Here is a 45330-nt window from a genome sequence, read left to right on the forward strand (position 1 = left end):
TCTATGAAAGCCACTCTGTTGAAGATATAACAAGACATGAAGCTGACAAAGTGACTACAGATCGCACTATTTCTTATATTTTGGATATTATAAAAAAGAGCAAAAGAGACGGCGAAAAGAGTATTTGCTTTGTGACAGGAGTACCTGGTGCGGGTAAGACTTTAGTTGGTCTTGATGTGGCTGTTAAGCAGACATATCAAGGAACTGATAAACCTATAGATGATGAAGGCGCCGTATATTTATCTGGAAATGGTCCATTAGTAGCGGTTTTAAACGAAGCTCTTGCCAAGGACAATTTTCAGAAGTGCAAAGATAGAGGAGAAGCGAAGAAGCTTTCTGATTCCAGACGTGAGGTGGGTAAATTCATTCAGATTATCCATCGTTATAGAGATAACATGTTAGCTAAGATCAAGAATCCGGTTGAAAATGGTATTCTTGAAATAGACCCAACTAAGGCTGTAAAGATGCAAGAGGCTGGATATGGTGAAGTTGAGCATGTTGCGATTTTTGATGAAGCTCAGCGCTCTTGGACACACAAAAGACTTGCAGATTATTTAAAACGTGGAGGAACTTATGGTAACAAGCTGAAAGTTCCTAATTTTCCTATGTCTGAAGCTTCTTTCCTGATATGGTCACTTGATCAGAGAGAAGATTGGGCTACCATAGTGTGCCTTGTTGGTGGTGGACAGGAAATAAACACTGGTGAAGCCGGTATTTCAGAATGGATCAAGTCTTTAAATGAAACCTTTACACATTGGAAGGTGTACATTTCTCCACAGCTTACTGAGCCAGAATATGCGGAGGGCAAGGTAAATGAATTATTGAAAGATAATAAAAATGTTACATATTCTGAGGATCTTCATTTAGGCGTATCACTTAGATCCTTTAGGGCTGAGAAACTTTCCGCCATGGTTCATGCGCTTCTTTCATTGGATTCTGATGCGGCGTCAATTTATTCTGAGATAAAAGAAAAGTATCCTATTCTATTAACCAGAGATATGGAAGTGGCAAAAAGATGGCTGCACGATAATGTGCGAGGAACTGAAAGAACAGGTGTCCTGATTACCAAAGAATCTGCCAGATTTAAACCACTAGGAATTCATGTTCTTCAATCTGATGTTGAGAATGCAGTACATTGGTTCCTTGAAGATAAAGCTGATACAAGGTCATCAAATTACCTGGAAGATGCTGCAACTGAGATACAAGTTCAAGGATTGGAACTTGATTATACCTGCCTGTTATGGGATGCAGATATGAGATATGAAGGCGGTAAATGGCATTATTACAAATTTAACGGAAGAGATAAGTGGAATGAACTTGTAGCCAACTCGGAGAGTCGGCAAGAGCAAATTAAGTATATGTTAAATGCTTACAGAGTCCTGCTCACCAGAGCTAGATCAGGAATGATCATTTGTGTTCCAGCAGGCAATTCACATAAGACAACTACAGGATTCTGGGAGGATGAAACACGTCTTCCAGAGTACTATGATGGAACCTATCAATATCTAAAGAGCATCGGGTTTGAAGAAATATAGGATTGGAATATTAAATGGCTGAATATAATCTCAACGGCAAAATTGAATACGGCCTAAAAATAGAGGGAGACTACTATAACCATTTGGACATAGAAGGCTTCTCTCTTATGATGAAGAATCCTTCTTTCTGTTACAAGTTTTATTGGCTGGAAGCAATTGTTGATCTAATCTCTGAAGGCATAACAGAAACAACTTTTAATGAAGTAATAAACGAGATGATTGCCAATGCCTGGTACTCAGTGTTGGAGTTCCATATCCATCTTAGTGGAATAGTATTAGGCGAAGTAAAGGACGGTCTTGAGAGAACAGTCCTAAAACTTAGTGATATCAGCGGACTTTCCGCCAATGCTTCAAAAGTTGAGATAAAGAATAAAATAAAGGAATTCGATAAAGAGCTAAAAGCTGAAAAAGAACAGCTTACCAATATGGTTCCATACAGGGCTCTGGCCGGATTCTTTAATAAGTTTGATGAAACGGCAGATTGGGAAAGCACTCGCAGAATGATTTCATATATTGAGCGTGTTAACAAGGTCAACATTCTGCCTTACACTCTTGGAAACAGTAGTAAGTTGAATAAAGAAATATATTTCAATCCGTCATGGATCAAGATGATACAGGATAATACGGTATCAATACTTGGGTGGATACAGTTTGAAAAAGTAAAATGGCTTCAGAATAATAATCCAGAAGTCCCGGGACTTGTGTACAAGCTAGCCCCAATGGATGAGAAAATGCGTAAGCTCAATGCAGTAAGAAAATTGTGGAATGCAGTTCTCAGCTTAGAACCAGTCGCAGATGTATTTACTGGAAAACAAATTGATATTAAGCAGTATGATGTAGATCACTTCATTCCATGGTCTTTTGTCATGAATGATGAGCTATGGAATCTGATGCCAATGGATTCATCGTTAAATTCGTCTAAGAGTAACAAGCTTCCTGAGTGGGATCCTTTTTTCATAAGGTTTGCCAACAACCAGTTTAAACTTTACAAAATGATAAATGATACAAATCGCCCAGCTGTACATAAACTGTTTGAAGCGTGCTACAAGGATAATATACATTCTATCTGGGCTAATCAGGAACTGTACAGACCAGGAAATACCAGTGAGGAGTTTGAGCATATTCTGGAAAAGAATATGAGACCAGTGTACGACTCTGCTCGTAGACAAGGATATGAGCTATGGAAGATTACATAAATAAAAACATAGAGTACTATAACAAGAATGCTGATTCCTTTTTTGAGGGAAGTGTTAATGCAGACATGTCATCTGAAAGGGACAGATTTATATCCTATCTCCCGGCTGGAGGAAAAATACTCGATGCAGGATGTGGAAGTGGAAGAGATAGCAAGGCATTCTTGGAAAAAGGATTTGATGTAATAGCATTTGACGCATCAGAAGAGATGTGCAAAAGAGCTTCTGAGTACATCGGTCAAGAAGTTATCAACATGCTGTTTCAAGATTTGACATATAAAGATGAGTTTGATGGAATCTGGGCAAGCGCATCGCTTCTGCATGTACCGATGGAGGAGTTACCGGGCATTTTAATGAAGATGAAGGAAGCGCTTAAAAGTGGTGGCGTTATGTATGCATCATTCAAGTATGGTGATGGAATAAAGATGCGTGGTGAGCGTAGATTCAGCGACTTCAACGAAAAAAGTATTATTCCACTTTTTGAGAACGCTGGATTTAGCATTATATATAATGAGGTCGGTAATGATAACAGACCCGGTAGAGAAAATGAGATGTGGGTTAATGTAATTGGAATTATTCATTGAGCATGTAGTAAGAGTGAGGATATATGATTACTATTAAAGAGTTTAACTATTCAAGTACTGAGATGAGAGTAATGAGCTATTGGCAATATGCCACCAACTGGCCAATAGTATATATTATGCACAATGACACAGATGCTTATGTTGGAGAGACTCTTGATGGAGTTCGCAGGACTAAGCAACATCTTGAAGAGGAATGTCCTCAATTTACTGAAAAAGGTGCAGTTGTTCTTGGAGTAAGCAAAGACACAGTGGCATCACACAAGAAGTTTGAAAAAAACTACGGACTTGCGTTCACCCTGCTTGCTGATCCTGAGCGCAAGGTGATAGAAGCCTACGATGTTTGGAAAGAGAAGAAAAACTATGGAAAAACATCCATGGGTGTAGTCAGAACGACATACTTGATTGATGAAGAGGGTATGATCATCAGAGCAAATGATAAGGTCAAAGCCGCAGATGATGCCGAGAAGATGCTGGGTGAATTGTCATGAGGATCATTTTATCTCCTGCAAAGAAAATGAACATCGATACTGATACTCTTGAGCACCAAGGATTGCCGGTCTTTTTGAATCAAACCAAAGAAATCCTTGATTGGCTTAGAATACAGTCGTATGCAGATTTGCAGAGGCTATGGAATTGTAATGACAAGATTGCGGAGCAGAATTTTAAGCGCGTTAAAGAAATGGACATTTATAAAAGGCTGACTCCGGCGATCATTTCTTACGAGGGAATTGCATTTCAATATATGGCTCCGTCTGTTTTTGAGAACAGTTCTTTTGACTATGTTCAGGAACATCTGAGAATTCTGTCGGGGTTTTACGGAGTATTAAAACCTATGGACGGGGTTACGCCATATAGGCTTGAAATGCAGGCAAAAGCAGTAATAAATGGGGCCAAGGACTTATATGAATTTTGGGGCTCTTCACTGTACAAAGAGGTAAGGGACGACTCTGGAGTAATAGTAAATCTTGCTTCCAAGGAATACTCTAAATGTATAGAGAAGTATCTAACACCCGAAGACCACTATGTAACAGTTGTTTTTGGTGAGATGGAAAAGGGTAAATTTGTTACCAAAGGAACGTATGCAAAAATGGCTAGAGGTGAAATGGTCAGGTATATGGCAGAGCATCAGATAGAGGACCCGGACGACATCAGATCTTTTGACAGGCTAGGCTATGTTTACAGAGAAAATCTTTCCAATGCCACACAGATAGTGTTTGAACATAGCTAGATTTCCTTTTGTTTAGACATGGATAGTTTATTAGATTTTGGGGAACCGATATTAAGAAACATGCTGAAGAATGCGTAAAAGTTGTTGAGGAAGCAATATTAGATGTGAAGGTGGATGAAACTGATGGTGGAGATTACTGATCTTAATAAGATTATCGCCATGAACATAGATAAAGATATTTTAAAGGAAATAGAACATAATCCCGAGAGATATTGTGAAATTGCTAGACATAGAGGGAAAATTGAGCAACCTGGGGTTCTAAAGATTATAGGTGATGTTAGAAGGCATTCTACATTCAAATATGAAAAAGAGCATAAGCAACTATGGAGCCTTTGGGGGAAGGTGGATAAGGAAAAATGGATATGTGTAGAGGTAGGGAGTAGCAACAATATCATAAATGAGATATGTGAAATAATAAGACTGATGGCTTCTGTTCCTTTTGAGGTTGGAAAAACAGGGGCGTTTCATAAAGGGGTTAATCTCTATAGTTTTTATACATATTCTGACAAAAACAGTTGCAAGTATCGGAAATGTAATGAACTTTTTCAAGAGTTCATTTGGGTCGAAATCCATGTTGAAAACTACGTTGAGGCATTGGATATAGGTGGCTATAATTGTGTTAATTACGCTGAGGTTAAGTATGCTTATGACAATAAGGCATTACTGTGGAATCCAGCACCAGCTATGTATGGAAACAAAGAGAAAGAAATATTAGGGAGATTTTTTGAATGGGAAAGACAGCAATAGCATATTACAGCAAGCCCCACGGCAACACCAAGAAAGTACTTGATTACATAAAGGAGTATGAACCATGGCATCTGCCGGAGTAGTAGGCAATACAAGGATTCTGAAAGCTATTTTGCATCCGTATAAGGATGATGAAGATGTTAAAAAAATGGAAAAGTCAATTGCAGATCAATTGGCGGTCAATGATATTTTCCAGTGAGGATATATAATGCTAAGCTTTGAAGAGTTCACAAGTATATATGATGCAGCGCAGGGGGAGCCTGAGTTTGAGATATACTTCATGAATCAAACGAAGACATACATGATTATAAAGTATGATGATCATGTATCTTTCCAAAGGAGTGGTGCAAATGATGGAAGTGGAGAATATGTTTATCCATCTTTGGAAGAGTTATATCAGACTGAATCCGTGGATGGTATCTGCCTCAGGGATAAATGGGGTAATATCGAAACGATAATAGGTGATGGTACATATGACTTATCCATACCAGAGGAACTGGAAAGTTTCATGGTATTCAGAAACATACATTTGTAGCAGAAAGAGAGACTAATGGAATATTTTGATATAACAGACGACAATGGAATACCTACAGGGGGAATTGTAAGTAGGAGCGAAGCCCATGAAAAGGGTATTCCTCACAGAACTGCACATATATGGATAGTAAGAAAAGATGAAGATGCCTATCAAGTGCTTCTTCAGAAGCGAAGTGCTGAAAAAGAGTCTTTTCCCGGGATGTTTGATACTTCTTCTGCGGGACATATTCAGGCAGGTGATGATCCGCTTGAATCAGCTCAGAGAGAGCTTCATGAGGAACTAGGGATAAGAGCAAATGAAGGAGATCTTTCTTTTGTTGGGAAGTTCCACATCAAATATGAGATGGAGTTCCACGGAAAACTCTTTAATGACAATGAAGTGGCTTTTGTTTATGTGTATGAAAAGCCGGTAGATATTGACAGCCTCGTTCTTCAAAAGGAAGAGGTTGATGAGGTCAGATGGTTTGACATAAACGCAGTTCATGAGGGATGCATTTACAGAGATGGAACATTCTGTGTTCCAATGGAGGGGTTTGAAACTCTTATGAAGTATCTTGGTGAAAAACAATGAATCAGTCACAACTTATTAGCAGAGTAAACAGCTCTATGTGTCAGCAGGTAAATAATACAGGCTACGCTACAGCAGTACAGACTCTTATGGATCTGGATATCCTGTCAAAAGAGAATTATGAGAGATGGCGTAATGGCCAGATTCCGTATCTTGAAAAAGTTTGTAAGATCAACCTAAAAAAGTTAGCAGGTGTTCTTGAAGAAATGAAGAGCTACGCTGGGAAGAACAATCTGAAACCAAGGTTTACTTTTTATAAGCAGTGGGGAAGGAAAAACAAATCCACAGTGCAGTTAAGATTCAGCAAAAACGGAAATGAATACATAGAGAAGCTGTATGCAACACATTATGTTAAGACGATAAATAAAACAAATTAAAAAGACAGCCGTTTGGCTCGGTTAGGGGATCACATCTAGAATAGATCCCAGGCTCTCGACTGTCTCTGATCACTATAACAGATGCTGACATGTTTGAACATATCATAAAAGATACTTTTAGCTGGCTTATTGGCCAGCTTTTTTTGTTATAGTTATGAACTTTGCTGCAGACTGGCCTCGCGGATAGAGGGAGTTTTATCACCCACCTTATCGTGTAGGATGTAAATGTAAGGTAAATGTGAGGACAGAAAGTTATTTCACGGAAATAGAAAAATAACTCATCTGAAATCACAAAAGTAATTATTTTTGAAAACGCGGTTGTGCTTTATGATTGATTTACAATAGCACAACCTCACAAAGAAGGAGAAATAACCATGAAAAAGGCAATATTTGGTTTACTGATGGCGATGGTAGTGATGTTGACGGCAGCAGGTGTATCACCTATAACTGTAGAGGCATCCAGTAAGACTAAAACTTCATATACAACAAAGAGCAGTTCAAGTAAATCTAAGAAAAAAACAAGTAGTTCTTCCAGTAAGAGCAAATCATCTAAGAGCACAAGTAAGAAGAGTAGCAGTTCTTCAAAGAGTACAACCAAGAAGAGTGGCAAGAAGAGCAGCAGCGATTACTACGGAGCTAAGAATTATAAATCAGCTCAGGACTTCGCAGATGATAAGTACGAAGAGTTCTACGATTACGAAGATGACTACGAGGATGAAGACGAGGCTTACGACGCTGCAGTAGATTACTGGAATGATTACGACGACTAAAACTAAGATAGATTAAGGCAACTGGGGAATGGCATAAAAAATAGCTATTCCTCTTTTTATTTGCGAGGGATTTATTATGTATGATGAGTTTAATAATAGTTCTTTTGACCTGGATCATGACGGGAAAATTGATAGTGCTGAAGCTTCGTTTATCGAAGATACATATTATGGGGATCATAACGGCATCTCAACTGGATTTGATGAGGACGATGATTATGGATTATCTTGTAGAAGAAGTGCTGGATATCGTTCTTCAAATGATACCTATCATGAAATTGATTTTGATAAGTTAAGAAAAGATGTTAAGCGCGATGAGGCTAGAAGAAATCTAATCGCTATAGGAATACTATTTGCTGTGGCACTTATTGCTCACGATTCTCCTGGAATCATCCTTTTTGTTGGAGCTATGCTACTATCTGCAAAGATTTCGAGAGTATTTTGACAAGGTTATTCAAGAACTTGCGGCCTCTCATTTTCTTTGATTTGCCGAAGATGGAAAAGAGTATTCAGCAGAAGGAAATAAGCCCTCTAAAAAGGCAGTTGAAGTTAAAGATATACATGGCAGGTACAATACCGATTATGATATTGAGTGGACTAGCGATAGCTCTTTTACCGTAGAATGGGAAGTATGGGACGCAACGCATTTTGCGGATGTTGAGATAGAGGGCAGGACTTATACAATCGTAGCTGAAGGCTAGGATAAAAGTGCCAGTCACATTAAAGGTAATGGGGTGAACAGATGGGATTGTTTTCTTTTGGAAAGAAAAAAAGTGATGGTTATATTATCAAGGAGATCAAAGAGTCTGGTTCAGGACTAATAACAGCTATTACCACATCAAAAAAATGGGGTGAAGACTTTAGGCTGGTGTGCAGATCAGAAGAGCAGATATCTTATGCGCTAGGATGTCTGGATTATCTTGATAGTATGCCTTTGGAAGTAGAGAAAAGACTCTGCAAATATCTTGTAAGGTATTATAAGGATTTTGAGCAGTTTTTAGATGATGAACAGAAGGCTGACATGGGAACAGTAAACGAAGGATCTGTCCTAAAATTTATCAGGATAAAGTCTGTGATAGTTGATGATCATTGCCGCCGGGATAGAGTTGAGTTCCATATAGAAGGTGGATGCAAATGGGAAGTTGAGCATGGCCTTGAGATCACCATATCTGATGGAAAGATACTGTATGTAGGTGCATTTGAAGACTATGGTCCTAACACAAGCAGATTGGCGTATATAATCGAAAAGTATGGATATTATGATCCAGACAAAGACATGAACACTAACTACGTGGATAAGGATGCTTGAAACTTTTAAATAAGCAGATAGCAGTGCCAGTCAGTGCGAACTTTTTCTTCATAGTGACTGGTATCACTACACAAACAGAGACGAACCTGGGGAGATCTTAATCCAGTAACAAGGAGCGTTCCGAACGCAAAGGCCTACAATCGCAAGAAAGAAAAAGAGAGAATCAGCAAAGAATTCAGAGATGGATTTGGAGCTGATTCTCTTTTTTTATTGGAAATTCATGGATAACACTTGATAAGAGCCTTTTAATAAAATGTGAGTGGATAAAATAAAGTGGCTCATAAAATGTGAGAGATAAATTGAAAGTGCCTCATATTTTGTGATAATATATGTTTGGAGGTAGATAAATGTATTACAGAAGAAAGATTGATGAGTATTTAAAAAATTGGAAAGCAGATACAGCACACAAGCCTCTTATAGTAAAAGGTGCGAGACAAATTGGTAAGACAGAATCTATCATGCATTTTGCTAAGGAGAACTACGAAAATGTTGTGTATATCAATTTCGCCCTAGAGAAAAAATTCATGCATATACTAGCTGATGGGTATGATGTAGAAAGTGTTATCAAGAATATTTCTTTGGCAGATCCATCTTTTAGATTCATTTCTGGCAAAACTATTATTCTTTTTGATGAAATACAAGAGAATCCGGATGTGGCTACAACCCTTAAGGCTTTTAAGATAGATGGAAAATATGATGTTATTTGTAGTGGTTCAATGCTTGGGATTAATTATAAAAAGATTCACAGTAATAGTGTTGGAGCAAAGACTGATTATGAAATGCATTCGATGGATTTCGAGGAGTTTCTTTGGGCAAAAGGGTATAGTCAGGAGCAGATTGATTCTATCTTAATGCATATGATAGAAAATATGCCTTTTAATGAAAATGAACTGGCGATTTTTAAGAGCCTATTCTTAGATTATTGTGTGTTGGGCGGAATGCCAGACGTAGTTAAACTTTATATTGAAACAGGTACTTTTTCTGGTACGTTGGATGTACAGGAGCAAATTAGGCTTGATTACGAAGAAGATGTGAGAAAATACGCAGAAAGTCTTGATCAGACAAAAATTATTAGTGTGTACAGAAGCATCCCTGCGCAGCTTGCCAAAGAGAATAAAAAGTTCCAGTTTAATAAAATTGAGAAGAATGCAAGGTCTAGGGAATATACCGGATGCATTGAATGGCTCATCGATGCAGGTGTTATTACAGAATGTAATTGCTTGCAGTTTCCTGAATTGCCACTCAAAGGAAATGTTGAGGAGAGTAAGTATAAACTGTATTATCCGGACACTGGATTATTGGTTTCTGCGCTAGATGAGGAGGCACAGGAGGATTTAAGAGTTAACAAGAATCTCGGAGTGTATAAAGGCGCGCTTTATGAGAACTTTGTTGCTGAGGCATTTGTGAAGCAGGGGCTTGGATTATTCTATTACAAGAAGGAAAATTCTACACTTGAGGAAGATTTCTTTGTAAGAACACAAAATGATTTGATACCTGTTGAGGTCAAGTCTAATAATGATCAGTCAAAATCATTGTCTACATTGATAAAAAATAAGAACTATGGCGATATCTCTTATGGAATAAAGCTTGGTGATTTCAATGTTGGTCATGCAAGCAATATTTATACATTTCCATATTTTTGCGCCTTTAAAATTAAAGAGTATTTGAAGAAAAAAGAAATATAGCAGAACGCTATTCTCGCTGTAGATATCTTTTTTGATACCTCTGAGCTAGGCAAAAGCAGCTCCCAGTATCTTTTTTTCTCATAAGAACTGCAGGTCCACCTCTATGCTACGGTAAAGCATCGCTACTTTCACTGAGATGATATCTGTCAAACACTGCTGGCCTTTTGTAAAGCGTAAGCTACTTGGACTGCGGTGTTTTTTATGTTCTGCTTATTTATACGAATGATGGAAATGGTGTGGCAAAAAAATTTAATTTTTGTGAATGTAATTGAAAAAGATGGTGATATGATTAACTAGGGGCGGTATTAAGGAGGCTACAAAATGTTTTTTATCATGGGAATTTCAGATGGCAGGAAAGACTTTTCTTTTAACCAGTTGATTACTTGCGCCATCTGCGGAAAATACGGACGTTTCAATGTGTTTATGACATATACGGTGTTATCTCTTTTCTTTATTCCAACCATCAAGTGGAACAAGCATTACTACGTGCAGACCAGCTGCTGTGGAACAGTGTATGAGCTTGATCCGGAGATAGGAAAGGCAATTGCCAGGGGTGAAGAGGTGGAGATTTTGCCAAGTCACTTGACGCAGGTGAGCAGTGGAAGAGGTTTTACCACAGGTTACAAGAGATGCAGACAGTGCGGGTACGAGACTACTGAGGACTTTGAATTTTGCCCTAAGTGCGGAGTGAGGTTTTAAATGTGGATAAAGCAGATTTTTGACGGAGATTATGGCTGTGAAGAACTGCAGCCAGGGGAGAAACCAAAGGTTTCAGTAATGCTTGTGGATGTTGCTGGTAATGAGAAGTTTGTGTCAGTGGAAGATGACTGGCTTACAGAGAATGGATTAAATGTTGGCTCTACGTGGCCATTAGAGGTGACAGCGACTGGTGCCACTACACATTTTCTTCAAAAAGTTTTAAGGGAGTTTTAAGGTTCGGATCATATCATGAATACATCAAGAAGAACAAAACTTCTTGATCCCCACACACTTTTTCATAACACATAAGGCTGTGCCAAATTGTTCACAGCCTTCCTCCCTTCAACAACCCGCTTATAAAAGGGGGTAAACATAGATGGACTTTGGTGACTCATATAGCGCCAGAGTTCTTTTTTTTATATAATTGGATGAGATGAAAAGATGAGTAGGACAGACAATGGGAAATGAAAACGGAACTTGGATAATGTACGGCGTGGAGTGGGATGACCCTGAATGCCTGCATACAGTCCAGGATGCAATTAACTATATAAATGAGGTGGGATTTCTTCCGCTTTTTAAGAATGATATCCCGGGATTTTCGCTGGAGGAGCGCACTGTTCCTGAGTACTGGTGGTGCGGTGATCCGGAGGTGGACCCATGGGAGTGGCGTGAGATTATCGCCAGGAGCGGAGAAGTGGCTTATGGCAAGTTCTTTGAGAAGAAGGCTGGGTTCATATCTAAAGAGTGGCTGCCATACTTTGTGAATTACCGAAGGGACGGGTATGACTTTGATGCGCTCTACGAAGATGGCAAGGCCTCTGCAAGACAGAAGAAGATAATGGATCTCTTTTTAGAGGATCTAATTGATGAGGAATACTATTCCAATGAGCTCAAGGAGAAAGCGGGATTTGGAAAAGATGGAGCCAAAGGCTTTGACGGAATTATGACAGGCTTACAGATGCAGATGTATCTGTGCGTGCGGGATTTCAGGCAGCGCAAGAACAAGAAAGGCGAAGCTTACGGCTGGCCTATTGCTATATACGCCACACCTGAGCATTTATGGGGCTTTGATTATGTGAGATCTGCTTATTCAGAGTCTCCGACTGAATCTGCCAAGAGGATAGCAAGGCATGTCATGGATGTTTACCCTGTTACCACACCTGAGCAGATGCGCCGTGTCATTGGAATTAAAATGTAATGGAGTATTAATTTGATGGAGACGAAATATATAAAATGGCTTAATCTGATACCGCTTATTATGTTCTTCATAGTTGATAAACTGAGAGGAACACTGATCAGCAGGTATTTACTGATAATTATTGTAGCCCTCGGATTTATGAATATGTTCCATGCTAAAGGCATGAAAGAGTATGTGATTTCATCGCTGATGCTTGTAGCATCTACCGTTGTGGGAATGATTCTTTACACATATTATGACTATTATTTTGTCAGTGCTGATCCTGAGACTCCGATTTTTGGTGCGGCGCTTATGATAGTTTATGGATTTATTTCATTTGCTGTCGCTGCAGTTGGAACTGTTGTAGTGGTGGTAAAGGATAGATGTTGTGGCAAAAATAATTTTCTTAAATGGTGAAATGAGAGAATCAGCATAGTTTTCAGAGATGGAATTTCTGGGTCCATTGTACGAAAGTGACCTAGAAGTAGAATTTCATGTAAGCCAAAAAATTAGGCGGCTTACACGAAAGCAACATGTAGGCATAAATTCATATAAGCAAGTATAAAAGAGAAGGAGTGGAAGCTTTACACGAAAGTAGCTGAAAGGCGTAGATTCATATAAGCAAGTTAAGTATCATAGAACTGGTGCTCTTACACGAAAATAGAAGACATATATAGTTGTGTGTAAGAGAGGACTGAAGTGGCTTTACATGAAAGTAATCAAGAGGCATGATTTCATGTAAGTCAAGAAAATAGGTGGCTTACACGAAAGTGGTAGTAAGACGTAGTTTCATATAAACAAGATTAAAGAATAAAAAATTGCTGATCTGATGAAATAAACAAATCCAGATTCGTACTGGTCTATTATTATGTCATTTATATTCGATTATTTAGAAAAAAGGGACTAGTACCAATTTTCTAAAATAGAGATTGCTTTAATAGTAGTGGCGATAAGTCAATTTCAATGCCAACAATATCCAATTTCTTCTTACGACGATGTTACATTATGGAATGAATGATAGTGATGATAACTGGAATTCTTTAAAAGATGTATCTGAATAAAAACTATTCCTGCCGCTCGTGAAGCATAAGCCACGTAAAGTGAAATTGTAGTTAGCAATGACTAACAAAAAGAGTTATAATGACTATGTACACTGATTTAATATGCTCTTAGGGAGGCAAGTTATGAAGTCAAAACAAAGAATATTATTTGGGTGTTATGCAATGGTACTTGCTATTATTGGGGACTATCTGCTTGGATACGGTACAATTGGCACAACATCAGATCCGGATGCCTATATGGGTATATCCTGGAATGTGGTTCCTGATTGGAGATATGCAGTATCATCAATCCTCGGGTTTTTGTGTGCAGCGATGTTTGCCTATGCTGCAACAGAACTAATGAGGGTTATGGAGAAAGAATATAATTTAAAGGATTCCAAACTATACAAGCTTTTCAAGGTTGCCAACTGGGGAGGAATTTTGTATTTTGCCTTCATTCATATAGGCATATGCATCTTGCCGGTTGTTTTTAATGCAGGAATGGAAGCAACGGGCGATATTGAAGCATCTGTCGGCATGGCGATCAGGGTTTTGAAAAGTGAGCTGATTCCATTGCTGGCCGGTTTTGTGGTCTGCGATCTGTTTGTGACTATAGGATGGATTGGAATGATTATTAAGGGTATGCTTCCTGTTAAAAAATGGATGATCATATGTTGCCCTGTTTTTGGAGTACTTTTCGGAAACTTACTTAATTTGATATCAGAAGGTCTGGACTCTGGGACAGAATCACTGGGTTGGCTCATGTTGTATTTGGTTTGTGCACTATCTCTTACAGATAAGAAAAGGTCAATTAAATGAAGCTGACAAAAAAACAATTGAATCTCATCTTGGGACTGCTTGGCTGCCTTTGCTTTGGCGGAGGGGATTGGCTAATGATGTATGCAGATCCGACATTTGAAGGAAATTTAGAATGGCTGACGATTGGAACGGTTGCAATACCTCAGTGGAGATACAAGCTGGCAATGCTGCTTGCCTTTCCGGGAGTCATTCTCTATGGTGCTGCTCTTTTTGCAGTACAAGAATACATAACAGATGAGAAGAAGAAAAAAGTGTATCATTATCTGAATGCTTTTGGACTTACACCATGGATTGCGCTTCATCTGATCTATGTGGTGATCTTAAGTCTGTTTGCATGGCTTAACAGTAACGGATTTTCAGATGATGCATTGCTGATTTGTGAGTCACTGTTTACCAACTTCGCTTGGCTGATTTCTGTAAGTGAAGGCATCATGCTACCGGTCTTTATTTACTGGTTTTATGTTCAGATTACCGGTAACACAGTGTTTAAAAAAGGAATGGCTTTTACCAACGTGCTTTTGATATTTGGGATTCTTAAGGTAATTTCTATGTTGATGCCACAAAGCGCTTTTCGTATAGCCTTTACGAATGGACTCATGAGTGAGAGCATGATTATCTGGTTTTTGTTTGTATATTTGGAAATCGGGAGAAAACATGGCAGTAAAGATGCAGATCATAAAAACAACCTTTAAAAGGCATAATGTGATAAGTCGTAAAAGCTGTAGAATAGCCTATAAAGCTGTGATATCATATGGCATATGCTTACTCTTTTAGTAAGTATGTGCCATTTATGCTTGGCATGAAATGATAATCAGTAGGAGGCTAGAATTTATGGATACTAATAAGATATGGCTGATTTTATCTGGAAGTGTAGAGCAGTCAAATAATAAGAATTACAAGGATAAGGTTGGGGTGGTTTCTGTGGTATATGCATCTGCTGATGAAACCAAAGTAAGACAGCACTTGGAAATTTTACAGAAAGAAAACCCTGAAGTTTTCTATATGCAATATGAAGTGCCTATGGATGTGAAACTTACAGAATTATCGCATTATCCTTCTATAGAAATAACTAAAGAAGATCTGGAGGGATGACTTGAATGAATATTTTGGAAGGAGAACACATAGTACTTCGTAAGGCAAAAGAAGATGCAATTGACAGATGCCACAGGAGTATGGAGCTTCAAAAAAGATCATTATGCTTATTTTGTTGCAGATAAAGAATCGGATGAGGCATTTGGTCTTTGCGCAATAAAAGAAACTGAGCCGGGACATCTAAGAAAGTTGCAGAGTATTTTGTCTTTGAGTATGACCATACTTAAGATAGTATGGGTGATTTTGCTGATTTTTCTAAGTATGCTATTGTAAAGTGTAAGACCTGTGGCAAAGTATACAGGGTTAATAAAAACTCAGGATATAGAACATCGTTCTTTAAGTGGACCGTAAGTCAGGATAATAACTGAAAAACATGCGCGAGTACTACAAATGAACATGGTAATTACCGATAAGTACTAATATAATAGAAGAGGGGGTCTGTCCCGCCTGACTGCCCATGATAATGGAAACGAGGTGATTAAATTTGAGAAAAAGAAGTATTACTCTGATGTTTGTAGTAATTGCAATGGTACTTGGTTGCATACTCATAGGATGCGGGGAAAAGGCTAAGTCATCGGTAAAAACCGGAATTATCGGAGCTATGGATGAGGAAGTGGATACCCTTAAGCAGGAACTGAAAAACGTAAAGGTAACAGATATTGGCCGGATGGAGTTCTATGAAGGAAATCTTGACGGAGAGGATGTAGTTATCGTTAAGTGCGGAATCGGTAAGGTTAATGCGGGGGCTTGCGCTCAGGTTCTTATTACGAGTTTTGGTGTGGACAGGATTATTAATACCGGTGTGGCAGGTTCACTGGACGCCTCGATAGACATTGGAGATTTTGTGGTATCAACTGATGCGGTGCAGCACGACTTTGACCTGACTGCCATAGGGAATCAAAAGGGAGAGCTTGATGGGATAGGCTCTGTTTCTTTGCCGGCAGATGAGACCATGATGGCAAATGCCGTCAGCGCTATTAGAGAATGTGCACCGGAAGTTAATGTTTTTGAGGGCAGAGTCTGCACGGGAGATCAGTTCATCTCATCAGATGAGCAAAAAAGGAATATAACATCTGAGTTTGGAGGACTGTGCTGTGAGATGGAAGGCGGAGCAATAGCTCAGATCTGCTACCAGAACAATGTACCATTTGTTATCATCAGAGCCATTTCAGATAAGGCGGACGGCTCTGCCACAGTGGATTATCCAACCTTTGAAAAAGAAGCAGCGGCAAGATGCGCATCCATCGTGCATTACATGGTTACAAACAAGTAACGCATAATCCTCAAAAAAATCTATTGAAAAAGAGCCCTATTTTGTTGTAATAAAGTCAACAGAAGCTCCCACACCTCTCACTGAAGTGTCCAATGGGAGCACATTTTTATTTTAGGTGTCGCTCAATTGAGCATACTTACAAAAATACAAGTGAGGATTAAAATAGTGAATACAAAGGATATCCAGAGCAGAATATATCAGAACAAGGTCAGCAAAGGCTTTAACACAACAAATATCGAAAAAGAGTTTTGCCTTATACATGGTGAATTGGCAGAACTGTATGATGCATATCGAAAGAAACTGCCTACTGTCGGCGAGGAAATGGCTGATGTTGCGATATATCTTTTAGGTATGGCTGAAATTCTCAACATCGATTTAGGTGCAGAGATCGTCAGAAAAATGGAGATCAACGAACACAGAAAGTATGAGAACTCTAACGGGGTCAACATCCGCATATCAGAATAAAAAAATAGCATCCCTGGGCTCTGGTGAAACGTCGTCACCTTTGCTGTGGATGCTATTTTTTTACCACTTAACAACTATTCCTGCCGCTCGTGAAGCGTAAGCCACGTAAAGTGAAATGGTTGTTTTTCTTATCTGCTTATATATACGAATGAAGGTGATGTTGTGGCAAAAAAATTCTCCTAAATGGTGAAATGAGAGAATCAGCATAGTTTTCAGAGATGGAATTTCTGGATCCATTGTACGAAAGTGACCTAGATGCAGAATTTCATGTAAGCCAAAAAATTAGGCGGCTTACACGAAAGTGGTAGTAAGGCGTAGTTTCATATAAGCAAGTTAAGTATCATAGAACTGGTGCTCTTACACGAAAATAGAAGATATATATAGTTGTGTGTAAGAGAGGACTGAAGTGGCCTTACATGAAAGTAATCAAGAGGCAGGATTTCATGTAAGTCAAGAAAAAAGGTGGCTTACACGAAAGTGGTAGTAAGACGTAGATTCATATAAACAAGATTAAAACACCAGAGCTTTGAGCTATATAATGGACCACAAACCCCGTCCCAATGTCATTTAGATAGTAAAAAACTTAAGAATAGTGTATCATTTAAGCCATGATAATTCCAAACACAATACAACCAGTTCTCGGGTTTACGGTCAAAAATTCTATTTTTGAAAAAGGCAAACAGACAGTCTGGGGAGACTGCCTACTGAAAGGTATTTAGTTGTTTTGGGTTATCGGTATGATAACGGTTTAGCTGATTGGCGGCGTATAATTCTTTTGAATTTACGCCCCGGTCGGACTGGCACCAAGAATCTATTAATCAATTTCTCAAGATCTTTGACTGCTCCTATAATGTAAAGCCTCACAAACTTCTGCATTTGAGTGTGGTTGAAGTTATATTTGTGGACGGTGTTCAAGTTGTCCCTTTTGGTTATGGCTTTTGTGATACATGAAGAAAAGTTATAAAGAGTTAGCTTTCCATAGATTTCCTGTATCAGGAAATCAGATTTTATCGAGTGGATATGAACCATATTTCCAGCATATTTAAGGTGACGGAAAGCAGTTTCTTTTCCCCATCTTAAGTTGTAAAGCTTTTTGATTGAATCTAGTGAAAACATATCATTAGGAAGATTGGTTACTATATATTCAAAAGTGCCGGTAGAGAGAGGAAACTTTAGTATACGGAGCTTAAAAGAATCCACTTTATTTGTCCTATATTCTGATAGTTTTCGTATTCGCAATTATTCTTCTTACGTCTACGTCCGATATGAATTGTTACATTCTCATCAACAAAGGAATTGTCCAGCAAATGCTTGTTGTCAAGGCAAAGAGACTGAGCATCGCTTTCCTTCATACGAATCAAGAAAAACTGATTATTATTGATTGCATGTGCATAAATGTTGAAAGAAGCATATCCACGATCAGCGATGAAGATTGTTTTTAGCATGTCATCTGAATGCTTATCGAGAAACTTGCAGAACGCATCTCTTTCATTCATTTCCTGCATTCCTTGGAGCTCAATATCAATAAATATGTCATTCATGACATCATAAAGTGCATTCATATGAATCTGATTGAATCCTTTTCGGCCCTCAATGTTATCAACGAGATTGCCTAAATCTGAAGGATTGTAAGGAAGATTGAGCCGAGTGCCATCGCAGGCAACAAGCTGATATCCATGAAAAGTTTTCTCTTTGGGAATGCGTTTGTTGAACAGATAGAACAGTTCCTGGAAAGCTTCTTTTTTGATCTGATTGCGACGTTGAATCATTGCTGAAGGCAGAGGGAGCTCTTCTTCACCGAACAGGTCGAGTAATTCTGTGGCAACGTTGTCTGCACCGGCAATCATAGGAAACAGCATGGTTTGCTCAAACGATATCTTCTTTTTTCGGGTAAAATCGGAAGATGGATTTTTTAAGAATTCATCCCTTCGTTCCAATATGGATGAAAACACCGAGAATAGATTTTGACGTATTTCAGTAACAGTAAATGACATGTCAGCACCTCCGTAAAAATGTCTTATAATCAAGGCGCGGCAACATTTTTTGGCTGACTTGTCAAGCAGTTTTCGCAGAAAACTGCAAAAAAATCAGAGGGTATTTCACCTCTGATTTCAGTAATATATTTAATTGTAACTATAGGATTGGGACGGGAAATCCTTATCTAAATGACATTGACCCCATCCCCTAGGTCCATTCCCTAGGTCCATTACTGCATGTTTTTACAAATCTGTCCTGACATGGTAATATATATTCGCTGTGTCAGGACTATTTTTATGTCACAATGTGTCATAACGCATAATTAATACAAAAATGGTGCCCGGCGTGGCACTCGGTCAAACAAGCTGAGATAACAAATGGCTTAAATAAAGCATTTTTAGAAGGAGATAAATAGAAAATGAAACTAGGAATCGTTATTTGAAGCCTTTTTTCATAAAACTTGATACTTCTCCATAAATCCTTCTAAAAGCCCATAGAATCTGAGCTTCAAGGGAATTTCTCTCACATAAAACTTCATGTAAATTCATGTATCTCATAATAAATTGGCACTCGCGTGGCACTCGATATGGCACTCGATTTTGAATCACATATCAGTGAGTACATGAATAAAAATGTACATTTTGCAGATGGTGAAAAAACGGAGAATTGATTTGCTGGTTGCTGAAATATAAGTGGCATAAAACTTAATGCCAGAAATGATTCGTGGCACTCAATGTGGCACTCGTTCATAAAGGCATATCGTAGAAACCCAGTAAAATCAAAGAAATTTGAAGGAGATATATTTATTATGAAATTAGGCATAATTACCACATGTCCATTATCATATAACTCAATGTATCTCATCAAATGTCTCTAAACTCCCATGGAATCAGGATTTGAGAGAAATTCATCTCACATAAAACTTCACATATTTCCATATACTTCATAATAAATTGGCACTCGTGTGGCACTCGGTATGGCACTCGTTTTTTGAGATTCATGATCGAGTGGAGCATAAATATTTGTATGTGAAACTCCCTGAGATGGAAAAATAAGAAAAATTGATTTGCAGGCTGGCAATATAAAAGTACATAAAACTTGATGCATTTTATCATTCGTGGCACTCGATGTGGCACTCGGTAAAAATGAGAGTTTCAGAAAGCCCGCAAAATCAAGGAAAATTGAAGGAGAAACAGAAATTATGAAACTAGGTATTTTTATTACCCTGGTTTTCATAAATCTTAATTCATCCTCATAAATCTCTCTAAAACCCTATAGCATCAATATTCCTTGGAAGTTCCCCTCACATAAAATCTCATATAGATTCATGAATTTTATAATTAAATGGCACTCGCGTGGCACTCGATATGGCACTCGTTTTTGGAATTGTTACAAGCTGCGCTGGTGATGTTACCTAATCAACCAAGCTCCAAATTAGCAAAGGATTTACTTGATGATAAATTTAATAACGCATATATAGCCGGTAAGAACGTGGTATTTACTATTGTTCTTGCCGGTTTATTTTTTATAGATTTTTATTGAGATATATGCGAGATTCGCATATAGGAGGCGTCATATGAGCGATTTTGAGATTATTGGTATTGATGGTATAGCTGACGGAATGCTTATTGAGAAGACTGATATGAAGAAGATGGATTCAGATAGGCGCAAGAGACTTACAGCAGATGCTTTTATTAGAATCCGTAAGGAAGCTGGTATGAATAAGAAGGAGTTCTCTGAATGGCTTGGGGTTCCTTATCGTACTATGGAAGACTGGGAGCTTGCATCAACACAGGTTCCAGAGTATGTTCTTCGTTTGATTGCATATAAGGTTATGTGGGAAAAGGAAAGGGGGAATCTATAATGGCAGTATTGGATGGGATTGAATCAGTATTACATTTTATGTTGAAGGTAGCACTCCTTCCGGTTCAGGCAGTGCTTACTTTATTAGAACTATCAATTAGCTTCCTCGGTGGGATGGTGTTGCTTGTTACGAAGATATTTGGATTTATGCTAGTCGTATGTGCAGTCTTTGAACTAATCTCCAAGACAGGTACATCTGATTGGATTCTTGAAATGTTCCTTACTGGGGTAGGCGTTGCCGTTATTCCAGAGGCACTTGTGACCTGGGGAATAGGTGGCATAGAACTGTTGAAGGAGTTTCTTTATGAAATATAGTGGCATCATATATGATGAGGATACTACACCGACAAAATGGTGTGTTCGAGAGAAGCCCTGTGAGGATCATCTTGGAAATAAGTATTGCAGTATAAGAGATATGTGCTTGGTATATGGCATTAGTCCCGAAACATATACCCGTAGGATTAATGTGTACCATATGACGGTAGAGGAAGCCCTAACACGCCCTGTTAAACATAATGGTGGTATCCGATGCCAGGATCATAATGGAAAGTATTATAGAAGCAGGACACAGATGTGTAAGAGCTATGGAATAGACCGTAAGCTCTTCGAGTATCGTATAAGCAATGGGTGGTCATTAGAAGATGCTCTGACTAAACCCAGTCGCACATTAAAAGCAGTTCAACCAGAGTGATGTCACAAAATGTCACGAATTGTCACGGAATGTCACGCCAGGTCACACATCGTCCATTTTAATCTGATTTTAAGCGTGATAATATTATCATAGACAAGTTGAAGGAAGGAGATGGCCTTCAACTTGTTTTTCTTTTGCAAAAGATCGGGTGCAGATATATTGCGTCAGTTTGTAGTTAAGACTACAGATTGGCGCTTTTTTGTGCCCGGAATCAGCTGATGTTGCTATTGGAACTATGACAATTGAATAAGGAGGAGAATTGCGTATGGATTATGAACAGTTCAAAGAAACACTTGCAGACGATGTAAAAGCTCGTATTGCAGAGACTGAGATCGGAACCATTGATGTGGAATTCCATGAGGTAAACAAGGTCAATTATGGCTATGAGGCTATGACTGTTAAGCCGGAGGATGAACGTATCGGAGTGAATCTGAATGTGGATCAGCTCTTCGAGAAATACCAGGAGACCGGTGACTATGATCAGGTGCTGGGTGGTGCCGTTGATGCGGTACAAAGAGGTTTTGAAAACAGACCTGACATTGATCTTAATTCCTTAACGGATTATGAGGCAATGAAGTCCAAGCTTTCGCTGGAAGTAATTTCCAAGGAGACCAACGCGGATGTTCTTGAGAATGTCCCTCATAAGGATATGGAGGATATGGCTGTTGTTTATCGTTTTGTACTTGATAGCGACTCAGCAGGCAGAAGCTCTGTACTTGTCACCAACAACATGCTGGATAACTACGGCATTACTCCTGAACAGCTCAATCAGGATGCATTGGAGAATGCTCCGGTTATAAGACCCGCTGAGATCAAAGGCATGTCTGAAGTGATGTATGAAATTATGGGTCCGGATGCTGAGGCCATGGGAATTCCTCAGATTGATCCAAAGGATGAGCAGATGTTTGTTGCTACCGTTCCTGACAAGACCGGTGGTGCTGGCGTTATCGCATATCCGAATTTCATGGAGGAAGCTGCTGAGAAGGTAGGTGGCAGTTACTTTGTACTTCCATCCTCTCTGCATGAGGTTATTCTGGTGCCTGATGATGGCAGAATGAGTGCTTCTGAGCTTGAGAATATGGTAAAGGAAGTCAATGCTACTCAGGTAGATCCGCAGGATAAGCTTACCGACCACGTTTATCACTATGATGCTAACGAGCATATCTTTGAGCTTGCTGACAAGTTCGCTGCTCGTGAGCAGGAAAAGGATGCTGAGATCGAGGCTGGTGAGAAAGGTTCTGTAGTCCAGGACTTGAAGGACAAAAAGAAGGAGATTGCTGAGAAGGATAAGGCCAAAGAGCCTGCTGAGAAGGTAGCTCATAAGTCCAAGGAAGCTTCACTTTAAAAGAGACATAAGATTGGGCTGCTCTGTAATGGGGCAGCCTTTTTCAGTGGAAGGGAGGTATTATTATGGGCTTCGCATCGGGAGGAATGCAGAATATTCCACGCGACAGATCAAAGCATGATGCAATACTACCCAGTAATTGCAAGCATCCTTGTTCGTATGGTTATGGCAGGGCATTTTGTTGGCCTTGCACTAAGGACATAGTGGATGAACACAGAAAAAAGAAGGAGTTAAAACCAGCTCCGGCTCATTAAGGAGGCAGAGATGGAATTTGAATATTTCAGCCAGGATCAGTCGGAACAGTTTACCTTTTATCGAATACCCAAAGTCTTGTTTCAGGATATAGGGTTCAGCAGCTTATCAACGGATGCCAAGGTCTTATATGGCTTGTTTTTGGATAGAGTATCTTTATCCAAGAGAAATGGATGGATTGATGATCATGGAAGAGTATACGTCTATTACACGCTGCTAAGGATACAGGATGACTTGAGTTGCGCAAGCCAGAAGGCAATGAAACTTTTGAGAGAGCTTGAAGACTTCGGACTGATTGAAAGGGTGAAGCAAGGACAAGGCAAACCCACAAGGATTTATGTGATGAATTTCATACCTGTTCGGAAATCACCAGTCCAGACTGATGAAAATCACCAGTCAGGAATAGTGAAAATCACTAGTCCAGACTATCGAAAATCAAAGGGTAATAATACTGAGATAAATAACACTGATATTAATAATACCAATCCAATCCTATCCAAGAGAGAAATGGATGGGATTGGATTGGATGAAAGAAGTCAGTATCAGGAATATTTTAATCGTGCTCTTTCCATTGATATTTTGAAGGAGCGCTATCCTAACGATAAAGAAGTTCTGGAGTCAATTTATGAATTGATTATTGATACTGTCTGTAGCAGGCGAAAAACCATATGTATCGCAGGAGATGATAGACCTGCTGATGTTGTAAAAGGCAGATTTATGAAGCTCAATTCCAGCCATGTTGAATATGCTCTGGGATGTATAAATGAGACTACAACCAAAGTTCGTAACATGAAGCAATACATGTTGGCAGCTTTATATAATGCGCCGGTTACCATAGACAGTTATTACACAACCCTTGTACATCATGATATGGCAGAGGGGAAGATTTAGGAGGATAGAAAATTGAAGGAGTTATGTATAAGCATAGAGCTTGATCCCGTTAAAGATGGAATCAGCTTTGGCAGTGCGGAAGTCACAAGACCGGATGCTCATGCTGTAATTATTGGCACCAATGGCCAGGTTAAGCAGATTTCTATGTCTGAGGCTGTTGGAGTGATTAATGCTTTAGATAAATGTGGTTCAGCATTTACATTAGGCAGTAGTGATTACAGTGTAATCTACAACAAGACCAAGGTTTTTATGGCAGATTTACAGGATTATTTGGTGGGAAGTGTTCTCATTATGCACTACGATCCTGATAACGGCTCGCTTAGCCCTGTATATGATATGGAAATTGGAGAGCTTATGGAGTTGTTTGAAGCTCAGCTGGATACATTAAGAAGCGGGGATGTTTCTTTTGCAGCATTGCGCATCGGTTAGAGGGCGTGCCTATGGTAAATGAAGAATTAGCCAGAGAGTCCTTACGATTCGTGATGGATAAGGGAGTTAAGCCAACAGGAAGAGCAATGGTAAACATGCTCAAAGCTTATATCCGTCATAGGCATGATAAGAAATATTTTGGCAAGCCCAAGGTTAAGACCGGCAAGATGTCAGTAAAACAGCTCATTAAACAGGGACAGGGGGCACAGGCTATTGACCTATCCGGTGAGGGCGCTGCTGATTTCAAACGTATTGCCAAGAAATATGGCGTTGATTATGCCATAGTGAAGGATAAAACCACTGAACCAGCACATTATAAGGTCTTCTTTAAGGCAAAGGATGTGGATGCAATCAACAGTGTTATCGCTGAATATACAGCAAAGCAGATGAAGAAACAGCAGCATCCAAGAGCCAGTGTTCTTGAAAAACTCAAAAAGTTCAAGGAGATTGTTGGCAAGATGCCTCATAAAGAGCATGAGCACAGGAAGGAGCAGGCACGATGAATTCTAAGTTAAAAAAGAAAATCATCCTCAATGTTCCTTATGCAGCTATCGGACTAATTGCAACAAATCTAGGAGAAGCCTGGAGAATTGCAGAGTGCACCAATGTCTCAGAAAAGATACAGGGTTTGATAATTGGAGGAGGATTTCAGAATGCTTTTGCTAATCCGCTTCCAAGCTTATGGCCTTTTGATCTGATGGTTGGAGCTGCGGTTGCCGGAGGACTTCGGTTGGCTGTTTATCTTAAGGGTAAGAATGCCAAGAAGTTTCGGCACAATGAGGAATATGGTTCTGCCAGGTGGGGCAAACCTGTCGACATAGAGCCATTTGTAGATCCTGATTTTGAGAACAACGTGATTTTGTCTCAGACGGAGCGCTTGACTATGAGTTCCAGACCGCCGCAGCCAAAATATGCAAGGAATAAGAATGTCCTTGTTGTAGGTGGTTCTGGCTCAGGTAAGACGAGGTTCTTTATCACTCCAAACCTGCTTCAATGCACAAGCAAGAAGTATCCTTGTTCCTTTGTGGTAACAGATCCCAAGGGAGGCCTGATTGGTGATACGGCACATGCACTGCTGAAAAATGGATATCGCATCAAAGTGTTTAATACTATCAATTTCAGCAAATCCATGAGATATAACCCGTTTGCTTATATTCACAGTGAGAAGGATATCCTGAAGCTCGTAACCACGCTGATTGCCAACACCAAAGGTGAAGGAAAAGGCGGAGATGAGTTCTGGGAGAAGGCTGAAACGCTGTTATATACGGCACTTATCGGCTATCTGCATTATGAAGCACCAGAGGAGGAACAGAATTTCAAGACGCTCTTGGATATGATCAATGCAATGGAAGTCCGAGAGGATGATGAGGAGTTCAAGAATCCAGTAGATTTAATGTTTGAGGAGCTTGCGGAGAAGGATGAAGATCACTTCGCAGTTCGCCAATATGCTAAGTACAAACTTGCGGCGGGCAAGACAGCGAAATCTATTCTTGTTTCCTGTGGTGCAAGACTAGCTGCCTTTGATATTAAAGAAGTCAGAGACATCACAGAATATGATGAATTGGAGCTTGATACGTTAGGAGATGAGAAGACGGCATTGTTTCTGATTATGTCAGATACGGACCCGACCTTTAATTTCCTGATTGCTATGATTTACACGCAGATGTTCAATCTTCTGTGTGAAAAGGCAGATGATAAGTATGGTGGAAGACTCCCGGTACATGTACGCTGCCTTGTTGATGAGGCGGCTAATATCGGTCAGATCCCGAATCTGGAAAAGCTGGTGGCGACAATCCGAAGCAGGGAAATCAGTGCTTGCCTGGTACTTCAGGCAAAGTCACAGCTAAAAGCAATATACAAGGATAATGCGGAAACCATCATCGGTAATATGGATACGCAGATTTTCCTTGGTGGTTCTGAAAAGACCACGCTTAAGGATTTATCTGAGGCACTTGGTAAGGAAACCATTGATATGTACAACACAGGTAATACCAAGGGTTCTCAGGAATCATACAGCATGAATTATCAGAAACTTGGAAAAGATCTGATGAGCATGGATGAGCTGGCAGTTATGGATGGTAGTAAATGTATCGTGCAGGTAAGAGGCGTGAGACCTTTTTTCTCTGATAAATACGACCTGACACAGCATCCAAACTACCATCTGACAGCTGATGCCAGCAAGAAGAATTATTTTGATGTTGAGAAATACTTACATCATAGAATGACATTAAAGGCAGATGACGAATATGAAGTCATCCCTGACAACAAGGAAAAGGGGTAAAACAATGGATACAGCAGTATATAACAGTATAGAGGAATGTTTTGAGGCATAACCAGTGCATCATCCTTTGTGGGAGCTTTTACTGGTGCAGTCAGTGATTCTACGGTGGCAACTTCATATACGGCAGATGATTCTGAAATACTTGCAGTGGAGCAAAGCTATAAGGACTTGGAAACAGACCTTCAGAATACGGTAAATAACGTGCCATATGACCATCCTGGCTATGATGAGTACAAGTATGACCTGTCTGAAATCAATCATAATCCTTACCAGCTTGCAGCGCTTCTGACTGTATTGTATGAGGATTACACCGAGGAAGAAGTGGAGGAAAAGCTTCAGGAGATTTTTGATGCTCAGTACGAATTGACACTGACTCCGGTTATTGAAATCAGGACAAGGACAGAGACTCGCACAGGTACAAGGACTGTCCATCATTCTGATGGCACAACAACTACCGAGACCTATACCTATGATGTTGAGGTTCAGTATGAATGGCACATCATGAAGACAAAGCTTACCAATGAGACCATGGATGCTGTGGTCAGAAATATGGGGCTTACAGAAGATCAGATGGCAAGATATGAGCTGCTGTTGGAAACACAGGGTAATAAGTCCTATCTCTTCTCTGGTGATATCTATGCAAACCCTGATCCGGTAGAAGAAGGTGAGGAATATGATATCCCTGCTGAAATGCTAACTGATCAGGAATTTGCCAACATGATACGTGAGGGAGAGAAGTACATTGGCATGGAATATGTCTGGGGCGGTTCTTCTCCATCCACAGGATTCGATTGTAGCGGATTTGTAAGTTACGTTATCAATCACTCTGGTAATGGATGGAATGTGGGCAGGCAGACAGCAAATGGACTACTCGTGAATTGTTGTACCAGAGTATCAAGAGCTAATGCTCAGCCGGGAGATCTTATCTTTTTCAAGGGAACTTACAACACATCCGGTGCATCCCATGTGGGCATCTATGTAGGCAACGGAATGATGTTGCACTGCGGTAATCCCATAAAATACAGCTCTATAGAAACTAATTATTGGCGTAAACACTTTTATACATTTGGAAGAATCAAAGATTAGGAGGGAAAAGCATGTATGAACGTCTTGACAGGCTTCGTGAAGAAGTCAGCCGTCTGGAAAAACGCAGAGATGATGTAGAAGAGCGACTAAAGGCGGCAAAGCAGAAATTAAAGGAGGCAGAGGCAAGTCAGATTTTGTCTGAGGTAGGAGCACTTAAGCTGACACCGGAACAGGTATCACAGTTCTTGCAAATGGCTGCATCGGGGCAACTTCCCACAATGGTACAGAACCCTGGCATGGGAACTTCTGCTATAGCTTCTGATGATGTTCCAAATTACAGCAGAAGTTTGGATGAGGATGAAGAGGATAAGGAGGACTACTTAGATGAAGATGAATAAGATATCAAAGAGACTGATGGGAGCTGTGGCGATTGCTGCAGCTTTTTTTGTTGGAGCTGCACCCATGACTGCCCTCGCTTATACAGGTGAAGAGGCAGAAGAGGAATATGTTATCGAGGTGGAAGAGGAAGAACCGGAGGAGGCTGTCGAGGAAGAGCCTATGGGACCGCTTACTCCTGATGGAAATATGACTCTTGTTGATGATTATGGAACATTGGAAGTAGGAGGTAAGCAGTTCATCACTGTTGTAACCAAGAGTGGCAATTACTTCTATATCATCATTGATCGTGACGACCAGGGAGATGAGACAGTTCACTTCCTGAATATGGTAGATGAGGCAGATCTTCTTGCTCTCATGGATGATGAGGAAAAAGAGGCATACCTTGATTCCATTGGAGCTGACAAGGAAGAGACTGTGGAAGAACCAGAGGCAGAGCCTGAAACTGAAGAACCGGAAGTTAAGCCAAAGAAAAAAGGCGGTCTTAGTCCGGCTGCTATCGTTGCACTAATAATATTCCTTGGTGCCGGTGGATTTATGGGCTTTAAGTACTTGAAAGAAAAGAACCAAAAGTCCAACGCTGATAGACCAGATCCGGATGAGGATTATTCAGAGGATGAGGACGACTATCTGATTGGCTCTGATTACGATGGTGAGGTAGAGCTACAGCCGGAAGAAACTGACGTAACTGAAGATGATGAATAAATGTGTAGGTGGCAAGGACAGTAATCTTTGCCACCTGTTTTTATGGAGGAAAGACAATGGCTAGGAAATCAAAGTATATGGCATACCAGGATGCATATAACAGACGAATGGAAGAGAAGGAACGCAGGAGAAAGATCATGGCTCAGAAGTCAGTTGTAGCCAAGCTCAAAAGCCTAAAGGCAGAAGGAAGAAAGCATGGTAAAAAATCCTAAGTATGATCCCAAAGAGGCTGCAGAGAATCGCAAGGCAGAGCTTAAGGACATAACGGAGAAGCTGGAACAGGGCGTTAAGGATGTTTTCGAAAGTGACAACTACAAGAAGCTCCTTGATACCATGGCAAAGTTCCCAAGGTATTCCATCAACAACAATATCCTTATCATGCTACAGAAACCGGATGCATCTCTTGTGCAGTCCTATACCGGATGGAAAAAGATGGGGCGTTTTGTGAAAAAGGGCGAGAAGGGAATCCGAATACTTGCGCCTGCTCCATACAAGATTGAGAAGGAACAGGACAAGCTGGATGGTAATGGAAAGGCAATCCTGGATAAGGATGGCGAGGCGGTAAAAGAGAAGATTGAGATTAATCTGACTGCGTTCAAGCCATGCAGTACTTTTGATATTTCCCAGACTGAAGGTGAGCCTATTCCAACGATTGGAATATCGGAGCTTTCAGGAAGTGTTGATGGCTATGAAACCTTGTTTGAAGCATTGAAGCAGGTGAGCCCTGTTCCTGTAGGCTTTGAAGATATCAAGTCCGGAGCAAAAGGGTACTTTCATCTGGAGGATAACCGAATTGCTATCAATAAGGGCATGAGCCAGGTGCAGAATGTTAAAACGCTGATTCATGAGATGACGCATGCAATGCTTGATAACAAGGATGCGCAGGCTGCCCTTGATCAGAAGTCAACGAAGAATGAAAAAGAGGCTACTGCGGAAAGTGTTGCTTATACCGTTTGTAAGCATTATGGCATCGATACTTCGGATTATAGCTTCGGATATGTGGCTACCTGGTCTAAGGGGAAAGAGCTACCGGAGTTGAAGGCATGCCTAAATAAAATCCGTGATACAGCATCCAAGATTATCACTTCAGTGGATGAAAAGGTTGAAGAGCTTACTGCTGGTAAAGCGGTTCAGACACAGGCAAATGAAAAGGATGCTGCCACTAAGGAACCAGCAGCTGAAGAGATAGTTGCTGATAGACCTGGCTATATCAAATTGACGGAACCTTATCGCCTAGAGCCGGATAGTTCGGATAAGCCTATTAAGCTACATAAGTCATCTGTTGTCGGGAAGATAAAAAAGCTGAAGGATGATATCACTAAGGCTTCTGATAATGCAACAAACAAGAATGTGAAAACAGAAGAATTCTGTCACTGATAAAGGAAAGAGAGGTAATCATTATGGCAAAAACAGTATTAGGTAAATGTCCTAATTGTGGGGAGAATGTAGTTATTGGCAAGTATGGCCCAAATTGCAGCGCAAAATGTGGAATGCGATTTGGCTATGCTATGGGAAGAAGACTTTCAGATCAGGAAGTTGAAACGCTTCTTGCAGGTGAGCATATTCTTCTTCGCAATCTCACAAATAAAGAGGGTACAGAATACAATGCTTATCTGACACCTAATGGCGTGCAGGAGTATTCCTACGAGAAGGATGGTGAGACCAAATCAGGCATCCAGTGGAAATTTGATTTTGAGTTCCCAGAGGATGATGAGCTTCCGGAAGAAGAGCCACCATTTGGAAATATTGACATTGATGATTCTGAATTACCGTTCAATTAAGGGAGGTAGCCTATGGCAGAAAAAGTTAAGAGAAAAATCCGTAAGTGGGATGAGGTAAATGGTGCTACTGAGATTGAGGATGTTGCAGACCCAGTTGATGCAGTGGAGGCTGCTGGCGCGGGTCCATCTATTAGCAGAAACTATATGCGCGGCATCGAGGACATGGTGGAACAGAATGATAATTCTTTTGATGGGGTTATCAATAATACGACTCCGCAGCCGGAACCTGATGGTGACGACCTGAAGAAAATCACTGAGCGTGAAGAAAAGGCAGCTGAGGAAAGAGAGTCTGTGATTGCTAAGATTAAAGAGCAACAGGAGAAAACCAAAGCTCTCATTCCACCGGAACCTCAGAAGAAACCAAGATCTCTATGCCCTGACAGAGAGATGTGCTGATATGGCTGATAAAACACGGAGGCTGGAAATCAGACTCACGCCGGAAGAGTTCGACCAGATAAGTGAACGAATGGAAGAGGCAGGTATCAGAAATCGAAGTGCTTTTATCCGAAAGATGGCAATTGATGGTTATGTGATCCGAATGGATTTATCAGATGTGCGAGAAGTCGTAAGACTTCTCCGCATCAATTCCAATAATCTTAATCAGTATGCCAAGAAGGCAAATGAGACTGGCAGCATTTATATCAGTGATATAAATGAGCTTCAATTGCAGCATGAAGAAATCTGGGAGGTAATCAGAGGTATTCTGAAACGTTTATCTGAAATGAATTAAGTAGCAGGAAGGAGAGCAGCATATGGCAGCTACAAGACTCATACCCATGCATCAGAACAAAGGCAGGAGCCTTAGACAGTGCATAGCGGATAGAACTGAATATGCCAAGAATGGCGAAAAGACGGAACATGGTCAATATGTAACTGCCTATGCTTGTGATCCCAAGACTGTGGAGGAAGAGTTCCTGTTATCAAAACAGGAATATCTGAATATCACCGGACGTAAACCCAAGGGAGATATCATTGCTTATCAGATCAGGCAGTCCTTCACTCCTGGTGAAATCAGTCCGGAGGAAGCCAATAAGGTTGGCTATGAGACGGCCATGCGATTTACCAAAGGTAATCATGCTTTTATAGTGGCAACTCATGTAGATAAGGCTCATATCCATAACCATATTATTTACAACTCCACCACCTTATCCTGTGACCGGAAATTCAGAAACTTCTTCCTATCATTTCTGGCACTTCAACGAGTATCAGATTTGGTATGCCTGGAACATGGCTTATCAGTAATCAAACCTCTTCCATATGGGGAAAGAGATAAGCGCACAGTATATCCGCAACGTCCATCCTTTCGTAGTAATCTCAGGAATCAGATAGATATGATTCTTGCTGATTCGGATATCAAAGATGTTGATATGTTTTTGACAAAGCTCAAGGATTCAGGTTATGAGATAAAGCGTGGAAAGCACATTGCTGTCAGAGGCGGAGAACAGAAACGCTTTATCAGGTTACGTTCACTGGGGGCTGGATATACCGATGAGGATATCCGAAGTCGTGTCCTCAAATTTGAGGAGACGAAAAAGCCTGAAGAGAAGAAATCATGGACGAGACCAAAGCGTGATTTTGACATGCTTATTGATATTCAAAAGAAGCTTGCCGAGGGTAAAGGTAAAGGATATGAGCGTTGGGCAAAGCTCTATAACGTCAAGCAGGTGGCAAAGGCTCTTATGTTTTTGCAGGATCATGGCATCCGAGATGATGAGACCTTGGAGCAGAAAACCAATGCTGCTTCTGATTATTTCAATGAATTATCCGCTTCTATCAAGAAGCAGGAGAAGAGGCTTGCGGAGATTTCTGATATCAGGAAACATATCGTCAATTATATGAGGACTAAGGATGTGTATGCTGCATATCGTAAATCCGGTTATAGCAAGAAATTCCTGGAAGAGCATCGTGCAGAGATACTACTACATAAGGCAGCCAAGCAAGCTTTTGATAAGCTTCAGGTAAAAAAACTGCCAACGATAAAAGCCTTGAATTTGGAATATGCTCAGGTACTTGACCGAAAGAAAAAGCTCTATGCAGAATATCGGAAGGCTAAGAAAGATATGAGCGATTATCAGGTGGCAAAGCATGACATCGACCAGATACTGAATCTGGATGCTGAGAAAAAAGAGCAGCAGAGACAGAAATCCCGAGAGACAACTTTATAATTTCTATTATTTCATTACATGGGGAGTTTACCGGAATGTTTAACCGGCATGCTCCCCGTTCTTTTCATTTCTGATGATATTTCCACAGATGCAGTTAGCGTTTGCAGAGCAAATGCGTAGCCCAGCCCACAGGGCTGTCACAGGGGATTGGGGATGTGCCTCCAACAAGCAAAAGCCTTCTTGTACGGAAGAAGGCATTGCTTGCAAAGTAGATAAAACTGATAAAATGATAAAAGGAATCTACTATTTGCTTTAAAAATGATGATATTAGAAGATGCCTATGATAAAATTAGCATTATGTGATTCAAGCTAATTATGCAGCGTTTTATGCAGAGCAGGAAGGTATATAAAATGACAGTTGAGAAAATGCGTGAGCTTTTGTCTGATGATGAGAAAATCACGATTGAGTATAAGGAATGCGCTCATGGAGTCCAGAAAGATGTTTATGAAACGGTAAGTTCCTTTTCCAATAGATATGGTGGCTATATTATAATGGGTGTCCTTGATGGAGGGGTTCCTGTTGGCGTTCATAAAAATCTTGTTAAGGATATGAAGAGAGAATTTGTAAATGCTCTGAACAATCCAAATGTTATGTCTCCAACTCTTTATCTTTCACTTGAAGAAATGGAGTATGATGGGCACATTCTTTTATGGACATATGTGCCACCTACTTCGGTTGTTGAGAAGTGTTCCGGAAAGATATATGACAGAAATGAAGATGGAGATATGGATATCACTGACTCTCCGATTCAGTTACAGAATATGTATAACCGAAAAAGCAATACCTATGCTGAACACAAAATATTTCCATATGTGAAGGATGAAGACCTAAAGCTGGAATTAATGGAAAAAGTTAAAAATCTTGTGAAGAGCAAGAAGCCGGATCATGATTGGTTGAGCATGACGGATCGGCAAATTATGATCAGCGCAGGTCTTTATGAGAAAGACTTTTCGTCAGGGCTTGAAGGATATAATCTTGCGGCTGTGCTGCTTTTCGGAAAAGATGAGGTTATAAAATCCTGCGCACCGGGATATCAGACGGATGCTTTGTATCGCGTTGAGAATCTGGATCGTTATGATGACAGAATTACAGTGCGTACAAATCTTATAGAGAGCTATGAGCTCTTGATGGAGTTTATAGCAAAACATACTTCTGATAAATTTTATCTGGTCGATAATATCAATACAAGCATAAGAGACCTGATAGCACGTGAGGTTGTAGCCAATATTCTAATACATCGCGATTATGCCAGTGCCTTTCCGGCGAAACTTATTATTGAAGAAAATTGGATACGTACTGAGAACTGGTGCATTCCAAGAAAACATGGAAATCTTATGAGCGATGAGTTTACTCCTTACCCAAAGAATCCGTTGCTTCAGGGATTTTTTACTAACATAGGAAGGGCAGATGCTATTGGTTCCGGTGTAAGAAATCTGTATAAGTATGTTCCTGTATATTCCGATGGTGGCAAACCTGAACTGTTTGAGGATGATGTATTCAGGATATCCATTCCGCTTAATAAGGTAGCTTCAGATGAGACAATGATGGATAAGAAACTATCTGACAGAGAACAGAAGATTTATGACATGATATGTGACAATAATCATCTTACCGTTGAACAGGTAATGGCAGAACTTGATATTTCAAGGGCTACTGTATTTAGGGATTATAAGAAGATTCGTGATCTTACCGGAGTATCATTTGATAAAAACTCGGGCACATGGATTTTTCCTCGTTAAGTCTTAAGTATCATTGCAAGTCTCACTAGTCTCACAACTATAATGAGACTGATGAGACTGTGTTTATTTATTGGAGACAATGCAATGCTGGAGAATATTGGGAATTTGAGATTTTGTAGTCTCATGTGAGTCTCGTGATAGTCTCATTTTTGTATGAGACTGATGAGACTGATATTATGGATGAAAATAGATTTTTGATGCTCTGAAACAAACGGTTGGTTCCATTTCAGCTACCGTTTGAGGAAGATCGGTTTAAAAAGCTATGTAGTTGTCGATATAATAATTATAGTATGAAAGGCCAAGGAGAGCATTTGAAAGGAAATCCTTTCAAGGGCTCTCTTTTTAGGGTATGAAAAATGAGAATAATAGTATGTGATGATGAACCGGCAATCAGGAATCAGGTCAAAAAACTTGTATTACAGGAGAATGAGGGAGCGGAAGTGCGCTTGTGCAAATCTGCGGAGGAGGTTCTGAAGAATCCGGATGCAGATTTGCTTTATCTTGATATACAGCTTGGAGAGATGAGCGGGATCGAGGCAGCAAAGCAACTACGCTCTGCTGGAAATAATACTCCGGTTATCTTTATCTCAGGAATAAAGGACTACATATATGAAGCGTTTGATGTCGGAGCGTTCTGGTATCTGATCAAACCTATAGAAAGAGAGCAGTTTCATCATGTGTATGAAAAGGCGGTAGCCGAGATTACAAAGCATAATGAAGTTAAAAGTGAGACTTTGCTGTTTACCACAAGAAAGAAGAACTATTCTTTGAGTCGAGATCAGATCATTTATGTGGAAAACGCAGGAAAAAAAGTAATTATGCATACCACAACCGGCAATATAGAGATATATGCATCTATGGCAGAAATGGAAGAAAGGTTGGGAAGAGCTTTTTTCAGATGCCATAGGGGATTTCTCGTGAACATGAATCATATTTCTTCATATTCAGGCGAAGGAATCAGTATGAGTAATGGGAAAAATGTATTTCTTGCCAGAGAGAGATACAGGGATTTTGTTGAAGGATATATGGGATTTTTGGAGAATGACTTATGAAAGAGATGCTTTTGGAGCTGGTGTCGGTATTACTTTTTACTATACAGGGGTTGATTTTGTCGTGGTATGCAGGTAAATTTGCTGCTTCAAGATTTGCGAAATACAGACTTGGAAAATACTATATCATCCCGGTTTATGTGGTGTTGCATGAACTGTTGTCACTTGTTTTCCCTGCAGAGCCAGGATTGGTATGGAATGTGATGGGGAAACAGGTTTTAGTATTAGTTCTGATATATTTGTGCATCTGGGGATCCTATGAGACTTATTTTCGTATGCGGATTTATATCAGCGTTACCTTTATGGCTGTCGGTGAGATTTGTTTTATTTTCGTGTTGGAAATCATGCAGCTTAGTCCGTTTTTATTTGAACAGTATATAAAGCAGGTGGAAACCGGAAAGATAAATACGGAGAAGTTTCAGGAATTGGTAGGAAATACAGCAGTTATCATGCAGATTTTTATGATGATTCTTTATGCTGCTTTTTTGTGGGGGCTGATTAGACTGATTACAAAGAATTTCCGCTTCAGAACGTTGAAAATAGGGGACGAAGAGCTACTTTTTCTGATCTGCCCTTCACTTACGGGACTTGCACTTGCGTCTATATTTCGTGGGACATTCTATTCAATAGATGGTGGAGTACCAAGTTTAATCTATGACAAATATCCGTTTTTATATTTTATGATACCGTTCACATTGGGGTTGATATTGGCTGAGATCATACTGGCAATCTTGTCTTACCAGAAAATCGCAAAGAAAAATGAAGAGGCTATTGGAAATACGATCTTAAAGGAACAGATGGAAGCGATGGAAGAGCATTTCAAGGAGATGGAAAGGAATCAGGAAGACAACAGGCGGTTGAGGCATGAATTAAAAAATATAATGACTATGGCACTCAGTCAGACAGGGAATGCAAATGTAAATGATGAATGGAAGGAATTTTTGTCTGATGTATCTGCCCGGGTATCAGAAAACTCACCAGAATTTTTGACAGGGAGCAGTGTGATAGACAGCCTTATTACGATGAAATATCACGAAGCTTTGGAGAGGATACCTGAAGTTGAGTTTCGGGCGAGTTCTTTCTTTTTACCGGAGTCATTAAAAATAAGAGTGTTTGATCTCTCAATTATCATCGGTAATGCACTTGATAATGCCATAGAAGCCTGCTGCAAGGTGAATCCGGAGCATATTCGGTTTATAGAGATAGCATCTGTAAAAAAGCGAGGGATGCTGCTTATCAATATCAGAAACTCCTTTGACGGACGGATTGAGGATTCTCCAGGAGAGAAGTTCCCAAAATCAACAAAGAGCAGTCCCGGAGAGCATGGTATTGGAATGGAGAACATGGAAAGGGTAGTTGACCGTTATTATGGCGGTATATCGTTTGAGACAGAGGGCGGTGTGTTTATATTGCATGTGATGATGCAGGACAGAGAACCGCTGAAAGAAAGATAAGTTTACGGTTCGTTCCATTTCGGGTACGATATCGAGAATGTGGCTTTAAAAGAAAAAACATATGTCGATATAAATGACAAGAAAGAATGTCAAAGGATTGACATATGTAAAATGTAAAGAGCCACGGAGGGCATCGGTGATTTGAGTGTATCGAATCATGGATGCCCTTTTATGTAAGGAGGATTACAGGATATGAATAATGCGATTAATGTAAATGGGATGACAAGATATCAAAACAGCTTTATTCAGTCGATGACGGCAAAGAAAACGAGCAGAGCAGAGACAAGTGTAGCACAGAATACCGGTTCCGAAGATAAGGATTCATTTATTTCTACGGTAAGGTCAAAGGTGGATGTTTCGGAGTCTGTTGAGATGCAAGGCGCAAAGGAAGTTACAGCTATTTCAACGAAGGATATGTCGCTGGAGGAGTACAAGAACTATATACATGATCAGATTTCTTCGTTTCCTTGGTGTGCAGATAAAATGGGGGACAATTATTCTATTCATATTTCTGATGATGGGTTTAAGGCAATGCAAAATGACCCTGAATATGAGAAGTGGGTTTTGGGGACAATGAAAGAAGCCTTTGCTACACCACTTCCTGGATGGGTTAGATCTATGGGAGGAAAAGATTTTGTTGTAGCTCATTATGGTGCTACAAAAGAAGAATGTTCTTGTACGGGCTGGTCTGTAGGATATCAGGGAGGAACCGGAGATAAAGTATGGGAAGCACAGTCAAAAGGTAGCTTCTGGTCAAAACGAGGTGAGGCAAGCAAGGCACAGGCAAGGCAGGATCGGAAACTTGCCGAAAAGAAGGCATTAGAGAAGAAGTGGCAGCAGGAAGCTATAGAGAAGAGGCAGGCATACACGGATTTTCTGAATGGAAAAGCCATGCTGAAAACGGATAGTCTGGAAGAGTTTAATAACATTTTCGCAACGCCGGTAGATGCGAAAGTGGCAGGAATAATGTCAGCATATGAGGCGGGGACTATCGGTGGTGGCGGATTGTTCTGAATATAAGAAAAATCTTAAGATTATGCAGATGCATTCTTTATGGAGGTCTAAGAATATGAATAACACAATCAATTTGAATGGGATGATGAGCCGTTATAATAGCATTATTCAGTCCGTTACGACGAAGAAAACAAGCAGATCAGAGACGAACGCAACGCAGAATACCGACTCCGGAGATAAGGATACATTTGTTTCTACGCTGAAGTCAAAGGTTGAGGTTGCGGAGACTATGGAGACACAGGGAACGCAGGCTGTGTCTACGAAGGATATGTCGCTGGAGGAGTATAAGAACTATATTCACGATCAGATTTCTTCGTTTCCGTGGCACCCGGATAATTTAGTGGATAATTATTCCATACATATTTCTGACGAAGGATTCAAAGCAATGCAGAATGATCCTGATTATGAGAAATATGTATTATCTGAGTTAAAGAAGACTTTTGCAACACCTTATCCTTCATGGGCACGTTCGATCAGAGGTAGCAGATATGTGAATTTGCAATTTGGCGCTTCAAAGGAAACAAGTAGTTTTACAAGTTGGAGTTCAGAATATGACAATGGCAAAGGGAAAAATATATGGGAGACTAAATCAGAGGATAGCTTCTGGTCAAAGCGTGGCGATGCAAGTAAAGTACAGGCAAGGCAAGGTCGGAAGATAGCTGAAAAGAAAGCTTTGGAGAAGAAATGGCAGCAGGAAGCTATAGAGAAGAGGCAGACATAAACGGATTTCCTGAATGGAAAAGCCATGCTGAAAACGGATAGTCTGGAAGAGTTTAATAACATTTTCGCAATGCCGGTAGATGCAAGGATATCAGGATTATTGTTGGCATATGAGGCGGGGACGATAAGTGCCGGAAATGGTTTTTGAATATTAAGATAGATCAAATGAAAAAAACCGCTCGGACCTTTCCGGGGAGCGGAGCTTCCTCTGAATGACAGATGGGGAGGCGGAAAGGAGATAAGATGGTAATGGAGGAAAGCTATCACAGGATGACCATTGAATCCGTACGATACAGCCAGATGATGGAAGGAAATTTTTTTGCATTTGGTGGATCTCCTGAAGCTATGTTGACAGCATATTCATCTTCATATTCGTCAGGTGCTATACCTGCGCTTGATGCAGGCAATGCAAGTTTAATATGATATACCGCTCGGACCTTTCCGGAGAGCGGAGCATTCCCTGACTGAAAGACGGGATGCGGAAAGGAGATTGTATGGGAATAAGTGCCGTAATGCCTTACGCAGCAGAAAGAGCAATTTATCCTGAAAAAGCAAAGCGGGATAAAAAGTCCTTTGGCAATCAATCATTTGAAATGGCAGTGAATGGACGGATGGAATCAGAGGATGACAAAACATCGTCTGTACCCGCCCGTAGTCGTGGTATGACAGTAACGAGCAGTTCCGGTCTGACACTGCACTATGAAAAAGAACGTGCTGACGGTTCAACATGCAAGTTTTCCTGGGTGGATGCACAGACAGGAGTAAATACCTGTGTTTATAAACCGGCAGACTTCAGTGAGGAGAATCCGATACTGCGTGTGGAAATCTGGGACAAAGACGGAAATCTTACGGAAAAAGATGTGAATCCGCTTGAGGTTAATCCTTCAAATGCTACCGGCGGTGAAATGGCAGCGTATTCTGTGTATCTGAAGGAAACCGGGCAATGTCAGAATACTGATATTTCTTTTCTTTGGACAAAAAGTAACCTGGATTCTACCGGTGAAACATATGATGGAGTCTCGCGCCTTAATTGGGAAAAACTTGGCAGGGAATGGCTCAAAATGCAGTTTGGAGCTGGCAATATGAAGGGGTATTATGATTACTTGCCGTATTATCAATTGCTGAAGCAACAATGTGCTTTATTCGGAGGCTCATCATTTACAGAAAAGGGAGATGACAAACAACTGGGGAGATTTTATTCTGCTGAAGAAATGCAGAAAATGCAAGAAGATTTGATGGCGAGAAATTTGGCTAAAAAGCCAAAACTGAGCGCAACAGAGATATACAGGCAAAACCACCCAGAGTATAACGGAGAAGCAATCTTTCGATTTGGGAATAGTGCGAAACTGTATACGGCGGAAGAGATTGAAAAACTGAGGATGGCGAATATTGTTTATCAACCATAATGATGATTCAGCTTGAATAAGTAGATCGCTCAGACCTTTCAGGAGAGCGGTAGTTCTCCTGAATGACAGAAGGGGAGCAGAAAGGAGTTTAATGGAAGTAAGTGCTGTAATGTCTGATGTAACAGGAAAAGCATTATATCCTGAAAAAATAAAGAATAACAAGAGTCTGGGCAATTATTCGTTTGAAATGACTGTTAAAGGACGCATGAAAGACAAGAATTATGCTTCTATGACAAAGGATGAAATGATGGAATCTCTGTCGAGGAGCAAAGAAGAGATCAGCTCAATTCAAAGAAAATGAGTAGCTTCAGTTATTGGGACAACATGTTTAATGACATCGGCGGCAATTATGAACGCATATGGTCCGATGAAGAGATGAAGCAGTGACATTTGTATCAATAATGACACGAGGAAGATGCAGAATGGTTTTTATAAATAATTCAATGGCAAAACAGTTATCTCCAGCAAATATGCTGCCGCGAAAGGCAGCATCAAAGAAAACAGACACGTTTTGAGCTTATTGCATAAAGGTAGTATATACAAGAATCTGTCATTATTCGGGAGACCGGATAATGGCAGTTTTTTACTAATAGGGGAAATCCTGTAACTATCCAACCGATTGCACAAAGGTTTGAAAACTGTGAGTTTCAGCATCTATCTTACTTTTCTACCATAATCCTGAGAAAAACAGGAAAGGAAGGCCAGGATATGCCTAGAAAAGAACGGTTAAATGATGTTGATTATAAAGAAATGGGAAGAAGAGTCAAGAAAGCTCGGAAAGAAAAAGGCTTTGAATTATCAAAGGACTTTGCGGAGACAATCGGATATGAGGCAAAAACTTATTCTTCGCTTGAGAGTGGCAGTGTTCCATGGAGCCTTGATTTTGCAATTATACTTCATCGTACTCTTGATATTGATTATGACTATCTGCTTACAGGCGTTGTTGGTGGTGATTCTGAAGGACAACGTTGTAGAGAAATTGTTGACAGAATACTTGTTGAGGGCACAGAACGTGATGAGGAAGGCCTTTATAAGTTGCTAAGTGAGTATGAAAGATTGTTGTTCAGAAATAATGATAAGAATTGATCAGAAACTAAGGTGATGTCAGGCATTTTTACTATATATGTACAGTTATCTTTTGTTCTGATTTTTCAAAACAGGTATATAGCTATGAGAGATGAAAAATGTATGAAGTGTATAACTGACACAAAAATAGTGAAACAAAAAAATGCTGTGGATCAAATAGATGAAGAAACAGCCAAGTCGTATCTTATAGAAATGGAAAAATTGGATAATAGGCTTCAAGATTTTTTTATCAAATCCAACTGTAATCATGATGAAATTATAAAACAGATGTTGCGACTGACAAATGAATTCTATCAAGCTGATTGGTGCGGTGTTCTTAACGTAGATATGAGTCTGGGGTTATGGTTACCTCTGTATTGGTACAGCAAGAAAACCGGTCTTATGGGAGAAACACTCATCAATGCTTTCGAAGCTTCTGATGATTTTAAAATATGGATAAAGGCTCTCAAGTCACGAAATATGGTTTATATAGCTGACAAATCGGCAATAGAGAAATCATTCCCAAAAGAAGCGGAGCAGTATAAACGATTAGGCGTAAATTCTGCTATGGGAGCTCCCTTTTACCAAGGAATAGATGGTTTCTTGGTAGTGAAGAATGCAAAAAGATTTTGCGATAACGGTATTTTGCTTAAAAATATGGCGTTTGCAGTATCCGGTGAGATAATGATGATGCAGGAGCAGGAAAATGAGTCTACCGGTGTATTTGATGAAGATTTACAGGAAGAGAATGACGTTTTGATCTCCCTTTTTGACCATCTGCAAATTAGTAAGAAGCATCATGAAGTTAAACCCGATCTAATTGAAAATAAGGTTATTGGTCAGATGATTGCTATTCTGGCAATTAGTGATGCTGATGGAATTTCAAAGGATGAAATGTCTTCTCTTGTTAGATCGAGGCAAAGTACCGACGGCGTTGAAGTCGATAGCCTTAAGCATCATCTATTTAATTTTGGAAGAGAAACCAGCGGAATGTTTGAACGGGATAATAAGCTGATTATCACTTCTGATCTTGGAAATTATGTCTTTAATCACAGGTATCATATAAAAAGAGACCTGGATATATTTGATAATCTACTCCTGGAATCGGAGAAGTCCAATGATATTGAGAAAAAGCTTGAATGCCTGACAAGAGCTAAATTCTTGTACAGAAAGGGAGTGCTTCCAGCCTATAAGGATTTCCCCTGGATTCAGCATATTAGGAGCCAGTACGAGGCAAAATACGTTATGGTTGCTGAAAAGCTCTGTGAATTACTGTTCAAAAGGAGAGATTATTCTATTGTTGTTATAACAGCTATGGATGCAATCAAAACGGCTGGAGATACTGCCAAATTATGGTATTGGGCAATCACAGCAGCTGAGAACAGTGGTTCTAGGGGAGCTGCTGTGAAATATTACAATCAGGCAAGAAGCAAGCTGGAAGGCAATGCCTTTAAGACTTTGGAGGATATGCTTGATATAGAAGTCTGATTTTACGGACTGAGTTACACTCGACTTTCACTGTGAGTTACACTCCAGTTTCACCGCCACTTACACTTCACTTTCACTGACAAATAAACGATGAATCGTTATAATGGGTATCGTTGGTTATCGAAGAGTTAGTTTCTTCGGGGAGAATTTTATAGTTAAGCAGCGGTATGGAAAAAAGGAAAGCGAGTAATCTACGAGTATTCTCATCTTGTAAGTGCTTCCGGGTGGCTGCACATATTGGATGGAAGAATGGAAAAGAAAAGAAAAAAGAAAGATCTGGCAACAATTGGTGGAAGAATTAGGTACGCAAGGGAACTTAAAGGTCTGACGCAGGATGAGTTTTCTGAAAAGCTCAATTTGGAAAGCAGAACAAATATAGCATCTTATGAGCTTAATCGGAGAAACGTACCAAGTCTCCTGGTTGCTAATATGGCAAAGGTACTGGACGTGACGACAGATTTTATTCTGCTAGGTACAGCTGATGTGAAAAATGCTCCTTTACTGGATGATGACCATGCGGCAGTTATTACTATAATGAAGGATATCAAAACAACAGCCAGCAAAGAAGCTATTATGGAAGCAGTAAAAACCATATACAAAATGGAAAACAGAATATTGAACTGAAGCCTGTATGCCTGTTGGTGTACAGGTTATTTTTTTGCCCAGAATGTGTCACTATGACACATTATTTTTTTCGGATGTGTCAACTGTGGTACACGCTTGAGAGGCTTCAAGCCTTAACATAAATAACGAAGTAAATAATCTCAAAGCCTGAGATGGCCATAAGGCGGCGGGATGCATAAGGAATCATAAGACAAGAGATGTTTTATGAACTTATAGCACCCACCGTTTGTTTCTGCGCCATCTCAGATCTTTTCGCAGGAGCCGGTGGTATTACCATCTCACTCCTTCTTGCATTCCTGCCGCCAGGTCTAGGCGGAAAGGAAAATCAATGAGCAACATAGTTCCAAAGAATGAGTTCGGCATGTTTGTCGACGACAAGGGTGTTGCACGCGTTGATAGTCTGGCTGTTGCCATCGCATTTAATAAGCGTCATGACAACGTGGTCAGAGATATTAAAAATCTCGACTGCTCAGATGAATTCCGTGCCCTCAATTTTGAGGAGACGAATTATAACAGCGTGCAAGGGCACAAAAAGCCATGTTACAACATGACCCGGGATGGGTTTGTATTCCTGGTTATGGGATACAGGGGAAAGAAGGCTTCCAGTTTTAAGGAGGCGTATATCAAACGCTTCAATGAGATGGAGACTTTTATTAAGTTTCTCCTGGAGGCTAGACATGAGTTCCCACTTCTGACAGACAACATCAAGTTGATTAAGGAAGAGCCAAAGCCTTATCACTTTATGAATGAGTGCAATTTACTTAACAGGATAGCACTGGGATGTACAGCAAAAGAGTATCGGGAGTCGCATGGTATCAAGAAGGGTAAGAGCATCAGACCATATTTGACTAAGGAGCAGATCAGAAAAATTGATTTGTTGCAGCGTGCGGATATTGGACTTCTGATTTCAACACCTGATTTCAATCAGAGAAAGCAACTTCTTGAGTGGTATTTCATGAAGATCTCCGGGTGATAGGGAGGTGGACATGATAAAAGGAAATTTTTGCAAGACCTATGGAGAAGCTACTGCCCGTGACAGGGCAGAGCTGATCTATAGCCATTATTCATCTTTCCTTGGAATCATAGAGGATTGTAAGGCAAGACTAATATATGAAATCAAGGCTGAGAAGGAGTATTGCCGCAGCCACCACAAGGATGATCTGGGTGTTAGAGTTCAGACATCCATTGGCACCAGTGATACTACTGGGGATGAAGCTATTCTTAACGTGACTTTGGCAGAACAATTGGATAGTGACAAGCTTCCGAATCTGAAAGGAATTGACTTGGAGGCGCAAGAACAGTTTCGTGCCAGGCATCGGGTAATAGTGATGATGAGGGATGAGTACACTGCTTTCGATAAGCATCTGTATTCTCTTAGTGCAGATGAGCAGAAGATTATTTTCCCTGTATTGAAGCACACAAAGGACTATTACCAGATTGCTCAGGAAGAGAATATCACTGTTGAAACCGTGAGAAAACGTGTCAGTAGGACACATAAGAACATTATTGAACATTTTGGAGAGATATTTATTGAGAGGTTACAGGGAGGTATGTGATGAACCTGGTTATTGATAATGACAACAGAGATTCTATTTTAAAGGAATCTGATGGAAAGCAGACAGTACTTATAAAGGATAAGGTTGCTCTCACCATAAGAGAGGCTGCGGAGTATTCCAATATTGGCATCAACAAAATCGAGAGTCTGTTGAGATCTCCCAGATGTCCGTTTGTTCTTTATGTGGGTAAGAAGAAGTTGGTAAAACGCAAAGAGTTCGAGAAGTATATCTCGGACAATATTGAAATCTAAAGCCCGTGCCGGATTGGCGCGGATGAAAAATGAAGTAACATTGATAAGAAGCCCTGGTTAGTGTATAAT

The 45330-nt window shown here is 40.1% G+C and carries 56 protein-coding genes (1 of these 56 running past the window's edge); 54 read left to right on the top strand and 2 right to left on the bottom strand.

The annotated features are described in order from the left end of the window. The 23 genes from BLO53_RS05265 to BLO53_RS05380 all read left to right on the top strand — a co-directional run. Positions 1-1535 carry the 3' portion of a DNA/RNA helicase domain-containing protein gene (locus tag BLO53_RS05265; RefSeq protein WP_092059454.1) on the top strand. Its footprint begins 604 nt before the window's first position, so only the last 1535 of its 2139 coding nucleotides appear in the window; its start codon lies off the left edge, out of view; the stop codon is at positions 1533-1535. A 14-nt stretch (positions 1536-1549) separates the two neighbouring features. Further along, entirely contained in the window at positions 1550-2731 is a 1182-nt protein-coding gene (locus BLO53_RS19115; protein ID WP_176757173.1) for an HNH endonuclease domain-containing protein, read from the top strand. Then, positions 2716-3312, top strand: a complete 597-nt coding sequence (locus BLO53_RS05275) for a class I SAM-dependent methyltransferase (RefSeq protein ID WP_207648465.1) — start codon at positions 2716-2718, stop codon at positions 3310-3312. The genes BLO53_RS19115 and BLO53_RS05275 overlap by 16 nt, the downstream gene beginning before the upstream one ends. A gap of 23 nt (positions 3313-3335) precedes the next feature. Continuing rightward, positions 3336-3800, top strand: coding sequence for a peroxiredoxin family protein (locus BLO53_RS05280; RefSeq protein ID WP_330388819.1), 465 nt, complete (start codon positions 3336-3338; stop codon positions 3798-3800). Then, positions 3797-4540: a peroxide stress protein YaaA gene (yaaA, locus tag BLO53_RS05285; protein ID WP_092059456.1), complete on the top strand. Its 744-nt coding sequence runs from the start codon at positions 3797-3799 to the stop codon at positions 4538-4540. Before BLO53_RS05280 ends, yaaA begins: the two co-directional genes overlap by 4 nt. Positions 4541-4663: 123 nt before the next feature. Further along, the gene (locus BLO53_RS05290) at positions 4664-5287 is read left to right on the top strand and encodes a hypothetical protein (RefSeq protein ID WP_143003210.1); all 624 of its coding nucleotides are present in this window, start codon (positions 4664-4666) and stop codon (positions 5285-5287) included. Positions 5288-5351: 64 nt separating this feature from the next. Further along, a complete protein-coding gene (locus BLO53_RS19755; protein ID WP_255363878.1) occupies positions 5352-5486 on the top strand; it encodes a hypothetical protein in 135 nt (44 codons plus the stop codon). 9 nt (positions 5487-5495) lie between these two features. Then, positions 5496-5822 (top strand): hypothetical protein, encoded by a 327-nt coding sequence (locus tag BLO53_RS05295; RefSeq protein WP_092059460.1) that lies wholly within the window; start codon positions 5496-5498, stop codon positions 5820-5822. A gap of 15 nt (positions 5823-5837) precedes the next feature. Further along, positions 5838-6392, top strand: coding sequence for an NUDIX hydrolase (locus BLO53_RS05300; RefSeq protein ID WP_092059462.1), 555 nt, complete (start codon positions 5838-5840; stop codon positions 6390-6392). After that, positions 6389-6766, top strand: a complete 378-nt coding sequence (locus BLO53_RS05305; protein WP_092059464.1) for a hypothetical protein — start codon at positions 6389-6391, stop codon at positions 6764-6766. Before BLO53_RS05300 ends, BLO53_RS05305 begins: the two co-directional genes overlap by 4 nt. A 374-nt stretch (positions 6767-7140) precedes the next feature. Continuing rightward, complete coding sequence (locus tag BLO53_RS05310) at positions 7141-7536, top strand: hypothetical protein (protein ID WP_092059466.1); 396 nt, start codon at positions 7141-7143, stop codon at positions 7534-7536. Between the two features lie 76 nt (positions 7537-7612). Continuing rightward, a complete protein-coding gene (locus BLO53_RS05315; protein ID WP_092059468.1) occupies positions 7613-7978 on the top strand; it encodes a hypothetical protein in 366 nt (121 codons plus the stop codon). Between the two features lie 297 nt (positions 7979-8275). Beyond that, positions 8276-8842: a DUF6985 domain-containing protein gene (locus tag BLO53_RS05325; protein ID WP_092059472.1), complete on the top strand. Its 567-nt coding sequence runs from the start codon at positions 8276-8278 to the stop codon at positions 8840-8842. A 347-nt stretch (positions 8843-9189) separates the two neighbouring features. Next, a complete protein-coding gene (locus BLO53_RS05330; protein ID WP_092059474.1) occupies positions 9190-10527 on the top strand; it encodes an ATP-binding protein in 1338 nt (445 codons plus the stop codon). Positions 10528-10848: 321 nt separating this feature from the next. After that, the gene (locus BLO53_RS05335) at positions 10849-11226 is read left to right on the top strand and encodes a zinc ribbon domain-containing protein (RefSeq protein ID WP_092059476.1); all 378 of its coding nucleotides are present in this window, start codon (positions 10849-10851) and stop codon (positions 11224-11226) included. Next, on the top strand, positions 11227-11460 hold the full coding sequence (locus BLO53_RS05340) for a hypothetical protein (RefSeq protein ID WP_092059478.1): 234 nt from the start codon (positions 11227-11229) through the stop codon (positions 11458-11460). It begins immediately after the preceding gene. 223 nt (positions 11461-11683) lie between these two features. Further along, positions 11684-12424, top strand: coding sequence for an AlkZ-related protein (locus BLO53_RS05345; protein WP_092059480.1), 741 nt, complete (start codon positions 11684-11686; stop codon positions 12422-12424). 15 nt (positions 12425-12439) lie between these two features. Further along, positions 12440-12820: a hypothetical protein gene (locus BLO53_RS05350; protein WP_092059482.1), complete on the top strand. Its 381-nt coding sequence runs from the start codon at positions 12440-12442 to the stop codon at positions 12818-12820. A 767-nt stretch (positions 12821-13587) separates the two neighbouring features. Continuing rightward, a complete protein-coding gene (locus tag BLO53_RS05355) occupies positions 13588-14262 on the top strand; it encodes a DUF6796 family protein (RefSeq protein ID WP_092059486.1) in 675 nt (224 codons plus the stop codon). Further along, positions 14259-14954: a DUF6796 family protein gene (locus BLO53_RS05360; protein WP_092059488.1), complete on the top strand. Its 696-nt coding sequence runs from the start codon at positions 14259-14261 to the stop codon at positions 14952-14954. Before BLO53_RS05355 ends, BLO53_RS05360 begins: the two co-directional genes overlap by 4 nt. Positions 14955-15093: 139 nt before the next feature. Beyond that, entirely contained in the window at positions 15094-15354 is a 261-nt protein-coding gene (locus BLO53_RS05365; protein WP_176757174.1) for a hypothetical protein, read from the top strand. Positions 15355-15880: 526 nt separating this feature from the next. Further along, positions 15881-16627: a 5'-methylthioadenosine/adenosylhomocysteine nucleosidase gene (locus tag BLO53_RS05375; protein ID WP_092059579.1), complete on the top strand. Its 747-nt coding sequence runs from the start codon at positions 15881-15883 to the stop codon at positions 16625-16627. A 165-nt stretch (positions 16628-16792) separates the two neighbouring features. Further along, positions 16793-17092, top strand: coding sequence for a hypothetical protein (locus BLO53_RS05380; RefSeq protein WP_092059494.1), 300 nt, complete (start codon positions 16793-16795; stop codon positions 17090-17092). Positions 17093-17821: 729 nt separating this feature from the next. On the opposite strand, the gene BLO53_RS19980 is transcribed toward BLO53_RS05380, so the two are convergent. Together BLO53_RS19980 and BLO53_RS05390 are read right to left on the bottom strand one after the other, a co-directional pair. Further along, the gene (locus BLO53_RS19980) at positions 17822-18292 is read right to left on the bottom strand and encodes a transposase (protein ID WP_176757175.1); all 471 of its coding nucleotides are present in this window, start codon (positions 18290-18292) and stop codon (positions 17822-17824) included. Then, on the bottom strand, positions 18265-18951 hold the full coding sequence (locus tag BLO53_RS05390) for a transposase (RefSeq protein WP_176757176.1): 687 nt from the start codon (positions 18949-18951) through the stop codon (positions 18265-18267). Before BLO53_RS05390 ends, BLO53_RS19980 begins: the two co-directional genes overlap by 28 nt. A gap of 1694 nt (positions 18952-20645) precedes the next feature. Here BLO53_RS05390 and BLO53_RS05400 point away from each other — a divergent pair. The 31 genes from BLO53_RS05400 to BLO53_RS05550 all read left to right on the top strand — a co-directional run bounded on the left by BLO53_RS05400 (position 20646) and on the right by BLO53_RS05550 (position 45261). Beyond that, the gene (locus tag BLO53_RS05400; RefSeq protein ID WP_092059502.1) at positions 20646-20933 is read left to right on the top strand and encodes a helix-turn-helix domain-containing protein; all 288 of its coding nucleotides are present in this window, start codon (positions 20646-20648) and stop codon (positions 20931-20933) included. After that, positions 20933-21247, top strand: coding sequence for a hypothetical protein (locus BLO53_RS05405; RefSeq protein ID WP_092059504.1), 315 nt, complete (start codon positions 20933-20935; stop codon positions 21245-21247). Before BLO53_RS05400 ends, BLO53_RS05405 begins: the two co-directional genes overlap by 1 nt. Further along, positions 21237-21623: a hypothetical protein gene (locus BLO53_RS05410; protein WP_092059506.1), complete on the top strand. Its 387-nt coding sequence runs from the start codon at positions 21237-21239 to the stop codon at positions 21621-21623. The genes BLO53_RS05405 and BLO53_RS05410 overlap by 11 nt, the downstream gene beginning before the upstream one ends. Before the next feature lie 265 nt (positions 21624-21888). Further along, positions 21889-22968 (top strand): DUF5688 family protein, encoded by a 1080-nt coding sequence (locus BLO53_RS05415; RefSeq protein ID WP_092059508.1) that lies wholly within the window; start codon positions 21889-21891, stop codon positions 22966-22968. A 264-nt stretch (positions 22969-23232) separates the two neighbouring features. Then, positions 23233-24111 (top strand): DUF6017 domain-containing protein, encoded by an 879-nt coding sequence (locus BLO53_RS05425; RefSeq protein ID WP_092059512.1) that lies wholly within the window; start codon positions 23233-23235, stop codon positions 24109-24111. A 12-nt stretch (positions 24112-24123) separates the two neighbouring features. Beyond that, entirely contained in the window at positions 24124-24540 is a 417-nt protein-coding gene (locus BLO53_RS05430) for a hypothetical protein (RefSeq protein ID WP_092059514.1), read from the top strand. Positions 24541-24551: 11 nt separating this feature from the next. Next, positions 24552-25043, top strand: a complete 492-nt coding sequence (locus BLO53_RS05435; protein WP_092059516.1) for a PcfB family protein — start codon at positions 24552-24554, stop codon at positions 25041-25043. Continuing rightward, entirely contained in the window at positions 25040-26821 is a 1782-nt protein-coding gene (locus tag BLO53_RS05440; RefSeq protein ID WP_092059518.1) for a VirD4-like conjugal transfer protein, CD1115 family, read from the top strand. The genes BLO53_RS05435 and BLO53_RS05440 overlap by 4 nt, the downstream gene beginning before the upstream one ends. A 48-nt stretch (positions 26822-26869) precedes the next feature. Then, a complete protein-coding gene (locus BLO53_RS05445) occupies positions 26870-27907 on the top strand; it encodes a C40 family peptidase (protein WP_143003211.1) in 1038 nt (345 codons plus the stop codon). Between the two features lie 11 nt (positions 27908-27918). Next, complete coding sequence (locus BLO53_RS05450; protein WP_092059520.1) at positions 27919-28245, top strand: DUF4315 family protein; 327 nt, start codon at positions 27919-27921, stop codon at positions 28243-28245. Beyond that, positions 28232-28948: a DUF4366 domain-containing protein gene (locus tag BLO53_RS05455; protein ID WP_092059522.1), complete on the top strand. Its 717-nt coding sequence runs from the start codon at positions 28232-28234 to the stop codon at positions 28946-28948. Before BLO53_RS05450 ends, BLO53_RS05455 begins: the two co-directional genes overlap by 14 nt. Positions 28949-29004: 56 nt before the next feature. Then, the gene (locus tag BLO53_RS19120) at positions 29005-29160 is read left to right on the top strand and encodes a hypothetical protein (RefSeq protein ID WP_176757177.1); all 156 of its coding nucleotides are present in this window, start codon (positions 29005-29007) and stop codon (positions 29158-29160) included. Continuing rightward, positions 29144-30325 carry an ArdC family protein gene (locus tag BLO53_RS05460; RefSeq protein ID WP_092059524.1) on the top strand — a complete coding sequence of 394 codons (1182 nt, stop codon included), beginning with the start codon at positions 29144-29146 and terminating at the stop codon, positions 30323-30325. The genes BLO53_RS19120 and BLO53_RS05460 overlap by 17 nt, the downstream gene beginning before the upstream one ends. A 23-nt stretch (positions 30326-30348) precedes the next feature. Then, on the top strand, positions 30349-30729 hold the full coding sequence (locus BLO53_RS05465; RefSeq protein WP_092059526.1) for a hypothetical protein: 381 nt from the start codon (positions 30349-30351) through the stop codon (positions 30727-30729). A 12-nt stretch (positions 30730-30741) separates the two neighbouring features. Continuing rightward, positions 30742-31125, top strand: coding sequence for a DUF4316 domain-containing protein (locus BLO53_RS05470; protein ID WP_092059528.1), 384 nt, complete (start codon positions 30742-30744; stop codon positions 31123-31125). Between the two features lies 1 nt (position 31126). Further along, positions 31127-31459 (top strand): plasmid mobilization protein, encoded by a 333-nt coding sequence (locus BLO53_RS05475; protein WP_092059530.1) that lies wholly within the window; start codon positions 31127-31129, stop codon positions 31457-31459. Positions 31460-31481: 22 nt separating this feature from the next. Next, entirely contained in the window at positions 31482-32894 is a 1413-nt protein-coding gene (locus BLO53_RS05480) for a relaxase/mobilization nuclease domain-containing protein (RefSeq protein WP_092059532.1), read from the top strand. A gap of 351 nt (positions 32895-33245) precedes the next feature. Beyond that, on the top strand, positions 33246-34634 hold the full coding sequence (locus tag BLO53_RS05485; protein WP_092059534.1) for an RNA-binding domain-containing protein: 1389 nt from the start codon (positions 33246-33248) through the stop codon (positions 34632-34634). A 356-nt stretch (positions 34635-34990) separates the two neighbouring features. Next, positions 34991-35686: a LytR/AlgR family response regulator transcription factor gene (locus BLO53_RS05490; RefSeq protein ID WP_092059536.1), complete on the top strand. Its 696-nt coding sequence runs from the start codon at positions 34991-34993 to the stop codon at positions 35684-35686. Continuing rightward, a complete protein-coding gene (locus tag BLO53_RS05495; RefSeq protein ID WP_092059538.1) occupies positions 35683-37137 on the top strand; it encodes a sensor histidine kinase in 1455 nt (484 codons plus the stop codon). The genes BLO53_RS05490 and BLO53_RS05495 overlap by 4 nt, the downstream gene beginning before the upstream one ends. A 192-nt stretch (positions 37138-37329) precedes the next feature. Continuing rightward, positions 37330-38151, top strand: coding sequence for a DUF6033 family protein (locus tag BLO53_RS05500; RefSeq protein WP_092059540.1), 822 nt, complete (start codon positions 37330-37332; stop codon positions 38149-38151). Positions 38152-38206: 55 nt separating this feature from the next. Next, a complete protein-coding gene (locus BLO53_RS05505; protein ID WP_092059542.1) occupies positions 38207-38872 on the top strand; it encodes a hypothetical protein in 666 nt (221 codons plus the stop codon). Positions 38873-39114: 242 nt separating this feature from the next. Then, entirely contained in the window at positions 39115-39294 is a 180-nt protein-coding gene (locus tag BLO53_RS05510) for a hypothetical protein (protein ID WP_092059545.1), read from the top strand. A gap of 71 nt (positions 39295-39365) precedes the next feature. Continuing rightward, complete coding sequence (locus BLO53_RS05515) at positions 39366-40277, top strand: hypothetical protein (RefSeq protein ID WP_092059547.1); 912 nt, start codon at positions 39366-39368, stop codon at positions 40275-40277. Between the two features lie 91 nt (positions 40278-40368). Beyond that, complete coding sequence (locus tag BLO53_RS05520) at positions 40369-40578, top strand: hypothetical protein (RefSeq protein ID WP_092059549.1); 210 nt, start codon at positions 40369-40371, stop codon at positions 40576-40578. 407 nt (positions 40579-40985) lie between these two features. Beyond that, entirely contained in the window at positions 40986-41363 is a 378-nt protein-coding gene (locus BLO53_RS05525; RefSeq protein ID WP_092059551.1) for a helix-turn-helix domain-containing protein, read from the top strand. A gap of 102 nt (positions 41364-41465) precedes the next feature. After that, on the top strand, positions 41466-42830 hold the full coding sequence (locus BLO53_RS05530) for a bacterial transcriptional activator domain-containing protein (protein ID WP_176757178.1): 1365 nt from the start codon (positions 41466-41468) through the stop codon (positions 42828-42830). A 249-nt stretch (positions 42831-43079) separates the two neighbouring features. Further along, positions 43080-43454, top strand: a complete 375-nt coding sequence (locus BLO53_RS05535) for a helix-turn-helix domain-containing protein (RefSeq protein ID WP_143003213.1) — start codon at positions 43080-43082, stop codon at positions 43452-43454. Between the two features lie 328 nt (positions 43455-43782). Then, positions 43783-44427: a Rha family transcriptional regulator gene (locus BLO53_RS05540; protein ID WP_092059557.1), complete on the top strand. Its 645-nt coding sequence runs from the start codon at positions 43783-43785 to the stop codon at positions 44425-44427. A gap of 13 nt (positions 44428-44440) precedes the next feature. Further along, entirely contained in the window at positions 44441-45010 is a 570-nt protein-coding gene (locus tag BLO53_RS05545) for a hypothetical protein (protein ID WP_092059559.1), read from the top strand. Next, complete coding sequence (locus BLO53_RS05550; protein ID WP_092059561.1) at positions 45010-45261, top strand: excisionase; 252 nt, start codon at positions 45010-45012, stop codon at positions 45259-45261. The genes BLO53_RS05545 and BLO53_RS05550 overlap by 1 nt, the downstream gene beginning before the upstream one ends. Positions 45262-45330 lie beyond the last annotated feature (69 nt).

It is taken from the genome of Butyrivibrio sp. INlla14, from assembly GCF_900102515.1.
Lineage (GTDB): Bacteria > Bacillota > Clostridia > Lachnospirales > Lachnospiraceae > Butyrivibrio.

Coding starts and splice junctions, on each gene's coding strand:
- BLO53_RS19115 (WP_176757173.1), top strand. CDS start 1,550: ATGGCTGAATATAATCTCAACGGCAAAATTGAATACGGCCTAAAAATA.
- BLO53_RS05275 (WP_207648465.1), top strand. CDS start 2,716: ATGGAAGATTACATAAATAAAAACATAGAGTACTATAACAAGAATGCT.
- BLO53_RS05280 (WP_330388819.1), top strand. CDS start 3,336: ATGATTACTATTAAAGAGTTTAACTATTCAAGTACTGAGATGAGAGTA.
- yaaA (WP_092059456.1), top strand. CDS start 3,797: ATGAGGATCATTTTATCTCCTGCAAAGAAAATGAACATCGATACTGAT.
- BLO53_RS05290 (WP_143003210.1), top strand. CDS start 4,664: ATGGTGGAGATTACTGATCTTAATAAGATTATCGCCATGAACATAGAT.
- BLO53_RS19755 (WP_255363878.1), top strand. CDS start 5,352: ATGGCATCTGCCGGAGTAGTAGGCAATACAAGGATTCTGAAAGCTATT.
- BLO53_RS05295 (WP_092059460.1), top strand. CDS start 5,496: ATGCTAAGCTTTGAAGAGTTCACAAGTATATATGATGCAGCGCAGGGG.
- BLO53_RS05300 (WP_092059462.1), top strand. CDS start 5,838: ATGGAATATTTTGATATAACAGACGACAATGGAATACCTACAGGGGGA.
- BLO53_RS05305 (WP_092059464.1), top strand. CDS start 6,389: ATGAATCAGTCACAACTTATTAGCAGAGTAAACAGCTCTATGTGTCAG.
- BLO53_RS05310 (WP_092059466.1), top strand. CDS start 7,141: ATGAAAAAGGCAATATTTGGTTTACTGATGGCGATGGTAGTGATGTTG.
- BLO53_RS05315 (WP_092059468.1), top strand. CDS start 7,613: ATGTATGATGAGTTTAATAATAGTTCTTTTGACCTGGATCATGACGGG.
- BLO53_RS05325 (WP_092059472.1), top strand. CDS start 8,276: ATGGGATTGTTTTCTTTTGGAAAGAAAAAAAGTGATGGTTATATTATC.
- BLO53_RS05330 (WP_092059474.1), top strand. CDS start 9,190: ATGTATTACAGAAGAAAGATTGATGAGTATTTAAAAAATTGGAAAGCA.
- BLO53_RS05335 (WP_092059476.1), top strand. CDS start 10,849: ATGTTTTTTATCATGGGAATTTCAGATGGCAGGAAAGACTTTTCTTTT.
- BLO53_RS05340 (WP_092059478.1), top strand. CDS start 11,227: ATGTGGATAAAGCAGATTTTTGACGGAGATTATGGCTGTGAAGAACTG.
- BLO53_RS05345 (WP_092059480.1), top strand. CDS start 11,684: ATGGGAAATGAAAACGGAACTTGGATAATGTACGGCGTGGAGTGGGAT.
- BLO53_RS05350 (WP_092059482.1), top strand. CDS start 12,440: ATGGAGACGAAATATATAAAATGGCTTAATCTGATACCGCTTATTATG.
- BLO53_RS05355 (WP_092059486.1), top strand. CDS start 13,588: ATGAAGTCAAAACAAAGAATATTATTTGGGTGTTATGCAATGGTACTT.
- BLO53_RS05360 (WP_092059488.1), top strand. CDS start 14,259: ATGAAGCTGACAAAAAAACAATTGAATCTCATCTTGGGACTGCTTGGC.
- BLO53_RS05365 (WP_176757174.1), top strand. CDS start 15,094: ATGGATACTAATAAGATATGGCTGATTTTATCTGGAAGTGTAGAGCAG.
- BLO53_RS05375 (WP_092059579.1), top strand. CDS start 15,881: ATGGTACTTGGTTGCATACTCATAGGATGCGGGGAAAAGGCTAAGTCA.
- BLO53_RS05390 (WP_176757176.1), bottom strand. CDS start 18,951: ATGCTGTTTCCTATGATTGCCGGTGCAGACAACGTTGCCACAGAATTA.
- BLO53_RS05400 (WP_092059502.1), top strand. CDS start 20,646: ATGAGCGATTTTGAGATTATTGGTATTGATGGTATAGCTGACGGAATG.
- BLO53_RS05405 (WP_092059504.1), top strand. CDS start 20,933: ATGGCAGTATTGGATGGGATTGAATCAGTATTACATTTTATGTTGAAG.
- BLO53_RS05410 (WP_092059506.1), top strand. CDS start 21,237: ATGAAATATAGTGGCATCATATATGATGAGGATACTACACCGACAAAA.
- BLO53_RS05415 (WP_092059508.1), top strand. CDS start 21,889: ATGGATTATGAACAGTTCAAAGAAACACTTGCAGACGATGTAAAAGCT.
- BLO53_RS05425 (WP_092059512.1), top strand. CDS start 23,233: ATGGAATTTGAATATTTCAGCCAGGATCAGTCGGAACAGTTTACCTTT.
- BLO53_RS05435 (WP_092059516.1), top strand. CDS start 24,552: ATGGTAAATGAAGAATTAGCCAGAGAGTCCTTACGATTCGTGATGGAT.
- BLO53_RS05440 (WP_092059518.1), top strand. CDS start 25,040: ATGAATTCTAAGTTAAAAAAGAAAATCATCCTCAATGTTCCTTATGCA.
- BLO53_RS05450 (WP_092059520.1), top strand. CDS start 27,919: ATGTATGAACGTCTTGACAGGCTTCGTGAAGAAGTCAGCCGTCTGGAA.
- BLO53_RS05455 (WP_092059522.1), top strand. CDS start 28,232: ATGAAGATGAATAAGATATCAAAGAGACTGATGGGAGCTGTGGCGATT.
- BLO53_RS19120 (WP_176757177.1), top strand. CDS start 29,005: ATGGCTAGGAAATCAAAGTATATGGCATACCAGGATGCATATAACAGA.
- BLO53_RS05460 (WP_092059524.1), top strand. CDS start 29,144: ATGGTAAAAAATCCTAAGTATGATCCCAAAGAGGCTGCAGAGAATCGC.
- BLO53_RS05465 (WP_092059526.1), top strand. CDS start 30,349: ATGGCAAAAACAGTATTAGGTAAATGTCCTAATTGTGGGGAGAATGTA.
- BLO53_RS05470 (WP_092059528.1), top strand. CDS start 30,742: ATGGCAGAAAAAGTTAAGAGAAAAATCCGTAAGTGGGATGAGGTAAAT.
- BLO53_RS05475 (WP_092059530.1), top strand. CDS start 31,127: ATGGCTGATAAAACACGGAGGCTGGAAATCAGACTCACGCCGGAAGAG.
- BLO53_RS05480 (WP_092059532.1), top strand. CDS start 31,482: ATGGCAGCTACAAGACTCATACCCATGCATCAGAACAAAGGCAGGAGC.
- BLO53_RS05485 (WP_092059534.1), top strand. CDS start 33,246: ATGACAGTTGAGAAAATGCGTGAGCTTTTGTCTGATGATGAGAAAATC.
- BLO53_RS05490 (WP_092059536.1), top strand. CDS start 34,991: ATGAGAATAATAGTATGTGATGATGAACCGGCAATCAGGAATCAGGTC.
- BLO53_RS05495 (WP_092059538.1), top strand. CDS start 35,683: ATGAAAGAGATGCTTTTGGAGCTGGTGTCGGTATTACTTTTTACTATA.
- BLO53_RS05500 (WP_092059540.1), top strand. CDS start 37,330: ATGAATAATGCGATTAATGTAAATGGGATGACAAGATATCAAAACAGC.
- BLO53_RS05505 (WP_092059542.1), top strand. CDS start 38,207: ATGAATAACACAATCAATTTGAATGGGATGATGAGCCGTTATAATAGC.
- BLO53_RS05510 (WP_092059545.1), top strand. CDS start 39,115: ATGGTAATGGAGGAAAGCTATCACAGGATGACCATTGAATCCGTACGA.
- BLO53_RS05515 (WP_092059547.1), top strand. CDS start 39,366: ATGGGAATAAGTGCCGTAATGCCTTACGCAGCAGAAAGAGCAATTTAT.
- BLO53_RS05520 (WP_092059549.1), top strand. CDS start 40,369: ATGGAAGTAAGTGCTGTAATGTCTGATGTAACAGGAAAAGCATTATAT.
- BLO53_RS05525 (WP_092059551.1), top strand. CDS start 40,986: ATGCCTAGAAAAGAACGGTTAAATGATGTTGATTATAAAGAAATGGGA.
- BLO53_RS05530 (WP_176757178.1), top strand. CDS start 41,466: ATGAAGTGTATAACTGACACAAAAATAGTGAAACAAAAAAATGCTGTG.
- BLO53_RS05535 (WP_143003213.1), top strand. CDS start 43,080: ATGGAAAAGAAAAGAAAAAAGAAAGATCTGGCAACAATTGGTGGAAGA.
- BLO53_RS05540 (WP_092059557.1), top strand. CDS start 43,783: ATGAGCAACATAGTTCCAAAGAATGAGTTCGGCATGTTTGTCGACGAC.
- BLO53_RS05545 (WP_092059559.1), top strand. CDS start 44,441: ATGATAAAAGGAAATTTTTGCAAGACCTATGGAGAAGCTACTGCCCGT.
- BLO53_RS05550 (WP_092059561.1), top strand. CDS start 45,010: ATGAACCTGGTTATTGATAATGACAACAGAGATTCTATTTTAAAGGAA.